The following is a 54,821-nucleotide window of genomic DNA, read 5'->3' on the forward strand; positions in this document are numbered from 1 at the left end:
GACGGTGATGGGGTGCATGGGACGGTCTCTCCCTCGGATCGGTTCGCCTGGTGTGTAACGAGGACGGCCGGGGTGTGCCGGGATGTGACATGGACGGGGTTCTCGCAGGTCGGGGCGGTTTGTCAGTGGCGGGGTGCAGCATGGGGGCATGGCGAGGAGAGCGATGGGCGGCGGCCGTGCGGCGGGCGGCCGGGCAGGGGTGCGGGGGGCGCGACGGCCGGAGTTGAGGCTGCCGCCTCTGGAGCCGTGGCCCGACGCGGAGTTGCGGCCCGACGGGGACTACGACGGGCTGGAGTTCCGGGACGCGGACCTGACCGGGCAGGACGGCGTGGGCGCCCGGTTCATGGACTGCGCGCTGACGGGCTGCGCGGTGGACGGTACGGGGCTGGGCCGGGCCAGAGTGCTGGACTCGGTCCTGACCGGGCTGCGCGGGGTCGGCACGCATCTCGCCGAGTCCACGTTCCGGGACGTCGAGCTGGTCGACGCCCGCCTGGGCGGCACCCAGCTGCACGGTGCCGTCCTGGAGCGGGTCGTGGTGCGCGGCGGCAAGATCGACTTTCTGAACCTGCGCGAGGCCCGCCTCAAGGACGTCGTCTTCGAGTCCTGTGTGCTGGTCGAGCCGGACTTCGCGGGCGCGCGCCTGGAGCGGGTGGAGTTCGTCGACTGCGCGCTGAGAGAGGCCGACTTCGGCGGCGCGACGCTGAAGGACGTGGACCTGCGCGGTGCCGCTCCGCTGGAGATCGTGCGGGGACTGGACCGGCTGTCCGGGGCGGTGGTCAGCACGGGGCAACTGCTGGATCTGGCGCCCGCGTTGGCGGCGGAGCTGGGCATCCGGGTGGAGTGAGGACGGCGGGGGTCCGGGGGCGGGGTCCCGGGGCGGCGGGGGGCGGGAGCCCCCCGACCGGCACGCACGGCTACGGCACGCGACGCTAGGGCACTCTCGGAAAGCGGGCCTGCAGTGTCCAGACGGCCGGGTTCTCCGCCAGGTCCTCGTGGAGGTCGGTGAGGTCCGCGATCAGGTCGTGCAGGAAGTCGCGGGCCTCGCGGCGCAGTGCGGCGTGGGAGAAGGACAGCGGGGACTCCTCGGCCGGCGCCCAGTCGGCGGTGATGTCCACCCAGCCGAAGCGGCGCTCGAAGAGCATCCGGTCGGTGGACTCGGTGAAGTCCAGCTCCGCGTGCTGCGGCCGGGCGGCGCGGGAACCCATCGGATCCCGGTCCAGCCGCTCCACGATGTCGCACAGCGCCCAGGCGAAGTCCAGCACCGGCACCCATCCCCAGGATGTGGACAGTTCCCGGTCCGTCCTGGTGTCCGCGAGATAGACGTCTCCGCAGAACAGGTCGTGCCGCAGCGCGTGGACGTCCGCGCGGCGGTAGTCGGTCTGCGGGGGGTCGGGAAACCGGTTGGAGAGGGCGTAGCCGATGTCGAGCACGTCACAGATGGTGTCATGCCTGCCCGCGCCCCCCGGCACATAAGATCACTGACATGTCCAGATCCGTGCGCCTTGTCCCGGCCGTCGCGGCCCTGCTCGTCCTCGCCCTCACCGGGACCGCGTGCGACGGCGGTGTGCACGGCACCCCGGGCGGCTCCGGGCTGCGCGACCCGTACTTCCCCAAGGCCGGCAACGGCGGCTACGACGTCGGGCACTACGACCTCACCCTGGACTACACCCCCGCCACCCACCGGCTCACCGGTACGGCGGTCATCACCGCCCGCGCCACCCGGGCCCTGTCCGCCTTCGACCTCGACCTCGCAGGGCTGGACGTCGACTCGGTGACCGTCGAGGGCCGAAAGGCCCTCTTCAACCGCGCCGGCCAGGAACTGACCGTCCGCCCGCACGACGACCTGAGCAAGGGCGAGACCTTCCGCACGGTCGTCCGCTACGCGGGCACCCCGCGCACGCTCACCGACCCCGACGGCTCCCAGGAGGGCTGGCTGCCCACCGCCGACGGCGCCCTCGGCCTCGGCGAACCCGTCGGTTCCATGGCCTGGTTCCCGGGCAACCACCACCCCTCCGACAAGGCGACCTACGACCTCACCGTCACCGTCCCCAAGGGTCTCCAGGCCGTCTCCAACGGCGAGTTGGCGGACCAGGCCACCAAGGGCGGCCGCACGGCCTACCACTGGCACACCGCCCAGCCCATGGCGAGCTATCTCGCCACGGTCGCCGTCGGCCACTTCGACCTCACCCGCAGCACCGGCCCGCACGGGCTGCCGATCCTCACCGCCGTCGACCCCACCCAGGAGAAGGCGAGCCGGAAGGTGCTCGCGCAACTCCCCGACATCATCAAGTGGGAGGAGATCAACTTCGGGCCGTACCCCTTCTCCTCCACCGGGGCGATCGTCGACCGGCCGGGCGACGTCGGCTACGCCCTGGAGACCCAGAACCGCCCCGTCTTCCCCGGCGACGAGTTCGACACCGGCACGCTCGTGCACGAACTCGCCCACCAGTGGTACGGCGACTCGGTCACCCCGAAGTCCTGGCAGGACATGTGGCTCAACGAGGGCTTCGCCACCTACGCGGAGTGGCTGTACCGGGAGGACCACGGCGGCAAGAGCGCCCAGCAGACCTTCACGGATCTCTACGACGGTGACAACGAGGCCATCTGGGCCTACCCGCCCGCCAAACCGTCCGGTGCCGCGCACATCTCCGACAGCCCCGTCTACGAGCGCGGCGCGATGGTCCTGCAGAAGATCCGGCAGAAGGTCGGCGACGACACGTTCTACGACATCATCCAGGGCTGGGCCGCCGCCCACCGCCATGGCAGCGCGAACACCGCCGACTTCACCGCGTACGTCGAGAAGAAGGCCCCGCACCAGGACTTCACCGAGATATGGAAGGACTGGCTGTACGGGGACCGCAAACCGTCCCGGCCCTGACCGGCCGGCCGCGTCCCTCGCCGCGGTGTCCCGCCGGCCGGCGTCGTCCGCCGCACGGCCTGATCAGCCCTCCCACGCGTCCAGCAGCCGCCCGAGCCCCGGCGGCCACACCGGCTCGGGTTCCCCGGCCAGTTCCCGCCTCGTCCACCACCGCCAGCCGAGGATGCCGTCGGCGGTGTGCTCGGCGGCGAGGCGGGGGCCGGCCGGGTCCCGGCGGGGACCGCGGGTGACGTAGACGTGCTCGTGCTGGCGGACGGGGATGTCCATGCGGGTGAAGTCGTGCTCCCAGGTGCACAGCAGGGGGCCGGGCTCCAGATCGCTCCAGCCGGTCTCCTCGGCCAGTTCGCGCAGGGCGCCCTCGCGCGGGCTCTCGCCCGGCTCCAGGCCGCCGCCGGGCAGGGCCCAGTGGGGCCCGACCTCGACGTTGTCGTACCGGAAGAGGAACACCGCGCCGTCCGGGGCCACGACGGCGATCCGGGCCGCCGCTCTCGGTATGCGCAGCACCTCGCCCAGCACCTTGCGGAGCACGGCGCAGGGGCGGCCCCGGGCGCGGTCGGGGCGCCGGCCGATCAGTTCGTAGCCGAGGGCGGTCCAGAAGGCCAGGGCCTTGGGGTTGTTGGCGAGGACGGCGAGCCGCACCGCGCCGCGGCCTTGCGCGCGGAAACGGTTCTCGACGAGACGCACGAGGGCACGGCCGTACCCCTTGCCGTGCTGGGCCGCGTCCACCAGCAGCAGTCCGATCCACGGGTCCGGGTCGGCCGGGTCGGGGTGGTGGGCGAGGGTGCCCGCGAGCCCGACGAGGCGCCCCTGCTCCGTGCGGGCGAGCAGCACTTCGGCGTCCGGCATCGCCAGGTCCTCGGCCAGCGCGGCCGCGACCTGCCCGGGGCGTACGTCGTCCGGGTCGGGGAAGTCACCGCTGAGCCGGTGGAACTCGCGGTTGGACGCGTACAGCGCGGTGAGTTCGGTCAGCAGCGGGGCCGGGATGTCCTGTCCGGGGGAGAGGGGCTCAAGGATCACGGGGGCAACCTAACCGCAGGCCGTGCCGTCCTCACCGGGATTTCCCGGGCGGCGACGGATGCCCCGGACCGCGTGCGCGCCGGGTCCGGGGCTGTCCGCTCGGACGATCGGGCGTCAGACGTTGACGCCGAAGTCCTGGGCGATGCCGACCAGGCCCGAGGCGTAGCCCTGGCCCACCGCGCGGAACTTCCACTCCGCGCCGTTGCGGTACAGCTCGCCGAAGACCATGGCGGTCTCCGTGGCGGCGTCCTCGGAGAGGTCGTAGCGGGCGATCTCGGCGCCGCCGGCCTGGTTGACGATGCGGATGTAGGCGTTGCGGACCTGGCCGAAGTTCTGGCCGCGGTTCTCGGCGTCGTAGATGGACACCGGGAAGACGATCTTGTCGATGTCGGCCGGGAGCGCGGCCAGGTTGACGTTGATCGCCTCGTCGTCGCCGGCGCCCTCGCCCGTGCGGTTGTCGCCGGTGTGGACGATGGAGTTGTCCGGGGTCTGCTTGTTGTTGAAGAAGACGAAGTGCGCGTCCGAGTAGACCTTGCCCTGGCCGTTCACCGCGATGGCCGAGGCGTCCAGGTCGAAGTCCGTGCCGGTGGTGGTGCGGACGTCCCAGCCGAGGCCCACGGTGACGGCGGTCAGGCCCGGAGCCTCCTTGGTGAGCGAGACGTTGCCACCCTTGGACAGGCTTACAGCCATGATTGGGAGTCCTTCCCTTTAGGTTTCTGTGCCGACGAAGCTACCGTCACCGGGGAGAACGTCGAGGGGGGTCCCCATGGTTCCGGATCCCTTTACCTCTTTTACCAACCTCTTTTACCAGCCTCGAAAACCGGGTGACGCGGGGCGGGCCGGGCCGGGAACATGGGACGCATGTCCGGTCCTTACGTCGTTCGTGGCTCCGTCTCGCTTCCCGAGGCCGAGCTGATGTGGCGTTTCTCCAGGTCGTCAGGGCCCGGCGGCCAGCACGTCAACACCAGTGACTCGCAGGTGGAGCTGCGTTTCGACCTGGCGCGCACCGAGGCGCTGCCTCCGGTGTGGAAGGAGCGGGCGCTGCAGCGGCTCGCGGGCCGCCTCGTCGACGGAGTGGTGTCCGTGCGTGCCTCCGAGCACCGCTCCCAGTGGCGCAACCGCGAGGCCGCCGCCGTCCGCCTCGCCGCCCTCCTCGCCGAGGCCAGCGCACCCCCGCCCAGGCCGCGCCGCCCCACCCGGATCCCGCGCGGTATCAACGAACGCCGGCTGCGGGAGAAGAAGCAGCGCTCGGACACCAAGCGGGGCCGCTCGGGCCGGGACTGGTCGTGAGCCGGTGCCGCCCGGCGGGCGGCACCCGTCACATCCGCGGTCCGCGGTTCGTCAGTGACACAGAGGACTGAGGCGCAGGACCGCTGACGGCGACGGAGAGGCCGGACCACACGATGAGCGACAACGGGCAGCACCGCGACGACGATCTTCTGGCCGAGCGGTTCGAGGCGTACCGGGGGCATCTGCGGGCCGTCGCCTACCGGATGCTGGGTTCGGTCGTGGAGGCCGAGGACGCGGTGCAGGAGGCGTGGTTCCGGCTGAGCCGCTCCGACACCGGTGAGGTGGGCAACCTCGGGGGCTGGCTGACGACCGTCGTCGGCCGGGTCTGCCTCGACATGCTCCGCTCCCGCCGTTCCCGTGGCGAGGAGCCCCTGGACACCTGGAACCCGGGCGCCTCCGCCGCACCGGACCCGGCCCAGGACGCGGTGCTCGCGGACTCGGTCGGGGTGGCGCTGCTCGTCGTCCTCGACACGCTGTCGCCGGCCGAGCGGCTGGCGTTCGTGCTGCACGATCTGTTCGGGGTGCCGTTCGACGAGGTCGGCGGCGTCCTCGGGCGCAGTCCGGCCGCCGCGCGGCAGCTGGCCAGCCGCGCGCGGCGGCGGGTGCGGGGTGCTCAGGCGCCGGAGGCGGACCTGGTCCGGCAGCGGGAAGTGGTCGACGCCTTTCTGTCGGCCGCGCGGGACGGTGACTTCGACGGGCTGCTGGCGGTGCTCGACCCGGACGTGCTGGCCCGCAGCGACGCCGGTACGAGCATCGGCGCGGCCGGGGTCGCCTCCGGCGCGAAGAGCTTCGCCCATCTGGCCCGCGTCGCGCGTGCCGCGCTGGTGGACGGTGCCACGGGGCTGGTCGTGTACGCCGACGGCCGGCTGGAGCGCGCGCTGACGTTCACCTTCGTGGCCGACCGGATCGCGTCCATCGACATCGTGACGAACCCGGACCGGTTGGCGGAGCTGACCGTCGAGCCGGCCTGAGGCGAGCCGGGGCGGCGGACGACCGGAACCACCACGGCGCCGCCCCCGGACCCTCACACCCGCCGTACCCCGACCGTCTCACCCTCGGTGACCTCCCCCGTGGGGCGGAAGCCCAGGCCCAGGTAGAAGCCCTCGGGGCCGCCCGCGCCGGGATGCCAGCAGACGTACATCTCGGTGCCGCCGCGGCCCCGGACCAGGTCGGCCACCGCGTCGACCGCGAAGCGGCCGTACCCCCGGCGCTGCGCGTCCGCGGCGATGTTCAGGCGCCACAGGCCCGAGCGGCGCACGCTGCCGTCGCCGTACCAGTCGATGTCCAGGAAGGCCATCAGGAAGCCGACCGGACGGTCGTCGTCGACGATCAGCCGGGGCCAGGCGACGCCGGCGGGGTGGACGTAGGCCTCGGCGAGGGACCGTACGACCGGCTGGACCGCGTGTTCCTGGTCGGGGTGGATCCGGATGCCGATCGCCGCGTCGAAGTTCGCGGGTGTGACGTCTTCCAGGCGGGGTGTCATGCGCGCACCGTAAGCCCGCGGTTCAGCCCCCGCCACGCAATATCGGGGCTCAGCCCAGCTGCCGGTACCGGCCCCGGAAGTACAGCAGCGGGCCGCCCTCCGCGCTCGGGACGCGTGCGGTCAGGACGCGGCCGATGACGAGCGTGTGGTCGCCGGCCGCCACCCGCTGCTCGGTGCGGCACTCCAGCGTGGCCAGCGCGCCGCCCACCAGCGGCGCGCCGGTGGTCTCGCCGCGGGCGTAGGCGATGTCCTCGAAGAGCAGCCGGTCGCTGATGCGGCCCTTCATGGCGAAGCGGCCCGCGATGTGCCGTTGGCTCTCGGCGAGCACCGACACCGCCCACAGGGGCTGCTCGTCGAGCAGGTCGTCCATGCGGGAGCCCTCGCGCAGGCTGACCAGGACCAGCGGCGGGTCGAGGGAGACGGACAGGAAGGCGGTGGCGGTCATGCCGACGTCCTCCATGCCGGGCGCGTCCGGGTCGTCCGGGTCCAGCGGCGGTTCCTGCGCGGTCACCAGGACCACCCCGGCGGCCAGCCGGGACATCGCGGCCCGGAACTCGTCGTTGCTCACCCCCTCAGCATGCCCGGAAGCGGCGGTGGCGGTGGGTGAGGGAGTCTTCAGCACGCCGGAAACGCTAGTCTCCGCTCCGCGCGCACCGCATCGGGCGTCGGCCCGAGGCGGGTCCTAGGACCAGGGGCGGACCGCTGTGTACGTCTGTGTACGCAAAGTGAACAGACACGCAAAAATTGCGTTCAGTAACCGCATGGGGAAACCGCAGAAACTCCACTCAATTGTTCACGTTCTTCTGTGACTTGAGTCACAAGGGGCAGGAATTGTTGACCCTGTGTACCGAGTGGGCAGCGCGCTGTGATTCAGTGGCGGGGAAACTGGAACAGCACCGTAAGCGGCACCCTGAAGAAGCGCCGACGACAACCCTTGATTCGCTGCGAGGTCTCGGGGGAGGGCGAGCATGGAGACCGAGTCGGAGCCGTATGTCCGCCTTGCGTCCCTGCGACAGCTGCACCAGGTCATGGCCGACATGAACACGGCACGCAGCCTGGCGGACACACTGCAGACCGTCTCCGACGGCGCCGTACACGCCCTCGGCTACGAGATGGCGTGCGTGAACCTCGTGCGCCCCGACGGCGACCTCGTCGTCGCCGCGTTCTCCGGGAACTCCGCCGCCGAGGCCCTGATCACCGGCCGGGTCGGCTCCCGTGAGTCCTGGGAGCGGCGGCTGAACATGGGCGAGCGCTGGGGTGACCTGATCTTCATACCGCACACCGAGGGCTGGGTCCTCGACGACGACGACGTCCCCCAGTGGTACACCGACGGCCCGGCCCCCCGCTTCGAGGACGAGTGGCACCCCTCGGACCGCCTCTTCGCGCCCATGTACACCCCGGGCGTGCAGGGCGGCTCCTCCGGTGAGCTGCTCGGGGTGATCTCCGTCGACCGGCCGCGCAACGGCCGCCACCCCGGCGCCTGGGGCCGCGAGGCCCTGCAGATGTACGCCTTCCAGGCCGCCATCGCGATCAGCAACGCGCGTCTGCGTGCGAACATGCAGCGCGCCCTGGTCCGCCTGGAGCGCGAGCAGCAGGCCCTGCGGGCCAGTGAGGAAAGCTTCAGGCAGGCCTTCGAGTACGCCCCCTCCGGCATGGCCATCGCCGAGATGGGTGGCGACCAGCACGGCCGCATCCTGCGCAGCAACGACGCCCTGTGCCGCCTGCTGGGCCGCCCGGCCTCCGCGATGCGCCGCTACTCCTTCTCCGACCTGGTCCACCCCGAGGACATCGGCACCCTGCTGAGGACCTCCGCCGAGGGCGGCCGGGCCGAGCTGCGCCTGGGCCGCCGCGACGGCACGTACGTCTGGGTGTCCCTCCGTAACTCCGTCGTCGCGGACGCCGCCGACGGCCCCCGCTTCCTCCTCACCCACGTCGAGGACATAGAGGAGCGCAAGCGCCGCGAGCTGCAGCTCGCCCACCGCGCCTCCCACGACTCGCTCACCGGCCTGCCGAACTCCGCCGAGCTGCGCTCGCGCCTGTCGGCCCGGCTGTGCCGGCGCCCCGCCCACGCCGGTGAGCTGGAGTCCCTGGACGCGGCCTACGGCCACCCCGCCTTCGACGCCCCCGCCGGGCACGGCTTCGACTTCCGGCCGGGCACGGAGGGCTACGACGCCTACGACCACCATGTCCACACCGTGGCCCCCGAGGACGACCGGGACGACGGCACCAAGGGCCTCGCGGTCCTCTTCTGCGACCTCGACGGCTTCAAGTCGATCAACGACCGCTTCGGGCACAACGCGGGCGACGCGGTCCTGATCGAGGTGGCCCGGCGCCTTTCGCGTGGGGTACGCGACGGGGACACGGTGGCCCGTCTGGGCGGCGACGAGTTCGTGATCCTCGCCGACGGCCTCGGCCGGGCCGACGCCCAGGACCTCGCCGTCCGGCTGCGCAACGAGATCATCCAGCCGATCCGGGCCGAGGGCCGGGCCGTCCGGGTGGGCGCGAGTTTCGGCATCGGATGGGCACACTGCGGCATGACTGCGGACGAAGTGTTGAAGTCAGCCGACGAGCGTATGTACGTAGAGAAACGATCTCGTCCCAAACAACACCGACGCGCCGGATGACCCGCAGGTCAGAGAGTTGATGCGGTCTGAGTCACCCGTTTGGCCCACTCGGAGCGGGTAGGCTCGCCCTTCCAGACCTGTATCGCATCCACCCGCACCTGCTGAGGAGACCAAGGGATGACGCCCGGCGAAAACGGCCCGAGCACGCCCGAGGACGACGACCCGTTCGGCTATCTGTACGCCGACGGCCAGGCCAGAGGAGCCCAGCCGCCGTCCGGAGGTTACGGCTACCCGAACTCGGTCAGCAGAGTGCGTACGGTCGGCGAGCGCCAGTACGCCCAGCAGCCGCAGTACGGCCAGCCGACCGTGCCGCAGCAGCAGGGCGCCTACGCCCAGCCGAACGCCCATTACCAGGCCCCTGAGACCCTGCCCGGCGGCACCCCGCCCGGACGCCAGCCGGCGCCCCCGGCCCCCGGCCGCCGCGGCCCCAACACCAAGGGCCTCCTGATCGGCGCGATCGCGGTGGTCGCCGCGGTCGTCATCGGCATCGGCGTCGCCATGCTCAACGGCAACGACGACAAGAAGACCGACAACGAGGCCGACACGACCCCGACCCAGTCCCAGAGCCACGCACCCCGTCCGTCGGCGAGCAGTGCGTCGGCGAGCGACGCGCTGCACGCCGACGCCTCGGCCCTCACGCCGGCCGGCGGTGCGGCGAAGGCTTCGGACGTCAAGGGCGCGACCTCCTCCGACGGCAGCTATGTGACGGGGCTGAACCAGCCCGGCGCCTCGGTCACCTGGAACGTCAACGCCCCGTCGGACGGCTCGTACACCCTGTTCGTGTACTACAGCACGGCCGACGACGACCAGTCGATGACGGTCACCGTCAACGGCACCCCGTTCGGCAGCAAGCTGGGCATGGTGAACTACCGCCACGCCAAGAACGGCGACTTCGCCAACGGCTGGACGTACTCCTACGTGTGGCCGACCCTGAAGCAGGGCCCCAACACGATCTCCGTCTCCTGTGGCTCCGGCGACAAGTGCAACGCCCTGATCAGCAAGGTCAAGCTGAAGCAGGGTCAGGTCAAGAAGGACGTCTAGGCCGCGCTGACGACCCCGGTCACCGCCACCCGCCCCCGCAGCTCCTCGTACACCGCGGGGTCGAACTCGCCGGCGGCCGGGGCCCGAACCGTCGCCGCCGACAACGCGGCCGCGCGGGCCAGCCGTTCCGGCCAGGGGAGTTTCTCGACCAGGCCCGAGAGCAGGCCCGCGACCGCGGAGTCGCCCGCGCCCGTCGGGTTGCCGTGGAGGCGGGCGGGGGGTGTGGCGCGCCAGCGGCCCTCGGGGGTGGCGGCCAGCAGGCCTTCCGCGCCCAGAGAGGCGACCACCGCGTGGGCGCCGCGGCGGCGGGCGTCCTGGGTGGCGCGCAACGGTTCGTGGGAGCCGGTGAGTTCGGCCAGTTCGTCGGTGTTGGGTTTGATCAGGTCGGGGCGGGCCGCCACCCCGCGGCGGAGCGGTTCGCCGCTGGTGTCCAGCAGCACGGGGACGCCGTGGGAGCGGGCGGTCCGGACCAGGTTCGCGTACGCGCCGACCGGGACGCCCGGGGGCAGGCTGCCGCACAGGGCCACCGCCGAGGTGCCGGCCAGCAGCTCCTCGTAGCGGTCCAGGAACACACCCCACTCGGCCGGCTCGATCTGCGGACCAGGCTCGTTCAACTGGGTGGTGTCACCCGAGAGTTCGTCCACCACGGCGATCGTGCGCCGGGTCGCTCCGGCGACCGGGACCAGCGCGTCCGTCAGGCCGTCGATGCCGGCCAGCCGGTCGCGTATCGCCCGGCCGGTCGCGGCGCCCGCGAAGCCCGTGACCGTCACCTCGTGGCCGAGCGCGGCCAGCACCCGGGCCACGTTCACACCCTTGCCGCCCGGCCGCTCGACGACCTCCGAGACCCGGTGCGAGGCGTGCGGCCGCAGCGACCGCACGCGATAGGTGAGGTCGAGAGCGGTGTTCAGCGTGACCGTGAGGATCACCCGGGCCGACCTCCCTCGAAGTCCCTCGCGACCGTCGTCGCGCCTGTCATCGGTTTCCGGGCCTCGATCATGCCAAAGAGAAGGCGGCCGGCCCAGTCACGAGTCGGCCGCCGTCGAGGGAAAAGACGGGCAGATCAGGCCAGTTGGGGCGGGATCACCCACGCGCCCCGCCGCATCACGCCCTTGAGGGCGAAGTCCGCGTCCAGCAGCAGCAGGTCGGCGTCCTTGCCGGGCTCCAGGGAGCCGACGCGGTCGAAGAGGCCCAGGAGGCGGGCCGGGTTCGCGGACAGGGCCGCCACCGCGTCCTCGACCGACAGCTTGTCGACGGTCACCGCCCGCTGGAACGCCCGGTCCTGGGTGAGCGTCGAGCCGGCGATGGAGCCGCCCTCCACCAGCCGCGCCACCCCCTCGCTGACCTCGACCTCCAGCGGGCCGAGCATGTAGCGGCCGTCGCCGGTGCCGGCCGCGTCCATCGCGTCCGTGATGAAGGCGACGCGGGAGGCGCCCGCGCGGTGGAAGGCCAGCTCCAGGGCGGCGGGGTGGAGGTGCACGCCGTCGTTGATCAGCTCGACCGTGACCCGCTCGTCCTCCAGCAGGGCTGCGACCGGGCCGGGCGCGCGGTGGCCCAGCGGGGGCATCGCGTTGAAGAGGTGGGTGGCGACCGTGGCGCCCGCCTCGATGGCCTCGACCGTCTGCTCGTACGTCGCGTCCGTGTGGCCGATCGCCGCGATCACCCCGTGCTCGGCGAGCAGCCGCACGGAGTCGATGCCGCCCGGCAGTTCGGCGGCGAGGGTGACCATCTTCGCCCGGCCGCGCGCCGCGTCGATCAGCTTGCGCACCTCGGCCGGGTCCGGGTCGCGCAGCAGCTCCTCGGAGTGCGCGCCCTTGCGGCACGGTGAGATGAACGGCCCCTCGAAGTGGATACCGGCGATCTCCCCCTGCTCGGCCAGCTCGCTCAGCAGCCCGGCCTGCCGCACCAGCAGGTCCATCTCGTCCGTGACGGTCGAGGCGACGAGGGTGGTGGTGCCGTGCAGGCGGTGCGTGCGGATCGCGGTGAGGATCTGCTCGGGGGTGCCGGAGAAGGAGGCTCCGCCGCCGCCGTGGTTGTGGATGTCGACGAAGCCCGGGACCAGCCAGTGGCCGGTCACGTCGACGACCTCGGCACTCTCGGCGGCCGTGGCGACGATCCTCGTACCCTCGACGGACACGCGGCCGTCGTCCACCACTCCGCTGGGCAGCACCACCCGAGCACCTGCGAGAACCAAGCTGGGAGCCATCAGGCGGTTACCTCCGGGGGGTCGGTGGGGTCGAGGTCGGTGGAGCCGGGTTCGGTGCGGTCGAGCAGGTCCCGGGCCAGCAGTCCCGCACCCAGGCAACCCGCCGAGTCGCCCAGGGCCGCGGGCACGATCGCCGGGAGCTTCTGGAAGGTGACCCGCCGCCGGACGGCGTCCCGCAGCGGCTGGAACAACACTTCCCCCGCCTCGGCGAGACCGCCACCGATGATCAGGGTGCGCGGGTCCAGCAGGGTGAGCGCGGTGACCAGCCCGTCGGCGAGCGCGTCCACGGCCTCCTGCCAGACCCGGACGGCGTCCGGGTCGCCGGACGCGACGGCCTTGGCGCAGTCGGCGGCGTCCGCGTCCGGGTCCCCGCAGGCCGCCGCCCAGGCCTCGCTGACGGCGGACGCGGAGGCGTACCGCTCCAGGCAGCCGTGCTGCCCGCAGGGGCAGGAGACGCCGGACGGCCGTACGACGATGTGGCCGATCTCGCCGGCGAAACCGTGCGCGCCCGCCTCCACCCGCCCGCCGATGCCGATGGCGCCCGCGATCCCGGTGCCGAGCGGCACGAACAGGAACCGGTCGGCGCCCTTGCCCGCGCCGATCCGGCCCTCGGCGAGGCCGCCGGTGCGCACGTCGTGGCCGAGGGCGACGGGGATGCCGAGCCGCTGGGTGAGCAGCGCCCGCAGGGGTACGTCCCGCCAGCCCAGGTTGGCCGCGTATGCGGCGACGCCCCGCTCCTCGTCGACGATGCCGGGGACCGCGATGCCGGCGGCGACGGCCGGTGCGCCATGGTGCGCGGCGCCGTGGGCGTGCAGCTCGGCGGCGAAGTCGAGGATCGTCCCGACCACCGCGTCCGGTCCGCGCTCGCGTCCGGTGGCGCGGCGGGCGAGGTGCAGCAGCTCGCCGTCGTCGCCGACGAGGGCGGCCTTCATCCCGGTACCGCCCACGTCCAGGGCGATGACATGTCTCACCACGGACCCTAGTGTGAACCTCGCACCCGCAAGAGGTCTAGTCCACTCACGTGGTGTAGACCTTATGTGTCCATATATTGAACGGTCAGACAGCAGGGTTGGGGCTTTGACGGTGGGTCGGCGTACGGCAGGAACGATCGCGGTGGTGTCCGCACTGGGCATGACGGCGGTTCTCGGCGGCTGCGGGAGCACGGGCTCCTCCGACGTCACGTTGAGACTGGTCGCCGCCGACTACGGCGACTCCGCCGCGAACAGCTCCAAGAAGTACTGGGACACCCTGGTCAAGGCGTACGAGTCCAAGCACCCCGGCGTGAAGATCGACGTCAGCGTGTACTCCTGGAACGACGTCGACCGCAAGGTCAAGGACATGGTCGCGGCCGGGCACGCCCCCGACATGGCGCAGATCGGCGCCTACGCCGACTACGCGGCCGCCGGCAAGCTCTACCCGGCCTCCGAGCTGCTCTCCATCCGCACCCAGGCGGACTTCCTCTCCCAGCTCTCCGAGGCCGGCCAGTGGAACCACACGCAGTACGGCATCCCCTTCGCCGCCTCCACGCGCGTGCTCTTCTACAACAAGACCCTCTTCGCCAAGGCCGGCATCACGCCGCCCACCACCTGGGACGAACTGGCCGCCGACGCCGGGACGCTCAAGGACAAGGGCGTGAAGTACCCCTTCGCGCTGCCGCTCGGCCCCGAGGAGGCCCAGGCCGAGACCATGCAGTGGCTGCTCAGCGGGGCGAGCGGCGGCACCGGCTACACCGACGACATCGGCACCTACACCATCGACTCCGCGCCGAACGTCGAAACCCTCACCTGGCTCAGGGACGACCTGGTCGGCAAGGGCCTGACCGGCCCGGTCGCGCCCGCCAAGCTCAACCGCGCGGACGCCTTCGCGGCCTTCGCCGACGGCCAGGTCGGCATGCTCAACGGGCACCCCACCCTGATCCAGCAGGCCGAGAAGAAGGGCGTGAAGTTCGGCATGGTGCCGATGCCGGGCCGCACCGGCAAGGCCAGGGCCTCCATGGGCGTCGCCGACTGGATGATGGCCTTCAAGCAGAACGGGCACGCCGAGCAGACCGGCGACTTCCTGAACTTCGTCTACAGCGAGAAGAACGTCCTGGACTTCTCCCGCACCTACGGCCTGCTCCCGGTCACCGGCTCGGCGTCCAACACCATGGGCGAGTCGGGCGCCGCGGCCGACAAGGCCCTGCGCCCCTTCCTCGACCAGCTGCCCACCTCCGAGCTGTACCCCGTCGGCAAGACCTCCTGGGCGGCGGTCAGCGCGGCCGTGAAGCAGAACATCGGTCAGGCCGTCGCCCCCGGCGGCAGCCCCTCCGGCGTGCTGTCCCGGCTCCAGGCGACGGCGACCGCGGCCGACAGCGGCGACGCGGGCTGAGCCGGTTGTCGGTGCCCGGCGCTACGGTGGCGGGCATGGAACTCGGCCACCGCGAACAAGCCATCCTCGCGCTGGAGCGCCGCGGCTTCCCCGGCCCCGGCGCGAAGGAGCGGGCGATACGCGAGGAACTGGGCCTGTCCCCGGTCCGCTACTACCAGCTGCTGAACGCCCTGCTGGACGACGAGCGGGCCCTGGCGCTGGACCCGGTGACGGTGAACCGCCTGCGCCGGGTGAGGGAAGCCCACCGCACAGAACGCTGAGGCCGGCCGAGCCGGGTGGCGGTGGGCGAGGCGGGGTCCAGGGCCGGCCTCAGGAGTGAGGGCGGCCCGCGCTGGATACTGTCGCTGTATGGACCCTCTGCCGACCCCGCAGACCCAGCCCGGCCGGGACGGCCTCGCCGCGTTCCTGGCGAAGCCGGCCGCAGCGATCGTCGGCCTCGACTTCGACGGCACCCTGGCCCCCATCGTCGCCGACCCCGAACAGGCCCGCGCCCACCCCGAGGCCGTACCGGCCCTCGCCGAGCTCGCCCCGAAGGTCGCCTCCGTCGCCGTGATCACCGGCCGCCCGGCCGGCGTCGCGGTCCGCCACGGCGGCTTCGCCGGCGTCCCCGGCCTGGAGCACCTGACCGTCCTCGGCCACTACGGCGCCGAACGCTGGGACGCGGTCACCGGCACCGTCACCGCCCCGGCCCCGCACCCCGGCGTCGCGGCGGTCCGCGCCGAGCTGCCGGGCGTGCTGGACCGCGCCGGAGCCTGGCACGGCACATGGATCGAGGAGAAGGGCCGGGCGGTCGCCGTCCACACCCGCCGCGCCGACGATCCACAGGCCGCGTTCGACGCCCTGCGCGGCCCCCTCACCGAGCTCGCCGCCCGCCACGGCCTGATCGTCGAGCCCGGCCGGATGGTCCTGGAACTGCGCCCGCCGGGCATGGACAAGGGTGTGGCCCTCGGCGAGTACGTCCGCAAGGCCGGCGCCGAGTCGGTCCTGTACGCCGGCGACGACCTCGGCGACCTGCCCGCCTTCGCCGCCGTGGACGAACTCCGCTCCGAAGGCGTCCCCGGCCTCCTCGTCTGCAGCGGCAGCACGGAGGTCACGGAACTGGCGGAACGGGCGGACCTGGTCGTGGACGGCCCCGCCGGTGTGGTGCGGCTGTTGCGGGCGCTGGCGGCTCAGCTGGACTGAAGCTCCTGCAGGGCCCGCAGCTGATCCAGGAACCACCGGGCGGGCGGCAGCGCGGTGGCCGCGGCGGCCAGCCGTTTCGACCGCTCCGCCCGCTCGCCGTCCGGCAGGGACAGTGCCTCGTGCAGGGCCCGGGCGGTCTGCAGGACGTCGTAGGGGTTCACCGCCAGCGCGTCGGCGCCCAGCTCCTCGTACGCCCCGGCCTCCCGGGACAGCACCAGCGCGCAGCCCTGCTCGGAGACGAGCGGGATCTCCTTGGCGACCAGGTTCATACCGTCCCTGATGGGGTTGACCAGGGCCACGTCGGCGAGCCGGTAGGCGGCCAGGGAGCGCGCGAAGTCGTCCTTGACGTGCAGCACGACCGGGGTCCACCCCGGTGTGCCGTAGGCGGAGTTGATCTCCTCGGCCACCCGCTGGACCGCGGCGGTGTAGTCGCGGTACACGGCGAGGTCCTGCCGCGAGGGGTAGGCGAACGCGATGTGCACCACCCGCTCGCGCCACTCGGGACGGTCCTCCAGCAGCTGCCGGTAGGCCAGCAGGCCGCGCACGATGTTCTTGGACAGCTCGGTCCGGTCGACCCGCACGATCGTCCTGCGGCCCGCACCGATCTCCGCCCGCAGGGCCGCCATCCGCTCCGCGACGTCGGGCTCGTGCGAGCGGGCCCGCAGGAAGTCACCGTCCGCACCGAGGGAGTGCACGCCGACGTGGGTGCGCCGCCGCCCCTCGCGCAGGTGCTCGATGTGCGGGGGAGCGCCGCAGGGCCGTCCCACCAGGTAGCGCTCGGCGCCCAGGTCCTCGGCGCACCGCATGAAGGCCGTCGCCCAGCGCCAGGTCAGGAACGCCACCCGGTCCGCCCCGAGCATGCCCGCCAGCAGCTGCTCGCGGATGTCGTCCGGAAGCAGCGCGAAGTACTCCGGCGGCGCCCAGGGCGTGTGCGAGAAGTGGCCGATCCGCAGGTCGGGACGGAGTTCACGGAGCATCGCGGGCACCAGGCACAGGTGGTAGTCCTGCACCAGCACCACCGCCCCGGCGGCCGCCTCCTGGGCCAGCCCCTCGGCGAACGCCCGGTTGTAGGCCTCGTACGACGCCCACTGCCGCCGGAACTCCGCGTCGAAGACCGGCTCCAGCGGGGTCTGGTACAGCATGTGGTGGACGAACCAGAGCACCGAGTTGGCGATGCCGTTGTAGGCGTCCGCGTGCACGGCCGCGTCGATGTCGAGCATCCGCACCCGCTGTCCGCCGGTGTCCCCGGCCGGCAGCAGCCCGCCCTCCGCACGCCGGACGGCCGCGCGGTCGCCGTCGCCGAGGGCCGCGCACACCCACACCGAGTCCGCGTCCGACCCGATGGCCGACAGCCCCGAGACCAGCCCGCCGCCGCCCCGCCTGGCGTGCAGCGAACCGTGCTCGTCCACCGTGTACGACACCGGGCCGCGATTGGACGCGACCAGCACCTCAGCACCCTGCGTGGCAGCCATGGTCCTCAACCTAGCCCGGCCTGGAAACGCTCAAACGTACGGCTACGCCCCGTGACGCGGACGTATACGAACTCCGGCCATCCGCGGACGCGGACGGCACCCGGCCTCAGGCCGCCTTGCGCTCGGCGTACTCCGCGATCTCCAGCATCGGCGGCCGTTCCTCGGTGTCCACCGAGTAGGTGCGCGGTTCGAAGCCGTCCTCGCCCCGTTCGAACTGGGTCAGCGACGGCCGGATCAGATGGCCCCGGGCCAGCCGGAGCTGGGCGGTGCGGTAGATCGCCGCCGCCATCCGGCCCAGCGCCTGCCCGTCCTGGTGCCGGTGCTTGCGGACCCCGACGTCGACCTGGGCCAGCGCGTCCAGCCCCGCCAGGTGCAGCGCGTCCACCAGCATGCCCAGCTCCACGCCGTATCCCACCGGGAACGGCAGCTGCTCCAGCAGCGAGCGCCGGGCCGCGTACTCGCCGCCGAGCGGCTGCACGAACCCGGCCAGCTGAGGCCAGTGCATGTTCAGCAGCGGCCGGGCCATCAGCTCGGTGACCCGGCCGCCCTGCCCGGCCGTCCCGGCGAGCGGGCGGTCGTACATCGCCTTGACCAGGTCCACGTCCGGCTCGGTGAGCAGCGGGCCGACGATCCCGGAGACGAAGTCGGCGGAGAACTCCCTCAGGTCGGCGTCGACGAAGCAGAGGATGTCCCCGCCGGTCACCAGCAGGGAGCGCCACAGCACTTCACCCTTTCCGGGGACGGTGGGGATGCGGGGCAGGATCTCGTCGCGGTGAACGACCCGCGCACCCGCGGCGGCGGCGACCTCGGAGGTGCGGTCGGTGGAGCCGGAGTCGACGACGACGATCTCGTCGACGAGCGGCACCTGCTCCACGAGGTCGTGACGGATGACCGCGACGATGTCGCCGACGGTCTCCTCCTCGTCGAGCGCGGGCAGCACGACGCTGATCGTCTGGCCCGTGCGCTGTTTGGCGGACAGGATCCGGTGGAGAGGGCGATCGGTCACGGACCAGGAGCGGGTGGCCAGCCAGCGCTCGACTTCTTCCAGCACGGTCTGCGACTCCTCACTGTTCGTGACCACACGGGTGAGCCGTGTGATCCATCTCGCGGTTCGGACGACTATCTCAACTGTCCTGGCCGTCGGTTACAGTCTTGAACAACGCCGGTGACCATCGCATGTCGGGGGTCGTTCCGCGTTCAACCGAGTTCAGCGCGTTCAACAACTGCATACCGCTCATCCAGAGGGGCAGAGGGACACGGCCCGATGAAGCCCCGGCAACCCTCCAGTCGGTTTCTCGTTCTCCAGCGAGGCTCCCGGCTAGGGAAGGTGCCAAATCCGTCTCACGGCGAGATGCGTCGTGAGGAAGATGAGGAGAAAGGGCCTCGCCTCCATGGCTGTGCAGACAGTTGCAAGCACCTCCACCTCCCCCGTCGACCTCGGTCCCGCCGCGGCCCTGAGCTGTCGCGAGTGCGGTCACCGCGTCCCGCTCGGCCCGGTGTTCGCCTGCGAGGAGTGTTTCGGCCCGCTGGAGATCGCCTACGACTTCTCCGGCTACGACACCGAAGAGCTGCGCCGCCGTATCGAGGCCGGCCCCGCGAACATCTGGCGGTACGCGCCGCTGCTGCCCGTCCCCGCCGACGTGGCCGACAAGCCGAACCTGAACCCGGGCTGGACCAAGCTCGTCCAGGCCGACAACCTCGCCCGCGAACTCGGCGTCACCGGCGGCCTGTTCGTGAAGGACGACTCCGGCAACCCGACGCACTCCTTCAAGGACCGCGTCGTCGCCCAGGCCCTGGAGGCCGCCCGCGCCTTCGGCTTCACCACCCTCTCCTGCTCCTCCACGGGCAACCTGGCCGGTGCCGTCGGCGCCGCCGCCGCCCGGGCCGGCTTCCGCTCCTGCGTGTTCATCCCGCACGACCTGGAGCAGGGCAAGGTCGTCATGGCCGCGGTCTACGGCGGCGAGCTCGTCGGCATCGAGGGCAACTACGACGACGTGAACCGCTTCTGCTCCGAGCTGATCGGCGACCCGGCCGGCGAGGGCTGGGGCTTCGTCAACGTCAACCTGCGGCCGTACTACGCGGAGGGCTCCAAGACCCTCGCGTACGAGATCTGTGAGCAGCTCGGCTGGCGGCTGCCGGACCAGATCGTCGTCCCGATCGCCTCCGGCTCCCAGCTCACGAAGATCGACAAGGGTCTGCAGGAGCTGGTCAAGCTGGGCCTGGTGGAGGACAGGCCGTACAAGATCTTCGGCGCGCAGGCCGAGGGCTGCTCCCCGGTGTCCACCGCCTTCAAGGCGGGCCACGACGTCGTCCGGCCGCAGAAGCCGAACACCATCGCCAAGTCCCTCGCCATCGGCAACCCGGCCGACGGCCCCTACGTCCTGGACATCGCGCGCCGCACCGGCGGTGCGGTGGAGGACGTGACGGACGCGGAGGTCGTCGACGCCATCAAGCTGCTGGCCCGCACCGAGGGCATCTTCGCCGAGACGGCGGGCGGGGTGACCGTAGGCGTCACCCGCAAGCTGCTCAAGGACGGCGTCCTGGACCCGGCGAAGACCACGGTCGTCCTCAACACCGGCGACGGCCTGAAGACCCTGGACGCGGTGGCCGGCACCGGCCTGACCGCCACCATCCGCCCGACCCTGGACTCCTTCCGAGAGGCTGGCCTCGCATGAGCGTGACCGTTCGCATCCCCACCATCCTGCGCACCTACACCGGCGGTCAGGCCGAGGTGCCCGCCGAGGGCGGGACCCTCGCCGAGGTCATCGAGAACCTGGAGAAGAACCACACGGGGATCGCCGCCCGCGTCCTGGACGACCAGGGCAAGCTGCGCCGGTTCGTCAACGTCTACGTCAACGACGACGACGTCCGCTTCGAGCAGGGCCTGGACACCGCCACCCCGGACGGTGCCGGTGTCTCCATCATTCCGGCCGTCGCCGGCGGTTGATCGTTACCTTGGGTAACTTCAGTTACCCATTGTTCATGGAATTGCCTCCTCCGTGAGAGAAGCGGAGGGGGCAATTCTGCGTGATTGAGCGCGGTACAGTTGGGGAACCTGACCACGATCTCCGGGTCGCAAGCACCGGATCGCATGCCGCGCACCCCGCAAGAAACAGCCAAAATGCGGGGGTTTTATGCGGCTTTTGTAACGTTTGTGGGGCCCGAGTTGCCCCGAAGTCGGGTGAATTCTCACCACATTCCGGACCGTTGCCGTCCAGAATTCTCGTCCGATTGACCTGTTGCAGACGGCAGTTGGACAGATACATTCAGCCGCGGTCGACGCGTTCCGGCGCACGCCCCCGACCAATGGGGGGTGAGGTCTGACCCGGGTCCGCGAAGTGTGGATCTGTGCAAGGGCCAGTAATAGGGGAGTTAGGCATGGCTCAGGGCACCGTCAAGTGGTTCAACGCGGAGAAGGGGTACGGCTTCATCGCGGTCGACGGTGGTGCGGACGTCTTCGTCCACTACAGCGCCATTCAGATGGACGGCTACCGCACCCTGGAAGAGGGCCAGCGGGTGGAGTTCGAGATCTCGCAGGGCCAGAAGGGCCCGCAGGCCGACATGGTCCGCCTCAGCGCCTGAACGTTTCTCGCACGAAGGGCCCGCACCTCGCACAGGGTGCGGGCCCTTCGCCGTGTCCGGGCTGCCCCCGTTCGCCCCGGGCTGATCCGGCTGAGCCGCTTGCACTCGACCATGCCGAGTGCTAATCATTGGCGTTAGCACTCTGAAGGTGAGAGTGACAAAGAAGGACCGGGTCGGTGAGGCCCGCAGGCCATGTGGGGCAAGGAACCACGGGCCGGCGAGCCGTCCGTCGCGGGCGCGGGCGCGGTCCGAAGGAATCACCCCCAGTCCTGGAGGGACCACTTCACATGGCCAAGATCATCGCGTTCGACGAGGAGGCGCGGCGCGGCCTCGAGCGCGGCATGAACCAGCTCGCGGACGCCGTGAAGGTGACGCTCGGCCCCAAGGGCCGCAACGTCGTCCTCGAGAAGAAGTGGGGCGCCCCCACGATCACCAACGATGGTGTCTCCATCGCCAAGGAGATCGAGCTCGAGGACCCGTACGAGAAGATCGGCGCCGAGCTGGTCAAGGAAGTCGCCAAGAAGACGGACGACGTCGCCGGTGACGGTACGACCACCGCGACCGTGCTCGCCCAGGCCCTGGTCAAGGAAGGCCTGCGCAACGTCGCCGCCGGCGCCAACCCCATGGCCCTGAAGCGCGGTATCGAGAAGGCCGTCGAGGCCGTCTCCGCCGCCCTGCTGGAGCAGGCGAAGGACGTCGAGACCAAGGAGCAGATCGCCTCCACCGCGTCCATCTCCGCCGCCGACACCCAGATCGGCGAGCTGATCGCCGAGGCCATGGACAAGGTCGGCAAGGAAGGCGTCATCACCGTCGAGGAGAGCAACACCTTCGGTCTGGAGCTTGAGCTCACCGAGGGCATGCGCTTCGACAAGGGCTACATCTCCGCCTACTTCGCGACCGACATGGAGCGCATGGAGGCGTCGCTCGAGGACCCCTACATCCTCATCGCGAACTCCAAGATCAGCTCCGTCAAGGACCTGCTCCCGCTCCTGGAGAAGGTCATGCAGTCGGGCAAGCCGCTGCTGATCATCGCCGAGGACGTCGAGGGCGAGGCCCTGTCGACCCTGGTCGTCAACAAGATCCGTGGCACCTTCAAGTCCGTCGCCGTCAAGGCCCCGGGCTTCGGTGACCGCCGCAAGGCCATGCTCGGTGACATCGCCATCCTCACGGGCGGCGAGGTCATCTCCGAGGAGGTCGGCCTCAAGCTGGAGAACGCGACCCTGGACCTCCTGGGCCGCGCCCGCAAGGTCGTCATCACCAAGGACGAGACCACCATCGTCGACGGTGCCGGCTCCTCCGAGCAGGTCAACGGCCGGGTGAACCAGATCCGCGCCGAGATCGAGAACAGCGACTCGGACTACGACCGCGAGAAGCTGCAGGAGCGCCTGGCGAAGCTCGCCGGCGGTGTCGCGGTCATCAAGGCCGGTGCCGCCACCGAGGTGGAGCTCAAGGAGCGCAAGCACCGCATCGAGGACGCCGTCCGCAACGCGAAGGCGGCCGTCGAGGAGGGCATCGTCGCCGGTGGTGGCGTGGCCCTGCTGCAGGCCTCCCAGGTCTTCGAGAAGCTGGAGCTCGACGGTGACGAGGCGACCGGCGCCAACGCCGTGCGCATCGCGCTGGAGGCCCCGCTGAAGCAGATCGCCGTCAACGCCGGCCTTGAGGGCGGTGTCGTGGTGGAGAAGGTGCGCAACCTGACCCCGGGCCACGGCCTGAACGCCGCGACCGGCGAGTACGTCGACCTGGTCGCCGAGGGCATCATCGACCCGGCGAAGGTGACCCGTTCCGCGCTGCAGAACGCCGCCTCCATCGCCGCGCTGTTCCTCACCACCGAGGCCGTCATCGCCGACAAGCCGGAGAAGGCCGCCGCGCCGGCCGGCGGCGGCATGCCGGGCGGTGACATGGACTTCTGATCGACCCCTGGTTGATCACGTCCTTACCGAGGGCGGCACTCCCTGTCAGTGGCGGGGGGTGCCGCCCTCGGGCGTGTCCGGGAACTCACGGCGGGCGCGGCGAGGGCCGTCAGACGCCGCAGGCTGGCCTGACGCTGCACCAGACCCAGCCCGGTCACGGCGGCACCGAGCGCCAGCCAGCCCGCAGGACCGGCCGTCATCACCGCACCGGTCAGCAGCAGGGGTCCCACCGACTTCTGCACCGACTGGGACATCCCGGCCACGCCCAGATAGGAGGCCCGGGCGCGTGGCGGCGCCAGGACGACCGCCAGCTCCCAGGAGCTCACCGAGCGCAGCAGTTCGGCCAGGGTGACCAGCATCGCGGCCACGAGCATGGCGAGCGAGGCGGACCAGGCCCCGCCGCCGGTGGCGGTCGCCAGGACGAGGCAGCAGGCGAGCAGCGTCATGCCGTACCAGCCCACGGCCCCGACCGCCCGGCGCGGGCCGTCGGCCCATGCGGAGACCCGCAGTTGCAGGACCACCACCAGCACGGTGTTCAGCACGAGGAAGGCGGGGACGACGGCGTGCGGCGCGCTGGTGTGGTGCACCAGCCACAGCGGCAGGCCGACGCCGAGAACCGAGTCGTCCAGGTTCATCGGGATGTCGAGCAGGACGAAGAGCAGGTAGCCGGGATCCCGCCAGGGGCTGCGGGCGGGAGCCGGGTCGGGGGCCCGGGTGCTGCCGTCGCCGTGCGCCACGACCAGGCCGTGTCCGGCCGGTTCCCCGGTCCGCCGGACCAGTGCGGCGGCCAGGAGGTAGGAGAGCGCGTTGGCCAGGATCAGCGCACGGTAGGCGTTCGGGGTGCCCACGGCGAGGCCGAGCGCGGCGACGCCCGCGCCGACGGCGTATCCGCCGTTGGCCACGCTGCGGGACAGGGCCTGGTAGGTGGCTCGCCGCTCACCCGCGACCCGGGTGGCGAAGAGCATCTCCAGCGTCTTGGCCGCTCGCTCCGCCAGACTGGTGAGGGCGACCAGGGCCAGCAGCGTGGCGAAGTCGTCGGCGACCAGCAGCAGGACCATCGTGCCCAGCCGTAGCAGGTGACAGCCGATCAGCAGGACGCGCACGGGCAGCCGTTCGGCGGCCCGCCCGGCGAGCGGCGACCCGGCGACTCCCGCGACGGCGCCCACCCCCAGCAGCAGCCCGAGTCGGCGCGCGTCCAGCCCGCTCACGAAGGTGAAGTAGAGGACGCAGGCCGCGGCCCACACGCCCGTCCCGGTCCGGTCCACGCACTGCGCCAGCAGCATGGTCCGCGCGTCCCGCCCGCCCGGTGGCCGCCGCAGCTGCGCTGTCAGCCCGCCCCCGCCGCCCTTGCCGTCCCCGGCCCGTCGCATCGCCAGCCCCCGCTTCCCGCGTCCAGTAATCTCGATATCAAGATACTTGATATCGACAGACCGGACGAGGGGCGGCGGGAAGGGCCGGTCGGCGTAGTCAGCGTTTTGGCCGAGATGCCGGTGCCGTCGGGGAGACGGTCGACGTAGGCGGCGATGGCCGCCTTGCGGGATGGGGGCAGTGTGAGCGGTGTCACGTAGGGGTTTCGGCGGAGCCGGAATGTGGGCCAGCGCATAGGTGATTACTTAAGAGGCTGCAACAATGCGTGCTCACATACCGCTCGGTTAACCCCGCCACTCACGAGGAGCCCCTCACGTGACCGTCACGACGCCCGCCTCCCGCGCGGCCCAGATACTGTCCCGCCCGATCGCGCTCAACGGTCTCACGGTTCCGAACCGGATCGTCATGGCGCCGATGACCCGCATGTTCTCCCCGGGTGGCATCCCCGGCGAGGACGTGCGCTCCTACTACTCCCGCCGTGCCGCCGCCGGGGTCGGGCTCATCGTCACCGAGGGGACGTACGTCGGCCACGAGTCGGCCGGGCAGAGCGACCGCGTGCCGCGGTTCCACGGCGAGGAGCAGCTCGCGGGCTGGGCGAAGGTCGCCGAGGACGTGCACGCGGCGGGCGGCACGATCGTGCCGCAGCTGTGGCACATCGGCATGGTCCGCAACCAGGGCGACGCCCCCTTCCCGGACGCCCCGGCCGTCGGCCCCTCCGGCCTGGTCACCGCGGGTGCCGAGCCCACGGGCAAGGCGATGACCCAGAAGGACCTGGACGACGTGATCGGCGCGTTCGCCCGGGCCGCCGCCGACGCCGAGCGCATCGGCTTCGACGGCGTGGAGCTCCACGGCGCCCACGGCTACCTCCTCGACCAGTTCCTGTGGGAGGGCACCAACCGGCGCACGGACGCCTACGGCGGCGACCCGGTGGCCCGTGCGAAGTTCTCCGCGGAGATCGTTGCCGCGGTCCGCGAGGCCGTCTCCGTCGACTTCCCGGTCATCTTCCGCTACTCGCAGTGGAAGCAGCAGGACTACACCGCCCGGCTCGCCGAGACCCCCGAGGAGCTGGAGGCCATCCTGACCCCGCTCGCCGCGGCCGGAGTCGACGTCTTCCACGCCTCCACCCGCCGCTACTGGCTGCCGGAGTTCGACGGCTCTGACCTGAACCTGGCGGGCTGGACGAAGAAGCTCACCGGCAAGCAGGTCATCACCGTGGGCTCGGTCGGTCTCGACGGTGACTTCATCAACGCCTTCCAGGGCCAGGGCTCCGAGGTCAAGGGCATCGACAACCTCCTCGACCGCATGGAGGCCGACGAGTTCGACATGGTCGCCGTGGGCCGCGCGCTGCTCCAGGACCCGGAGTGGGCGGCCAAGGTGCTCTCCGACCGCGTCGACGAGCTGAAGTCGTACGACGCCGCCTCGCTGAAGACGCTCAGCTGAAGTCCCGCCCCCCGCCGGGCACTTGTCGCCGCTGTCGTACGTTTGCCCTGATGACCAGTGAGGAGCGAGCATGACGACGAGCGAGTCCCAGGCCCGGGAGAGTGGCGCCCCGGACACCGACGGCCCCGTGGTGCGCACCGCCTCAGGCGCGGTGCGCGGCCTGCGGGAGCAGGGCCTGTCGGTGTTCCGGGGCATCCCCTTCGCCGCCCCGCCCGTCGGCGCGGCCCGCTTCCAGGCCCCCCGTCCGCCCCGTCCCTGGGACGGCACCCGGGAGGCGTACGCGTTCGGCCCCCCGCCCCCGCAGGAGGCCGGCATCATGGGCCGCGCGGCCCAGCCGCCCGCCCCGCGGGACGACAACTGGCTCACGGTCAACGTCTGGACCCCCGACCCGGACCCGTCCGCCGCCCGCCCGGTGATGGTGTGGATCTACGGCGGCGCGTTCAAACTGGGCCACGGCGGCCAGCCCGGCTACGACGCGCGGCACATCGCCCGCGAAGGCGACGCCGTGGTCGTCACCTTCAACTACCGCGTCGGCATGGAGGGTTTCGCCCTCTGGGACGGCGCACCCGCCAACCGCGGCCTGCTGGACCAGGTCGCGGCCCTGGAATGGGTCCGCGAGAACATCGCCGCGTTCGGCGGCGACCCGGCCGAGGTCACGGTCTTCGGCGAGTCGGCCGGCGCGGGTTCGATCGCCTCGCTGCTGGCGATGCCCAGGGCCCGGGGACTGTTCCGCCGGGCGGTGGCCCAGAGCGTGCCCGGCACGTTCTTCTCCGCCGACCTGGCCCGTGACCTGGCGGCGGCCCTGGCGGCCGAAGCGGGCCGCGAGCCCACGGCGGCCGGCCTGGCGGAGGTCGACCCGCGGCGGCTGACCGAAGCGGGCGCGGCGCTGGGCGGCAAGATGGCGCGGTTCACCGCCCGATGGGGCCAGGTGGCCCCCACCACCGTCCCGTTCGCCCCGGTCGTCGACGGCGACGTCCTCCCCCGCACCCCCTGGCAGGCCCTCGCCTCCGGCGCGGCCCGCGACATCGACCTCGTCGTCGGCCACAACCGCGACGAGTACCGCCTGTTCCTGGTCCTGGCCGGCCTGCGCGGCAAGGTCACCGACGAGCTGGCGCGAGCGACCCTGCGGCTGTACGCACCGGGAGGTGAGACGGGCGAGAAGGCCTACCGGTCGGCCTTCCCCGACGACAGCGCGGAGCAGCTCTTCGCACGCGTGCAGACCGACTGGCTGTTCGCGCTGCCGAGCCTGCGCCTCGCGGAGGCCCAGCACACGGGCGGCGGCCGCGCCCATGTCTACGAACTGACCTGGCCCGCCCCGGGCGGCGACGGCCTGCTGGGCGCCTGCCACGCCCTGGACATCCCGCTGCTGTTCGGCACGTACGGCGCGGACCTCGGCGCCCTGCTCTTCCCCGGCGGCAGACCCACACCGGAGGCGGAGCGCCTGTCGTCCTTCATGCGCCGCGCCTGGACGACGTTCGCGCGGACGGGAGACCCGGGCTGGCCGTCCTACGACCCGGACTCGCGCCTGGTGCAGATCCTGGACACGGAACCGACGACGGGCCCGTACCCGGAGGAGCGCAGCAGGCTGATCTGGGAGGGGTACGACTTCCTGCCCTCGCCCCTGCTGAGCTGACGGCGGCTACAGATTGCCCATGGGCTCGATGTCGATGTGCACGGGTGTGCCCCACACCCGCAGCACCTCGTAGTCGGTGAACTCGTGCACGAGCCGGTACGCCATCGCGGGCCGTGATCCGCGCCGCTGGGCGGCGAGATACGCCTCGGCCTCGTGCCGGTCCCGGCGCGGCGTCCCGCACAGCTGCCACTCCTGCCCGTTCCACGCCTCCGGCAGCCAGCGCTGCTGCGGCTGGGGCCGGTCGGCGCGCACTCCGTACCGCGACGGCGCGGTGGCCACCGGCTGCGCCGGGCCCGGCCGGCCCTGGAACTCCGACCGCCGCGCCGCGCGCCGCCGGGTCTCGCAGAGCAGACACAGATCGGGCGCGCTCTCGTCGACGGGCCCCTGCGGATGCTCGGCGCACCGGGTGGCCGGCGCGCCGGAGGCGACACTCTCGTCCAGCAGATCGAGCGCTCGGCGCAGATCGCTCCTGATCTCGTGCAGCCGGGCGTCCGGGGTGTCGGCGGTCAGCGCCTCTCCGTGCTCCCCGAGCAGCCGGAGGGCCCGTCCGAGGGCGGCGAGCTGGGCGTGGTTCATGGTCCGACGGTAACGCCCGCCGGGCCCCGGGCCCACCGGTCCGGGCCACGGCGCCTGACGGCCCGTGGTGGACTGAGAGGGTGAACGTGCTGCCGAGTCGCCTGGTCGATGCCCTCCACCGCTTCAACGCCGCGCATCCCTGGGATCACAACGCCCACTTCCACCCCTGGCTGCTGCGGCAGTTGCCGCGGCGGGTCCGTACCGCCCTGGACGTGGGCTGCGGCAGCGGCGATCTGGTCCGGGTGCTGGCCCGGCGTGCGGGGGCGGTCGTCGGGGTGGACGCCGACGCAGCGATTCTGGACCGGGCGCGGGAGCTGACGGACACGGGCCTCCCGGTCACCTACACCCTCGCCTCCGCCCCGTACGACCTTCCCCCCGGCCCCTACGACGTCATCACCTGTGTCGCCGTACTCCATCACCTCCCCTTCGCCGAGACCCTCGGCCGCCTGCGGAAGGAACTGGCGCCGGGCGGCACGCTGGTCGTCGTCGGGTGTGCGCGGGACGCGCGGCCCGTCGATCACGCGCGCGGGCTGGTCTCCCTGCCGCTGAACGTGCTCACCGGGTGGCTGAAGAACCACCGGCGGCCGGCCGTCCGCAGACCCGTGTCCATGACCGCGCCCACCCGTGCGGCCGGGATGACCTACGACGAGGTCGGGCGGGAGGCCCGTCGGCTGCTTCCCGGAGCCCGGTTCCGGCGGCGGCTCTTCTGGCGCTACACCCTTGTCTGGCGGGCGCCGGAGCCCGGGTAGCGGGCGGTCGTCACACCGGTGCGGAGGTGCGGCGCCGGCGCGGGAAGCCGAACAGATAGGTCGCCGCGAAGCCGACCAGGTACCCGGTCAGCAGCCCGCCCGCGTAGATCGCCGCCGCGACGGCCGGGCCCCGGTTCCCCGCCAGCAGCGGGAACAGGGCCCAGCCCGACGGGCCGATCGCCGTCGCCCCCACCTGGGTGCCGAGCATCGCGAAGAAACCGACGAACGCCCCGCCCGCCGCCCCGCCCGCGCAGGCCGTCAGGAACGGCCGGCCGAGGGGGAGCGAGACACCGTAGATCAGGGGTTCGCCGACGCCCAGCAGTCCGGCCGGGAGCGCCGAGCGGATCGTCGTACGCAGGGGGACGTCGTGGCGCAGGCGGACGTACACCGCGAGCGCCGCGCCCACCTGCCCCGCGCCCGCCATGGCCAGCAGGGGCAGCAGGACGGTGTAGCCCCGCTGCTCGATGAGGGTGGTGTGGATGGGGATGAGGGCCTGGTGCAGGCCCAGCATGACCAGCGGGAGGAACAGGCCGCCCAGGACCAGTCCGGCGACGGCTCCGGCGGTCGCGAGGAGCCAGTTCGCCGCCGTGCCGATCGCCGACGCCACCGCACCGGCCGCGTACATCAGGCCGTACAGCGTCACCAGTCCGGGGACGAGCACGGTGACCGTGGGGGTGAGCAGGACGTCCAGGGCCCCGGGCACCCTGCCCCGGCACCATTTCTCCACCCGTGTCGCGAGCCAGGCCGCCGCGAGCGCCCCGAGCACGCCGCCCTGCCCGGGAGCCAGGTGTGTCCCGAACACCGGCACCTTCGCCACGCCCGGATACACGACGACGGCGGCGACGGCGGCGCCGAGCACGGGTGTGCCGCCGAACTCCCTGGCCGTGTTGTGGCCGACGAACACCGCGATCAGCGCCAGGAACGCGGAGGCGATGGCGGACAGGGCGGGGGTCAGGCCGGGCAGCAGGCCGGTGTTGGCCAGCAGACCGCCCAGCCCGGCCAGGACGCCGCAGCCGATCAGGGCGGGGATGAGCGGCACGAAGACGTTCGCGACGCGCCGCAGGGCGCTCTTGAACGGGGTGGCGTTGCGCTGCCGCAGCTCCTGCTTCAACCGGGCGCCGGGGTCTTCCGGGCCCCCGTCGGCGGCCGGAGTCCCTTTCTCCCCCTCCTCCCCCTTCGCGTCTTTCTCGTCTTCCTCCTCCCGCGTCGACCGGGCCCCGGCGTCCCCCGTCCGGCCGGCCGTGACCCGTGCCTCCACCTCCGCCGTGACCTCGTCGACCACTCCGGGGCCGAGCACGATCTGCCAGGCGGGGCCGTCGGACACGACCGCGAGCACGCCGGGCAGGGCCCGCAGCCCCGCCTCGTCCGCCGCCGCCGGGTCGGCGAGGGCCAGCCGGAGGCGGGTCATGCAGTGGGCCACGGAGGTGACGTTGGCCGGGCCGCCGACCCGGGTGAGGACGGCGTTCGCGGTGGAGGCGGGGTCGTTGCGCACGCCCCGAGCGTGCGGGTCAGCGGGCCGCGTGCGCCAGCGCGGCACGCAGATGGCCGCCGGACTCCTCCAGAAGGCGGGTGGCCGTCGGGCCGTCGACCCCGGCGAGGAGTGCCAGGATCGCGTTCTTCACCTCTCCGCCGGACTCGGTGAGGGCCTTCTCGATCTCCGCGTCCGAAGCGCCGGTGGCCAGGGACACGATCCGGCGCGAGCGGGCCCGGAGCTTGTCGTTCGACGCCCGGACGTCGACCATCAGGTTCCCGTAGGTCTTGCCGAGCCGGATCATCGTGATCGTCGACAGCATGTTCAGGACCAGCTTCTGGGCCGTGCCGGCCTTCAGCCGGGTCGAGCCGGTGACCAGCTCGGGGCCGACCACGACCTCGATGCCGTGCTCGGCCGCCGCCGCCAGCCCGCTCCGCTCGTTGCAGGCCAGCCCGATCGTCAGCGCGCCCAGGGCGCGGGCGTGCTCGACCGCACCGATCGCGTACGGGGTGCGGCCGGAGGCGGAGACACCGACGACCGTGTCGTCCTCGGTGAGCTTCAGCGCGTCCAGGTCCCGGCGGGCCAGCTCCTTGGAGTCCTCCGCGCCCTCGACGGACGTGACCATCGCGTCGGGGCCGCCCGCGATCAGGCCGACCACCTGGGCGGGATCGGTGTTGAAGGTGGGCGGGCACTCGGAGGCGTCCAGTACGCCGAGCCGGCCGGCGGTGCCGGCGCCGGCATAGACCAGGCGCCCGCCGCGGCTCATGCGTTCGGCGACGGCGTCGATCGCCGCGGCGATCTGCGGGAGGCGGGCGGCGACGGCGGCGGGCACGCCCGCGTCCTCGCCGTTCATGAGGCGGGCGATGTCGAGGGTGGGCAGACGGTCGATGTCGGCGAGCTCGGGGCGGAAGGCTTCGGTGGTCAGGGAGGCCAACTGACGACGCAGGTCAGCAGAGGTCATGGGGGGTGGCTCTCTCGGGTCGGGTGCCGTTGCGTGCTGGTGATCACCTGGGGTTGGTGCGATGCCGGTGAGCCAGTGCCTCGTACGACGCCGCCAGCGCGGGCGCCGCCGTCTCGTAGGTCCGCTGGGCCACTCCCACGAACAGGCAGTCCACCACGAGCAGTTGACTCGTCCGCGAGGACATCGCGGCCGGTCGCAGCTCGCTCTCCCGTGAGGTGGACGTGGTCAGTACGTGGTCGGCGTACTGGGTGACCGGCGAGTCGGGCCGGCCGGTGATGGCCACGGTGGTGGCCCCGTGCTCGAACGCCACCCGCAGCGGCTCGATGACGTCCCCCGTCGAGCCGGAGTGGGTGATCGCTATCGCCACGTCGCCCGAGCGGAGCTGCACCGCGTTGGTCACCGCGAGGTGCGGATCGCTGTGGGCGTGGGCTATGAGCCCTATGCGCAGCAGCTTCTGCGTGAGGTCCTGGGCGACGAGGCCGGACGCCCCGATGCCGTACACATCGGTGCGCCGGGCGCCGGTCAGCGCGCCGACGGCGGCGCCGAGCTGTGCGGTGTCGAGACCGGCGGCCGTGTCGGCGAGGGTCTGCTGCTCCTCGTAGGCGAGCTTGGCGACGACGTCGGCGATGGGGTCGTCCACCGCGATGTCGGTCGTGATCGCGGGCGCGCGGCCCGACTGCTGCTGTGCGGCGAGCCCGGCGAGGGCGAGGCGCAGGTCGCGGTAGCCGGGGTAGCCGAGCAGCCGTGCGGTGCGCACGACGGTGGCCTCGCTGGTACCGGTGAGTTCGGCGAGACCGGTGACCGTGAGGGCGGCGCAGCCGGCCGGGTCGTTCGCGACGGCCTCCGCCACACGCTGCATGGAGCGGGTCATGGAAGGGGCGAGGGTGCGCACCTTGGCGGCGAGGGAGCCGACCGGACTGCCGAAAATTTCCTTCACGTCCCGGGTCACGGATGAAAGATATTTTCGGTTCGGTGTCGTGGTCAAGAGTGCGCACAATGGGTTTCATGGAACCCCTCAGCCCCCTTGAGCAGGCCCTGCATGCCGCGCGCGCCCTCGTGCTCGCCGACCTCGTCGCGGGTGACGTCGCGGAGGCGGACGTGGTCTCGCTGGTCGAGGACTCCGTCGCGGAGCGGCGCTGGTGGGTCGAGCAGTGGCCGGACGGCGCGGCCTACGTCGCCGGGCTGGTCGCGCAGGACGTCCAGGACGCGCTGCTGGAGCGCTACGGCCGCTGGCCGCTGTGCCCGGTGTGCCGCTCCGGCGACCCGCACGCCCTGGACGTGGAGCCCGAACTGGGCCCCGACCCGCACTGGGTCTGCGCCAAGGTGGGCGTGAGGGTCGCGCCGGTGGGCTCGCTGGGGGCGGCCACGGGCGGGATGGCGTCGTCGTGACGCTGTACATCGACCCACCCGCCTGGCCCGGACACGGCCGCATGTGGTCGCACCTGGTCAGCGATGTCTCGTACGACGAACTGCACCGGTTCGCCGAGCGGTTGGGCGTGCCCCGGCGGGCCTTCGAACGCGACCACTACGACCTTCCGTCGCACCGGTACGCGGACGCGGTGGCCGCCGGGGCGGTGGAGACCAGCAGCCGCGACGTGGTGCGGCTGCTGCGGGAATCGGGGCTGCGCCGGCGGAAGCGGTCTGCTCAGCCGCGCAGTTCGTAGGTGACGAGCTTGTCGTCCTCGGCGACCAGCCGGAACCCGGCGCGGGTCACCACCGCCCGGGAGGGCGCGTTGTCCAGGTCGATCTTCGCGATGAGCGTCCGCACGTCGTCGCGGGCCAGCGCCCACTGCGACAGGGCGCGCAGTGCCTCGGTGGCGTACCCCTGGCCCCGCGCGGCCTCGGCGAGGTCGTAGCCGATCTCCACGCAGCCCTCCTCGTCGGGGGCGCCGTGGAAGCCCATGCCGCCGACCGCGCGGCCGTCCTGTGCGCGGACCAGGACGAAGACGTTGAACTCGGGCCGGTGCACGCCGGCCTCGTACGCCTTGAGCTGCATTCCGGCGGCGTCGCGAGTGCCCTGGTAGGGGCCGCCCTCGATCCATGTGAAACCTCCGTCGCCGCCGAGGCGCAGATCCTGGGCGGCGGCCGGGCGGAGACCGGTGAGGGTGAGGCGCCCGGCCGGGATGACGAGGTTGTTGGACCAGCGCCACTCGGTGACCGGGGCGCGGCCGGGCAGCTCGCCGCGGCCGGTGGCCCACAGCAGGGTCGGCCAGGGGGCGGGGCCCGGCTGGACGTGCGGGAAGAGGCAGGCCAGCAGGGAGACGACGAGCTCGGCCGGCGGCTCGTAGGGGATGCCGAGGCCCTCGGCCATGTCGTGCGTGTGCAGCAGCACCTCGGCGACGCCCATCGCCGCGAAGCCCTCCGCGTCGGCGCTGCGGAAGGGGTAGGGGTGGAAGCCGCGGGCCTGGGCCGGGGCGGTGCGGACGGCGGCGGCGAGCAGCGCGCCGGTCGTCTCGATGACGTGCAGCAGGCCCGCGTTGCCGGTGCCCTCGTCCAGGGTCAGCTCGAAGGGGACGTAGTCGTCCTGCGCCCGGCCGGCCAGATTGGCGGCGTAGGCGATGAGGTCGTCGGCGACATGGACCGCGGTGGCATGGCAGTCCCACTCCAGCCGCCCGGCCCGCACGGCACTCCAGTCCCGGTCCAGCGCCGCGCGCAGCATCGCCGTGCAGCCCGCCACGGCCTCGGTCACATCATCCCCGTTTATCGGTCGCATGGGCGAACCCTAGGGTCCTGCCTCCCTCAGGTCGACAGCATTTCCAGCTCACCGGAGAGGTTGTAGCGGGCGGTGGCCTCCCAGTGCTGTTGCCCGTACGGGGTGCGGAACAGCCTGGGCAGGGCGAGGAGTTGGCGCAGGACCGCCGAACGCCCCTCCCGGAAGGCGTCGTTGGGCACGAAGTGGTACTCCTCGCGCACCTCGGCGGTGTAGGCGGCGTACGCCGACGGGGGCGCGGCCAGGATCGCGAGGTCGGCGTCGCACAGCACCTGGCCGTCGCGGTCGTCCTCGGCCGGGTCGTGCGTGACGGTGAGCCGGACCAGCCGGGCCACCTCGGCGGCCGTGTCCTGCGCGACCCCGGCCTCGGGGAGCGCGCGTTCGGCGAGGCGGGCGGAGCGCTCCTCGTTCGTCGACCGCTCCGGCAGATAGACGGCGTCGTGGAACCAGGCGGCCAGGCGTACGACGTCCGGGTCGTCCGCGTACGTCTCCAGGACGTCGACGTGGTCGAGGACCGCCGCCAGGTGTTCGACGGTGTGGTACCGGCGCTGCGGCTCCTGCCAGCGGCGCAGCAGCGCGTCGGCGTACCGGTACGGGTCCGGGTGGCAGGCGTCGTCCCGGGTCGCGAGCAGGGCCCGCACCCAGCGGGAACGCAGGTCGTCAAGGTCGGCCATGGCGCCATTCTCCCGCCCGGCGCCCCTGCCGCGGTCCCGGGCCGGACATCTTCGGGTGAGGGGCCGCCCGGGCGGGTACGGAACCGGCGTAGTCTTGAATTGGACTAGACCTGTAGTCGCCGATGAATGGGGTGCCATGAGCAAGCGTGCAGTCCTGGAGGTGATCGCGCTCGACGTCGAGGACGCGGTCGCCGCCCAGGCCGGAGGCGCGGACCGCCTGGAGCTGGTCACCGACATGGCGGCCGACGGGCTCAGCCCCGCGCCCGCCACCGTCGCCGGGATCCGGGCCGCCGTCCACATCGACCTGCGCGTGATGCTCCGCCTCGCGGACGGGTTCGCGGCCGGTGACGTGGACCGTCTGGTCCGGGTCGCCCGCGACCTGCGCGAGGCCGGCGCCGACCAGTTCGTCCTGGGCTTCCTCGACGCCGGCGGCGGGGTCGACCTGGCCGCCGTCGAGCGGGTGGTCCGCGCGCTGGACGGCTGCGCGTGGACCTTCCACCGGGCGATCGACCGGGCCGCCGACCGCGACGCCCTGCGCAAGCAGCTCGCCGACCTGCCGGGCCTCGACACCTACCTCACCGCGGGCGCCGCCGACGGCGTGGACGAGGGCTTGCCCACGCTGGCCGCGGAGGCGGCGCGACAGGGCGAGCCGGGGTACGGGCAGCAGCTCCTGGTCGGGGGCGGCCTGCGCCTGGACCACGTCCCGCGGCTGCGGGCCGCCGGCATCGAGGCCTTCCACGTCGGCGGGGCGGCGCGGCCCTCCGGGTGGCAGGGGCCGGTCTCCGCGGCGGCCGTGGCCGAGTGGCGGAGGGTGCTGGACGGGAGGTAGCCGTCCCCGCCGGTTGCGGTTATCCCGCCGCCATCCCGATGAACACGAGCAGCAGGAACGAGGTGAACCCGAGGAGCGGGACGAGGCCCACTATCCCCATCGGACGGGCGAACACCGAGCGGCCCGGGTCCAGCCCGGGGCCCTGGGCGGCGACCGGCGCGGGGAGCTTGCGGATCTTGGCCAGGGCGAAGAGGTTGATCAGCAGGGTGATGGGCGTGATCATCATCGACGCCGGACCCCACCATCCCTGCGCCATGGTGTCCGACTGCATCTTCCGGAAGACCGCGAGCCCGCAGGAGCGGCAGAACGTGCCGCGCCGCCGCAGCTGCCGCATGATGATCAGCATGCCCTGGTGGCCGCGGACCGTCACCTCCGTCGCGGGCGCCGCGCCGCACACCTCGCACCCGGCCCCGGCGGCGGACGGGTACGCGCCGGGGGCTTGCTGGTACCCGGCCTGCCCGTAGCCACCGGGCGCCTGCGGGTAGGGCGCCTGCCCGTGGCCGTCCGGCGCCTGCGGGTAGCCGCCCGGCGCCTGCCCGTACGGCCCGGAAGGCTGCGGGTGGCCCACCGGCGCCTGCTGGTACGCCCCCGGCGCCTGCCCGTAGGCCGCCGGGGCCTGCTGGTAGGGCCCGGGGCTCTGCGGATACGCCCCGGGAGCCTGCTGGTAGGCGCCGGGGTTGTGCTGGTAGGCCGGGTGCGGAGGCGGTGGAGTACTCAAGGGGGGCCCTTCCATGGGGACGTGACGGAACGGCCGACACCCTAGGCCGTCAGGCCAACTGGGCCGGTACCGGGGCCGAGTGCGTCACGATCAGACCCGACACCGCACGCGTCAGCGCCACGTACAGGCGCCGCAGACCGGTGCGTTCGTCCGGCTCGCCGTCCACCACCGCCTGTGGTTCGTCCAGGACCACGTAGTCGTACTCCAGACCCTTGGCCAGGGACGCCGGGACCAGGGTGAGGCGGGCCTCCTCGGTGGTCTCCTCGCCGGGGGCCAGGTACGGGATCCCCGCCGCCGTCAGCGCCTCGGCCAGCACCGGGATGCGGGCGTCGGCGGCGATCAGGCCCGTCGAGCCCTCGTTGCGCAGCGACTCCGCGCAGGCCGCGACCACTTCCGCCGTCTCGGCGACCGGACGGACCTCGAAGAAGCCGGGGTTCTCACGGACGGAGGCCACCGGTGTGAGGCCGGGAGCGATGTGCGGCAGCAGGCGGGAGGCGTAGGTGATGACGTCCGTGGGCACACGGAAGCCGGCCGTCAGCTCCTCGATGACACCGTCGCGCTTGCCGAGGTGCGCCAGCGCCTCGTCCCAGCTGCGGGTGGCCCACGGCGTCGTGCCCTGTGCCAGGTCGCCCAGCACGGTCGCGCTGCCGGTGGTGCAGCGGCGGCCGACGGCCCGGTACTGCATGGGGGAGAGGTCCTGCGCCTCGTCGAGCACCACATGGCCGAGCGAGTGTGTGCGCTGGATCAGGTCCGCCGCCTCGTCGATCAGCACCGCGTCCGCCGCCGACCACTTCGCCGACTTCACACTGCGCACCGCCCTGGTCCACAGGATCGACTTCTGCTCGTCCTCGTCCAGCACCCCGGCGGCGTGCTCGGCGAGGAAGTCCGCGTCGGTCAGCAGCCGCAGCACGAGCTTGGCCGGGTCGACGGCCGGCCAGATCTCCTTCACGGCCGCCTTCACCGCGCTGTTGCGGGCCACGGCGTCCTGCACCCGGTCGTCCGGCGCCTCCCCGGACCGCTCCATCTGCACCAGCACCGCGTGCGCGATCCGCTGCGGCAGGGCCTCGCGGGCCGCGCCGTACCGGATGTCCCGCCCGCGCAACTCCTGGACGATGTCCTCCAGTTCGTACGCGGGCAGCCGCCAGCGCCGCGAGCCGCGCACCACCACGACCGCCTCCGTCGGCATGGTCACGTGGGAGTACAGGGCGCGGCGCAGCACCTCGGCCATCCGGGCGTCGCCCTTGAGCACGGCCGCGGCCGCCTCGTCCGTGCCGCGCACCTCCACCTGTGCCACCAGGTCGTCCACGGTGGCCTGCTGCACCGCCAACTCGCCCAGGGCGGGGAGCACCTGCTCGATGTAGTGGAGGAAGGAGCGGTTCGGGCCGATGACGAGGGTGCCGGTGCGGGCGAGGCGCTCGCGGTGGGCGTAGAGGAGGTAGGCGACCCGGTGCAGGCCGACGGCGGTCTTCCCCGTGCCCGGGCCGCCCTGGACGCAGACCGTGCCGGACAGGCCGGAGCGGACGATCTCGTCCTGCTCGGGCTGGATGGTGGCGACGATGTCCCGCATCGGGCCGACGCGCGGCCGCTCGATCTCCTGCTGGAGCAGCTTGCTGGTGGTCGCCGTCTCGGCCGGGTCGGAGAGGTGCTCGTCCTCGTACGCGGTCAGGTCGCCGCCGGTGTAGCCGAAGCGGCGGCGCAGCCCGATGTCCATCGCGTCCTTCTTGGACGCGCGGTAGAACGGCTGCGACACCGGGGCGCGCCAGTCGATGACCATGGGGTCGCCGTCGGCGTCGTGCACGTGCCGCCGCCCGATGTAGAACCGCTCGCCCTCCGCGCCCTCGGCCTGGTCCGCGCCCGGCGCGTGCAGAAAGTCCAGCCGGCCGAAGAACAGCGGGGTGTCGCTGAGGTCGGCCAGGGCCTTGATCCGCTCGTCGATCTGGCGGGACAGCACTTCGGCGTTGACCCAGTTGGCGGTGACGTCGCGGATGTCCAGCGATTCCACGTCCTCGCGCATGGCGCGCAGCGCGGCACGGGACGCGGCGAGGTGGGAGCGCTCTCGGCCGAGCGGATCGTCGAGTGGGTCGGCGGCGGGCGTGGACAAGGGGGTGCCTCCGGATCTCCGTCTGGGGTGACTGTCGTCCTGCGGGACGGTCGTCTTCCGACTTCGGGCCGCCCGGTTTCCGTCCGGGCGGCGGCGCTCCGCGAGAGGGAGGCGGGCAAGAGCGGAGATTTTAGAGGAGGCCCTCAGGCAACGGCCAACGAATTAAGAGGAGGCCGTCAGGGAAGGGCCGGTGGACTAACGGGCCGGACCCGGGCCGACGGCGATCAGACGGGCGAAGTAGCCGTCGGGTGCGTCCTCGCCGACCGGCCGGCCCTCGGCCTCGATCCAGGCGTGCGCGGTGAACGGGGGGACGACGCGGACGCCCGTGCACCAGGTCGGCCAGGTGCCGCCGAGACGGCACAGCAGGGCGGCCCCCAGGGAGCGGGGCAGGCAGCCCCGGGGCCCGGCGCAGCGCAGGCTCACCGCGCACACGGCGTCGCGGGCGCGCAGGGCCTGTGCCGCGGTCGCGGGGGCGGCGCCGCGGCGCAGCAGGCCGAGGGCCCTGCGGATGTGGCGTGGCGGCAGCAGCGAGAGGACGACGGCCGGCAGGAGGACCACGCGGGCGGCGAGCCGGCGGCCGAGGGGAACCCCGTACGGCCGCTCCAGGGCGCTGGGCGTGGTCATCGGATCAGCCCGCCGGCGCGCAGCTGCTCCACCAGGGCGCCGACGTCGGCACGCGCGTGGTCGGGGTCGACGTCGAACGCCTCCGCCACCGCCGCCGTCGCGGCCGCTTCGTCACCCCCCGCCATGAGCGTGTCGACCACCAGGGTCGCGGTGGGATTCAGCTCCCAGTACTCGCCGGAGCGCTGGTCGAGGAGCACGGTGCCGTAGTCGGTCTTCGCGGTGCAGACGTCGGCACCGAACCGCAATGCCATGGGGTCTTCCCTTCGGTGTTCCCGGTTCACTTCGGTAGGTCGTGCGGGGTCCGGCCGAGCGCGCGCAGCCACACCTCGACCGCGATGGTCGAGTACAGGACGCCCTGGCGCAGGTGCCGGGTGGCGGGGCGTTCCGCCAGGCGGCGCAGCACGTCACCGTGGACCAGCCCCAGCCGTTCCAGCCATGAGTCCTCCCACAGCGCCCTGAGGTCGCCGCGGTGCTCGCGCAGCCCGTCCGCCGCGTCCCGCGCCGCGGTGGCCTTGTTGGTCCGGCGCAGGCACTCCTCGGGCACGATCCCGCGCATGGCCGCGGTCAGGAGCGGCTTGTACTGCCAGGGCGAGACGCGTTCGTCGGGACGGACGGCGAGGGCGGCCTCGATGACCCGGTCGTCGAGGAACGGCGAGGCCATGGGCAGCCCGCAGCGGGCCGCCATGTGGTCCCACTGCCGGATGATCCGGGTGCAGTTGTGGATCTGTTCCAGGTCGGCGTGCAGTCCCCGGTCCGGGTGCAGGGGCCGGGCCCGCCGGGCCGCCGCGCGCAGCTCCGTACGGGCCAGGTGCTCCGCCTGCGGGGTCACCCACTCGAACAGACGCGGGCTCATGCCCCAGCCGAGGCTGGTGGCGACCGTCGGCTCCAGCGGGTCGCGCAGCCGGTGCTCCGTGTCCGCCAGCCAGGTGCCGTAGGGCCGGGAGTCGGCCAGGGTGCCCAGCAGCGGGCCGAGCGGCCACTGCCACAGCGCCCGGAAGCCGCGCAGCTGCCGCAGCGCGAACAGCGGGCGGCGCCGCGCCAGCCGGTGGTAGTACGCCTCGGAGCACCAGGCCACGTGGTCGCCGCCGATGCCGGTCAGATGGACCCGGCTGCCGCGTTCGGCCATGGCGGGCAGGTGGTGCAGGACCCGTGCGCGGTCCATGACGCCGATGCTGGGCTCGTCCAGTACGTCGTCGATGGCGAGCAGCCCGTCGTAGACGAGCGGTGAGGCATCGGCGTCCCAGATGACGTGCTCGACGTCCGGCAGGGCGGCGGCGGCCCGCTTCGCCCAGTGCAGGTCGGTGTCGGCGGGGTCGCGGCCGGGCCAGGTGGAGGCGACGACGCGGGCCGGTGAGCGGTCGGCGAGGAAGCAGACGGAGGTGGAGTCGAGGCCGCCGGACAGGTCGCAGCTGACCGTGCCGCCGTGCCGGGTGCGGGCGCGGACGGCCTCGTCCAGGGCCTCGCGGACCCGGGGGGCGCCCGTGCGCAGCGGGACGACCGGTTCCGGGGGCGTCCACCAGCGGCTGTGGCGCGCGCCCTGTCCGTCCGGCGCGAGGACCAGCGCCTCGTGCGGGGCCACGGCGGTGATCCGGGGCCACAGCGGTTCGTCGAGCAGGGGGTGCGGGACGGGCCACAGCAGCCGTACGGCCAGGCGTTCCGGCGCCGGTTCGGCGCCGAGCGCGGCGGCCAGGACGTCCGCCCGCGTCGCGGCCACCCGGGTGCCGTGCACGAGGGCGTGGAAGACCAGCCGGAGACCGGAGGCCGTTCCCTGCATCCGGATCCGTCCGTCGAGGGCGGCCACGAGGTGGCAGCTGCCGGGCAGCTCGCGGGCCCACGCGTCCAGTGCGGCGAGGTCGCGCAGGGAGCGGGCGACCCGTTCCAGTTCGGCGCGGTCGACGGGGACGCAGCCGACGAGGGCGAGGGCGGCGGGGCCGACACGGGCGCTGACGATCTCCTGGTCGTGCCAGTGGCCCACGAGCCAGGGCCGGCCCGAGGCGTGATCGAGGCTGCGGGTGCCGGGGCGGGCGAAGGAGCGGGCCACGGCGGCCGCGTCCGCGCGGTCGGCGAAGACCGCGAAGTGCGCGTCGCCGTGGCCCCTCCCCGCACGTGTGTGCAGATCAGTCATGACGTCGGGTCAGAGACGTTCGCTCGCCGTCCTGTTCAGTTCTTGCTGAAGATGACCCGGTCGTTGCCGCTCCGCTGCAGGAGTCCGGTCTCCTTGCGGAAGGAGCCGAGCCGGACGAGCGTCGGTGCTTCGTAGGCCTTCTTCATGACTTGTTCTCCTCACGGTGTGTCCTCCGCCCCCCGAGGGCGGCCTGACACCAACTAGCCGGGGAGTCGAGTGGTCCGACAAGATGCAAGAGAACAGTCGGATTGTCTGAAAATTCTGCTCGTTCAGGGTTTGTTCGAGCTCTGAACGAGAGCCCGTCCGGCGGCCGCCCGCGCCCCGCAGGTGCCGGTGGCGTGTGCGGGAGGAACGTTTTCACGTGGACCGTGGCGCGCCGGGCCGGCCCGGACCGGGACCGGCGCGGAAGGGGTCCGCAAGGGCGCACTCCGGGTCCGGGCCGCGATTCCGCATGCGGACCCCTAGGGGGCGAGGCCGCCCGGCGTAGGGGGAGCACTCCACCCAGGGAGGTACGCGAAGGACGGCGAGATTGGCTCCGCAGACCGATACCGGCCACACGCTGCGAGAGCGACCATGGGGACATGAGCGCAGTAACCATCCATCCAGCCCCCGCCCGCCCGCCGGCCGGCGCCACAGCCGTGGACGGCCCGCACCACCACATCCTCGGCAACGCCCTGCGCGCCATCAAGGTCTTCGCGGAGGCCGCGTTCAGCGTGGTCATCCTCGGCGAGTACGGCGAGGAAGCGGGCATACACCGCAAGTAACCCCCTAGGGTCGCATCCGTGGGGAAACGGATGCCGACACTCCTGCTCGCGACCTCCCTGACCGTCTTCGTCACCCTGAGCGTCCTGCGGCACGCGCCCATGGCCGACCTGCTGGTCTACCGGGCCCAGGGCGAAGCCGTCGTCCACGGCACCGACCTGTACGGCTTCACCGTCACCCGGTGGCGGCTCCCCGCGACCTACCCGCCCTTCGCGGCGATCCTGTTCGTCCCCACCACCTGGCTCCCCCTCCCGGCCCTGAAGGCGGCCGCCCTCACGGGCAACGCGCTCCTGCTCGCGACCCTGGTCGCCCTGTCGGCCCGCCTCGCCGGCACAGTGGCCCCCGCACCCCTGCTCCACACGGCCACCGCACTGTCCCTCTGGCTCGAACCGGTCTTCCAGACCGTCCTGTTCGGCCAGATCAACCTCGCCGTCGCCTGCCTGGTGCTCGGCGACCTCACCAGACCCCCGGGCGCCCGGGGCAAGGGCGTCGCCCTGGGCGTCGCGGCCGGCATCAAGCTCACCCCGGCGGTGTTCGTGCCGTACCTGTTCCTCAGGGGCCGCGACCGGGAGGCGGCGACGGCGACGGCCGCCTTCGCCGGTACCGTCCTGCTCGGCGCACTGGTGCTCCCGGCCGCGAGCGCCGACTTCTGGACCCGGCGGCTGTTCGAGACCGGCCGGATCGGCAAGGCGTGGATCGTGGACGACCAGTCCCTGCGGGGCCTGATCGCGAGGGCGCTCGGCACCCCGGCACCGGGCCCCGCCTGGCTGCTGCCCGCAGTGGCCGTCGGCGCGGCCGGACTGTGCCTGGCGGCACGCGCCCGCGAGGAACGCCACGGCGTCCTGCTCGCGGCGTTCACGGCCCTGCTGATCTCACCGATCAGCTGGTCCCACCACTGGGTGTGGTGCGTCCCGCTGCTCGCGGTCCTCCTCGCCCAGGGCCGCGTGCGCCTCGCGGCCCTGACCGTCACGGTCTTCACCGCCCGCACCCTCTGGCTGGTCCCCCACGAGGGCGACCGCGACCTGCACCTGCCCTGGTGGCAACAGCCACTGGCCTCGCCGTACCCCCTGCTGGGGCTGGCGCTGATCGCGGCGGCGGCGCTCCCGGCAGGTCAGCCGGTGCCCTCCGCCAGGATCTCGTCGGCGTCGACGATCCGGTAGGCGTAGCCCTGCTCGGCCAGGAAGCGCTGGCGGTGGGCGGCGAAGTCCTGGTCGATGGTGTCGCGGGCGACGACCGAGTAGAAGTGCGCCTGGTGGCCGTCGGCCTTAGGGCGCAGCACCCGGCCGAGCCGCTGCGCCTCCTCCTGGCGGGAGCCGAAGGTGCCGGACACCTGGATGGCGACGGTGGCCTCGGGCAGGTCGATGGAGAAGTTGGCGACCTTGGAGACGACCAGCACGCTGATCTCGCCCTCGCGGAAGGCGTCGAAGAGCTTCTCGCGCTGGGCGTTGGAGGTCTCGCCCTTGATGACGGGCGCGTTCAGGTGCTCGCCCAGTTCGTCGAGTTGGTCGATGTACTGCCCGATGACGAGGATCTGCTGGCCGGCGAACCGGCGGACGATCGCCTCCGTCACCCGCCGTTTGGTGTCGGTGGTGGCACAGAAGCGGTACTTCTCCTCCGTCTCGGCCGTCGCGTACGCCAGCCGCTCGGAGTCCGTCAGGTTCACCCGCACCTCGACGCAGTCGGCCGGCGCGATGTACCCCTGCGCCTCGATCTCCTTCCAGGGCGCGTCGAACCGCTTCGGACCGATGAGCGAGAACACGTCCGACTCCCGGCCGTCCTCGCGCACGAGGGTCGCCGTCAGGCCGAGCCGCCGCCGCGCCTGCAGATCGGCGGTGAACTTGAAGACAGGAGCCGGCAGCAGATGCACCTCGTCGTAGACGATCAGCCCCCAGTCCCGGGAGTCGAACAGCTCCAGGTGCGGATAGACACCCTTCCGCCGGGTCGTGAGCACCTGGTAGGTGGCGATGGTGACCGGCCGGATCTCCTTGCGTGTCCCGCTGTACTCACCGATCTCGTCCTCGGTCAGCGAGGTCCGCTTCACCAGCTCGTGCTTCCACTGCCGGGCGGAGACGGTGTTCGTGACGAGGATGAGCGTGGTCGACTTCGCCTGCGCCATGGACCCGGCACCGACCAGCGTCTTGCCCGCGCCGCAGGGCAGCACCACGACCCCGCTCCCGCCGTGCCAGAAGTTCTCCACGGCCTGCTTCTGGTACGGCCGCAGGGCCCAGCCGTCCTCCAGCAGCTCGATCGGATGCGCCTCACCGTCGACGTACCCGGCGAGGTCCTCGGCCGGCCAGCCCAGCTTCAGCAGCATCTGCTTGATCTGCCCGCGCTCGGAGGGGTGCACCACGACGCTGTCCGGGTCGATCCGCGCCCCGACCAGCGGGGTGATCCGCTTGGACTTCAGCACCTCCTCCAGCACCGGCCGGTCGGTGGTGGTCAGCACGAGCCCGTGCGCGGGGTGCTTGCTGAGCGTGAGCCGTCCGTACCGGTCCATGGTCTCGGCGATGTCCACGAGCAGCGCGTGCGGCACCGGGTACCGGCTGTACTGCACCAGCGCGTCCACGACCTGCTCGGCGTCGTGCCCGGCGGCACGCGCGTTCCACAGCCCCAGCGGGGTGACCCGGTAGGTGTGGATGTGCTCGGGCGCCCGCTCCAGCTCGGCGAAGGGCGCGATGGCCCGGCGACAGTCGTCGGCCCGCTCGTGGTCGACTTCCAGGAGCAGGGTCTTGTCGGACTGGACGATCAGTGGACCATTCACGCGTGGTACACCCTTTCCCTACGGCCAAACGTCCAGTGTGCCGCATCGGCCGCTGGACCGGGTCAGTCCTCCGCCAGCTCCGCCACCCCCGTGATCCGGTGCAGCGGATAGGTGCGGACCTCGTCCGCCGTGTGGTCGTACGCCGTGACGAAGCCGCCCTCGACGCGGACGGGGGCGATGACGCGCTGGCTGGCGGTGCCCTCGGCGTTGACGTAGCCGATCCACAGGGAGTCGCCGGTCAGGACGGCGGCCTGCATCGTGGCCAGGGTCTCCGCGGAGGAGGTGCGGGGCAGTTCGCCGCCCGCCAGGGGGGCGCCGCCGGATCCGCCGCCGGATCCGCCGCCGGATCCGCCGACCGGCTTGCGCGGGGTGGTGGCGGCCAGGTCACCCGCCCGGATCGCGCGGATCGCCGCCGTGAGCAGCGTGGCGTCGGGCGCCGGCGGCCCGTCCGGGACGGGCTCGGGGGCGGTGCGCGGCGGGGTCCGGTGGGCGTGCGCACGGGCGATCAGCACGTCACCCTCGGCGGACTCCGCGGCCGGTGCGTACCCCATGGCCCGCAGGCCCTCCAGCAGGGTCGCCGGATCGCAGGGGGCGGCCAGCACGGTCGGGGCCAGGCGGCGCAGGCGCAGGGCCGCGGCGCGCCGGTCGGCCAGGATCTCGTTCAGCAGGGTGTCGTCGTCGCAGCGGACGTACGCCGACGCCGCGCCGACCCGGAGGTGACCGTGCTTGCGGGCCACGTCGTCGATCAGATAGGCGAGCGGCTGCGGGACCGGGGTGCGGGAGTGCCCGGCGAGGAAGGCGTGCAGGTCGGCGGCGCTGCGACCGGCGTCCAGGGCGCGCCGTACCGAGGCCGGGGTGAAGCGGTACACGGTCGCGCCGCCCTTGGACTCGACGTCCGCGAGCACCCCCAGCACCTCGGCGAGCGGACGCTGCAGCGGGCCGGGCGCCACCGCCGTCAGATCGGCCTGGAGCAGGACGTGGTCCAGCGGTTCGGGCAGGAGCGGGGCGAGGAGGCGGGCGGCGGCGGCCGTCGCCGCGGCCTGCTCCGCCGGCGCGAGAGGGGTGGGCGCGGCGGCCGGGCGGTGGTGATGGTGGACGGGCAGTTTGTCACCCGGGCCGAGCGGCCCGGCGGCCCCGGCCGACGCGGCGGAGCCGCCGGCGTCGACCGGCCTGGACGAGCCGGCGGCCGTGCGGGCGCCCGCGGCGGAGATGCCTGGCAGTGCGCCGGTGGCGGCCGAGGCGGAGGTGCCGCGCGTGCCCGTCCCCGCCGCGGTGGTGCCCAGCAGAGCCCGCCCGTGCGCGGACAGCGCGGCCCGCCCGGTGACGCCCAGCAGCTCGGCCTCGGACAGGGCCCAGCGGGCCAGCCGGGCGCGCAGGTCCTCGTCGTCGTCCCGCTGCTGGGGTCCGCGCAGCGGCCGTTCCCAGCGCAGCCGGGCCAGCACCGAGTCGGTGTCCGGGGCCGCGCCCGCCGGCAGACCGGACAGCAGGGTCAGCACCCGGTGCCGTACCTCGGGCGCGGCCGAGCGGTCCAGGCCGGGGCCGAGCGCGGCGAGCGCGCGGTCCTTCGCGTCCCGGCCGCCGACCAGACCCGGCGTCCGGGTGGCCGCCAGCCAGGCCTCGGCGAGCTGGGCCCAGCGCTCGGCGGGGGGCCGCTCCAGCCACTCGTCGTAGGCGGGCGTGGCCGCGTACCGCTCGTCGGCCTCGCCGTCGGAGGCGATCAGCCCCGCCGCGTACGCCAGCTCCACCCAGAACGCGGCGACCGGCTCGGACACGTCCAGCGCGACGGCGGTCCGCTTCAGGTCACGGACGCTCAGGCCCCCGGCCCGCAGCACGGCCGGGCCGCCCTCGTCCCAGTCCTTCAGCAGCTCCTCGACGGTGGCGAGGGCGGTGTACGCCTGCCCGGCCGCCGTCGCGTCCACCACCTGCGGAGCGTGGGTGGCGGCCGGTTCCACGGCGGGCGGCAGTGGCTCGGGGGTGCGGTGGGCGTGGCCCTGGCGCAGATGAAGGGCCACCTCGCGGGGCAGCACGACCGTGCCGGGAGCTGCCGGCAGCAGCAGGCCGCGGTCGAGCAGCCAGCGCAGATGCGCGGCCGGGTCCGCGGTGACCTGCCCGTAGGGCGGTCCCCACACCAGCCGCGCCAGTACCTCGCGGGCCGCCTCCGGGGCGCCGGCGAGCAGCGCGGCCATCTTCTTCCGGTCGGCGAACAGCGCGGTGAGCGCGGTCAGGGCGGACACCGAGTCATGCGTCGAGGGCAGCCCGGCGGCCGTGACGATCTCCTGGATGCGGCCCGGTGACATGCCCGAGGCGGCCTCCAGCACGGTCGGGCCGAGACCGGTCGGGGAGGGGTGCTGCGGGGAGGGGGCGAGCAGCTCGCGGGCGGTCCGCACCAGCCGCAGCCGCTCGTCGTCACCCCACACCAGCGCCTGCTCGCGCAGGGTGGCCAGGGCGGGCGGCAGCGCGGCGGCGACCGTGTCGTCCCCGGCGTCCCCGGCCATCAGCCCGAGCAGCACGTCGTAGGACGCCGGGTCCGGGGCCACGGCCAGCGCCTCCGCCGTCTGCAGCGCGAACCGGTCCAGCCGCTCCAGCGCGCGCAGCACCGAGGCGCGGGTACCGGCCCGGGTGGCCAGCTGGGTGAGGTCGGTGGGCACGGGCGTGATGAGGTCGGGGCGGCTGCGCAGCAGCGCGGCCAGGGAGAAGTCGTCCCGCGCGCGGAGCGACTCCGCGAGGGAACGGGGGGCTGGGTGGGCCGCTTGGCTCATCTGACCCACGGTAGCGGTTGCCGTCGTCGAGGGCTGCGCCCGCGCACCCGGGCGAACGGTTCGCCGCCCCGACACTGCGCTACCGTCCTCACGGGGTTTCATCACCGTCACCCCGGAGGGGTTTTCCGTGGGGATCGAGAGCGACCAGGTCGTCTACGAGTACCTGAGCCGTGTCGGAGACATCGCTCAGCAGCGGCAGCTGCCGTCGGCCACGCGGATGCGGCTCGTGTCGGAGCTGCGCAACGAGATCGACCGGCACCGGGCCAGGGCGACGGTCGACAGTCCCGCCGCGGTCCGCCGCATCCTGGACCGGCTGGGCAGCCCGGACGAGGTCGTCGAGGCGGCGGGCGGCGCGTCCGCTGCCCCGGGTGCCGGGCGGGTCTCGCAGCCGCCGTCCGCCGTGCCCGCCCAGCCGGCGCCGCGTGAGCGCACACCGCAGCCCGCGGACGGGGAACGGCGCGGGGAGGAGGGCGGGGAACGGCGCAAGGGCCTGCGCCGGATCGTCCCGCGGCCCCGCCCCGCCGAGCCCGAGCCCCCCGCGGCGCGGCCCGCCCCGTCACCGCCGCACCTGGCCGCCGCGCACGAACTCGGGGACAGCGCCGCGCGGCCCGACTGGTGGCGGGTGGGGGGCAGCCCCCTCGGGGGCCCCTTCGGCGGGCCCGGCGGGCCGGCCGCCGAGACCGACTCGGTGCCGGGGTTCGTCGGCGGGGTGGAGATCCCGGAGCTGCTCAAACGGCCGCCGGAGCCGACGGAGGAGACGGCCGGGCCCACCCCTCGGACGGCGGCGGTGGAACCGGAGGCCACCGAGGCCGAGCCCGCCCCGCGCCGCAGACTGCTCCCGCGCCCCGCGGCCGGCTGGACCAACCCCCTCCTGCTGCTGGCCGCCGCCGCGCTGGTCGCCGGCGCGGTGCTCGGCAACTGGTTCGCCCTGATCCTGGGCTGGGCGATCGCCTACGGCTCCCGGCGGCTGACCCCCGCGGAGACCAAGTGGGCCGTGATGGTGCTGCCGGGTGCGGCGGCCGGGGCCGGGCTGGTGTGGCTGTGGGGCAGGGCCAACGACCACTGGGGCGCCCCGATCGCCCAGGGTCACATGACCGACGCGCTCGCCCAGACCTGGCCGTGGGTGGTCCGGGGCGCGGCGGTCGCCTCGGCGCTGTACCTGGTCTGGCGCTCACAAAGGACCAGGTGAGCCGCGGCACGCGGCCGGGTGCGGGCCCGCCGTGGCTGGTCGCGCTCAGCCACCGACGACCGCCCCCGGCCAGGCGGGGATCACCGCGGCGCCGCCCCGGAAGGCGCCCTCGACCGCGCTGACACAATGGCCGATATGACTCTCACCGTCGGCTTCGACCTCGACATGACCCTGATCGACTCCCGGCCGGGCATCCGTGCGTGCTACCTGGCGCTGGCGGAGCGGACCGGGACGTTCATCGACGCCGACCTGGCGGTGAGCCGGCTCGGTCCGCCGCTCGTGGCGGAGCTGGTCAACTGGTTCCCGGCCGAGCAGGTGCCCGCGATGGCGGACCTGTACCGGGAGATGTACCCGTCGATCGCCATCGCCGCGACGCCCGCCATGGAGGGCGCCCGGGAGGCGATAGCCGCGGTCCGGGCGGCCGGCGGACGCACGATGGTGGTCACGGCGAAGTACGAGCCCAGCGCCAAGCTGCACCTGGCCCACCTGGGCATCGAGCCGGACGTGGTCGTGGGCGACCTGTGGGCGGAGCGGAAGGCGGAGGCGCTGTGCGAGCACGGCGCGGGCGTGTACGTCGGCGATCACGTCGGGGACGTGCGCGGTGCCCGTACGGCACGGGCGCTGTCGGTCGCCGTGGCGACCGGACCCTGCACCACCGACGAGCTGCGCGCGGCCGGCGCGGACGTCGTCCTGGACGACCTGTCCGCCTTCCCGGCGTGGCTGGCCGGCTACCGGGAGGGTGAGGCCGGGGCCGAGGCGCCGCGCGCCTGACGCCGGCCGGCGGCGACCGACCGCAGGACGCCCGCGCCGGCCACGAGGAAACCGACGGCCATGAGCATGCTCAGACCGAACATGTACGTCGGAAAAGGTTTTGCGCCGAGGAACAGCGGCGTCACGGTGACCAGGGTGGCCAGGGCACCGATGAAGAAGACGATCGCACCGGCGCGGATCAGGCCGTCACCGGGCGCGGCGGAATTCGTTCGGGTTTTGTCACGCACCGGACCAGGGTAGTTCCCAGCGCGAGAGAACAACCGGGGGACGTCTTGTCACCCGCCCCGAGACCATTAGCCTTGGTAGCGGCGGGTCGTGGTCGACCCGCTCTACTGCTATCAAGAGCACTTTCGAAGCAGTGGCAGTTTCCCCAACGAGTACGAGGACGAGGACAGACGGTGCCGACCGGGCGTGTCAAATGGTTCAACAGCGAGAAGGGCTTCGGCTTTCTCTCCCGCGACGACGGCGGTGACGTCTTCGTCCATTCCTCGGTTCTCCCCGCCGGAGTCGATGTACTCAAGCCGGGACAGCGCGTGGAGTTCGGCGTCGTCGCCGGTCAGCGCGGTGACCAGGCGCTGTCGGTGACCGTGCTGGAACCGGCGCCGTCGGTCGCCGCCGCCCAGCGCAAGAAGCCGGACGAACTGGCCTCGATCGTGCAGGACCTGACGACCCTCCTCGAGAACATCACGCCGATGCTCGAGAAGGGCCGCTACCCGGACAAGGCCTCCGGCAAGAAGATCGCCGGCCTGCTGCGGGCGGTCGCCGACCAGCTGGACGTGTAGGCACCCGTCAGGGAGGACGAGCGCACCCGTCAGGGAAAAGCGAGCGCATCCGGGCCGAGGGGCGGCACCAGCCCCTCGGCCGCCGCACGTGTGAGCAGTCCGCGGACCGCGGCGTAGCCGTCCTCGCCGAGGGCGGCGGTGAACTCGTTGACGTACAGGCCGATGTGCTGGTCCGCCACGGCCGGGTCCATCTCCTGGGCGTGGGCCATGACGTACGGCCGGGACGCCTCGGGGTCGTCCCAGGCGGCGCGGACGGAGGTCCGGATGGAGTCCGCGAGGCGCGTCAGCGTCCTCGCGCCCAACGAGCGCTTCGCGACGATCGCGCCCAGCGGGATCGGCAGGCCGGTCGTGTGCTCCCAGTGCTCGCCCATGTCGGCCAGCTTGTGCAGCCCGTAGTTCTGGTACGTGAAGCGTGCCTCGTGGATGACCAGACCGGCGTGCACCTTGCCGTCCCGCACCGCCGGCATGATCTCGTGGAACGGCATGACGACGATCTCGCCGAGCCCGTCGCCGGGCAGGGTGTTCGCCGCCCACAGGCGGAAGAGCAGGTAGGCGGTCGACTTCTCGCTGGGCACCGCGACCGTACGGCCCCTCAGGTCGGCGTCCGGCTCCCGGGTGAGCACCAGCGGCCCGCAGCCCCGGCCCAGCGCACCGCCGCACGGCAGCAGCGCGTACTCGTCGAGGACGTACGGCAGGACGGCGTAGGACACCTTCAGCACGTCGAACTCGCCGCGCTCGGCCATGCCGTTGGTGACGTCGATGTCGGCGAAGGTCACGTCCAGGGCGGGGGCGCCGGGGACGCGGCCGTGGGCGAGGGCGTCGAAGACGAAGGTGTCGTTGGGGCAGGGCGAGTAGGCGATCTGCAGCGGCTCAGCGGTCGTGTGCGTCATGTGGGTTCCAACTCTCCAGTGCGGGCGCGAGCTTCCCGAACGCCTCGGTGAGCGCGGTGAGGGCGTCGCCGATGCGCCAGGCGGCGCGGTCGCGCGGGCCGACCGGGTTGGAGACCGCGCGGATCTCCAGCGCCGGCACCCCGTGCGCGGCGGCCGCCTCCGCCACCCCGAACCCCTCCATGCCCTCGGCGAGCGCGCCGGGGTGCCTTCCGCGCAGGGCGGCGGCCCGGTCGGCGGTGCCGGTGACGGTGGAGACGGTGAGGATCGTGCCGGTACGGGCGCCGGTCGCGTCGGACACGGCGCGTACGGCCGGCCCCGGCGGCCGGTGGGTGACGGTCCCGAAGCCCAGCTCGGTGACCGGGACGAAGCCGTCGGCGGTCTCGGCGCCCAGGTCGGCCACGGTGATCGCGTCGGCCACGACGAGCGAGCCGACGGGTGCCTCCGGCGCGAAGCCGCCGCCGATCCCGGCCGAGACGACCAGGTCGTACGGGGCGCCGTCGAGGGCGGCGGCGGTCAGGGCGCCGGCGGTGGAGGCGGCGGCGAGGGCCGGGCCCACCCCGGCGGCGAGCAGGTCCCAGCCGGCCGCGGTACGGCACAGGAGCGTGCCGGGGAGCCGCACCTCGGTCACGGGCCCGGGGAACGCCCGTGCCACCGCGTCCCGCTCGACCGGGACGGCGGTGGTCACGAGGACCCGCGCGGAAGCCGTGATCAGGCCTTCTTCAGCTTGAACGTCCACATGCCCTGGTTGGACTTCTCGCCCATCCGGACCGTGACCGTGTTGGTGTCGCCCTGGGTGCCGTACTGCTGGTTGAAGAACGCACTGCCCGGGATGGTGCGGTACGTCTTCTTGCTGACGTCGGTGAACTGCTGGCCGTTCACGAGGATGACCCAGCCGGCGTCCGCGATCTTCGGGTCGACCCCGAAGCGGACGGTCTCGTCCTGGTCGACCTTGATCGACTCGGCCTTGTCGACGTTCTTGACGCACTGCGCCAGCGACTTGGCGTCCAGCGGCTTGCCGTCGTTGTAGCAGGTGGCCTCGGAGTTGACCGAGTCCTTGCCGACGGTGACCGTCGAGACGGGTGTCGGCTTGTCGCAGGCCGACAGGACGAGCAGTCCGGCGGAAACGGCGCCGGCGACGGCGACGGCGCGGCGGCGTCGCACAACGGATTGCAGCGTGGTCATGGCCGAAGGCTATCGGGCGCCCCGAGCCCTTCGCCCACGCGGGGTGCGGCGTGCCCGGTTCGTTACGCCAGCCGGTCCTGCGGGTCCGGCACCGTGTCCGGTTCGTCATGCCGTTTCGCCGTGCCGGACGGTGTGCCGGGGAAGGTCAGGTCACGCCGGGCCGTGGGCGGCCGCCGTGCCGGGCCGAGGCGAGCAGCCCCTTCAGCGTGGCCAGCCAGCCGACGGCGACGAACACCGCGCCGACCAGCAGGCCGACGGTGCCGTCGAGCGGCAGCACGATGCCGACGGCGCCGCCGAACACCCACGCCATCTGCAGCAGCGTCTCCGAGCGGGCGAACGCCGAGGTGCGCACCAGCTCCGGCACGTCCCGCTGGATCAGCGCGTCCAGGGCCAGCTTGGCCAGCGCCTGGGCGAACCCGGCGACGGCGGCGAGGCAGGCCACCAGGAACGCGCCGAAGAACAGGGCGGCCACGATCGCCGTGCCGAGCACCACCGCGACGACGGTCACGATGATCACCTCCGGGGCGCGTGACCTCAGCCAGGCCCCGACGGCCGTGCCCAGCGCGTTGCCCGCACCGGCGGCCACACCGACGATCCCGAGCGAGACCGCCGCGCTCTCGCCGGTCAGCGGATGCTCGCGCAGCAGGAAGGCGAGGAAGAAGATCAGGAAGCCGGACAGGCAGCGCAGGGCGGCGTTGGCGCCGAGCGCGTGGGTGACGGCGGGTCCGACGGTGCGCAGCCCCGGCCGTTTCGCCTGGTCCTTCTTGCGCGGGCCGTGCAGATGCCGTGCGTCGGCCGCGAGCAGCGCCACGTCCTCGCCCTTGGCCGAGTCCACCGTGGGCGGCAGCGAGAACGACAGGAGCGTTCCCGCGACGAAGATCACGAAGGCGCCGTAGAGCGGCCAGGGATCACCGGCCCTGTGCAGTCCCGCCGCGATCGGCGCGGCGACGCCGGTGGCCAGCAGCCCGGCGAGGGTGACCCGCGAGTTGGCCTTCACCAGCGAGAACCGGGGCGGCATCAGCCGCGGTACGACGGCGCTGCGGACCACCCCGTACGCCTTCGACGCGACCAGCACGCCCAGCGCGGCGGGATACAGCTCCAGGCTGCCGCTCGCCACCGCCCCCGAGATGACCAGCGCGAGCAGGGCACGGGCCAGCATCGCCCCGGCCATCGCGGCGCGCCGCCCGTGCGGCAGCCGGTCGAGAAGGGGCCCGATGACCGGGGCGAGGACGGTGAAGGGCGCCATCGTGATGGCGAGGTACAGCGCGACCCGCCCGCGGGCCTCGGCGGTCGGCACGGAGAAGAACACCGTGGAGGCGAGCGCCACGGTGATCATGACATCGCCGGCGCCGTTCACCGCGTGCAGCTCGATCAGCTTGCCCAGCCCCGACTCGCCCGCGCCGTGCGCGTGCGTGGCCTTGCGGATGCCCCGCGCGGCACCGGTGACGGGGAAGTGCAGGGCACGCCCGACAGAGCGGACGGCGCCACCGACCCGGCTCGCGCCGCCACCCCGAACACCACGCCTGTCCGCGGTCGCCACGTGCTTCATAGTGCCCCGAGAAGGCGGCCGATAGTGCGGTACGGCGCGCAGGGCGGCCAACCCCGCCGCCGATCCGGGCACTTCCGGGCCGACGGCCCGGGACGGGCCGGGCGGGGAACGCCGGTGGTCCGGGGGGCGGGCCGGCCGGGGAGCGCCCGGGGAGCGGGGGCGGCCGGGCGGAAAACCTGCCGCGTGGCGGCGACGAATCCTGTTCGGTGTAGCGTGCGTATCTCAGCCATAACGCAGAATGGATGGCAGAGGTGCGCCCGAGCGCGCGGATGCATGACGTCGATGCGGTCCCCAGGTCCGCTCCGTCGGCAGGCCCGCCGGAGGCAGCCGCACTCGACGAGACGGCGTAGGAGAGAAGCGATACCTGTGAGCGCAGCGACAACGCGAAGCCGCACCCCCGACCGTCTGTGCGCCGAGGCGGTCGATCTCGCCCGCGCCGCCGCCGAGGAGGCCGCCGCGCCCGGCGTGGTCGGCGAGCACGCCGGCCTGGTGTCCGAGGGCGACCGTGTTGTCACGCACTTCTTCGAGTGCAAGGAACCGGGCTACCGCGGCTGGCGCTGGGCCGCGACCGTGGCCCGCGCCTCCCGCGCCAAGATCGTCACGCTCGACGAGGTGGTCCTGCTCCCCGGCCCCGACGCCCTGCTCGCCCCGGAGTGGGTCCCGTGGAGCGAGCGCCTGCGCCCCGGCGATCTCGGCCCCGGCGATCTGCTCCCCACCGACCAGGAGGACCTGCGCCTGGAGCCGGGCTACTCCGGCGAGGAGGAGCCGCCGCCGAGCTCGGTGGTCTCCGCGGAGATGGCCGAGCTGGCGGAGGCCGAGGACGCCGACGTCACCCCCGGCACCCCGGCCGCCCAGCCCACGACCCCGTCCCGGGGCTCGATCGCCGCCGTCGCCGAGGAACTGGGCATGCGCCGCGCCAGGGTGCTGTCCCGCTACGGCCTGCACGTCGCGGCCGACCGCTGGGAGGAGTCGTTCGGCCCGAAGACCGCGATGGCCCAGGCGGCCCCCGCCACCTGTATGACCTGCGGCTTCCTGAACCCCATCGGCGGCTCCCTCGGGCAGGCCTTCGGCATCTGCGCCAACGAGTTCTCCCCGGCCGACGGACGCGTGGTCTCCCTCGCCTACGGCTGCGGCGGCCACTCGGAGGC

At 73.0% G+C, this 54,821-nt stretch carries 56 protein-coding genes and 1 riboswitch (2 of these 57 only partly in view); of the genes, 25 read left to right on the forward strand and 31 right to left on the reverse strand.

The genetic code is table 11. The features are described from left to right. A protein-coding gene (locus IE244_RS11175) for an FAD-dependent oxidoreductase (RefSeq protein ID WP_191873031.1) crosses the window boundary here: on the reverse strand, positions 1-18 show its beginning. 1,143 nt of this gene lie to the left of the window's left edge; 18 of the gene's 1,161 nt are visible here — the first part of the coding sequence; it begins with the start codon at positions 16-18; the stop codon falls past the left edge of the window. A gap of 130 nt (positions 19-148) precedes the next feature. On the opposite strand from IE244_RS11175, the gene IE244_RS11180 reads away from it, so the two are divergent. Continuing rightward, positions 149-844, forward strand: coding sequence for a pentapeptide repeat-containing protein (locus IE244_RS11180; protein ID WP_191873032.1), 696 nt, complete (start codon positions 149-151; stop codon positions 842-844). 85 nt (positions 845-929) lie between these two features. On the opposite strand, the gene IE244_RS11185 is transcribed toward IE244_RS11180, so the two are convergent. After that, complete coding sequence (locus tag IE244_RS11185; protein WP_191873034.1) at positions 930-1,430, reverse strand: hypothetical protein; 501 nt, start codon at positions 1,428-1,430, stop codon at positions 930-932. A gap of 53 nt (positions 1,431-1,483) precedes the next feature. On the opposite strand from IE244_RS11185, the gene IE244_RS11190 reads away from it, so the two are divergent. Next, positions 1,484-2,878 (forward strand): M1 family metallopeptidase, encoded by a 1,395-nt coding sequence (locus IE244_RS11190; protein WP_191873036.1) that lies wholly within the window; start codon positions 1,484-1,486, stop codon positions 2,876-2,878. Between the two features lie 63 nt (positions 2,879-2,941). Here IE244_RS11190 and IE244_RS11195 read toward each other — a convergent pair whose 3' ends face one another. Both IE244_RS11195 and IE244_RS11200 read right to left on the reverse strand, forming a co-directional pair. Beyond that, positions 2,942-3,895 carry a bifunctional GNAT family N-acetyltransferase/NUDIX hydrolase gene (locus IE244_RS11195; RefSeq protein WP_191873038.1) on the reverse strand — a complete coding sequence of 318 codons (954 nt, stop codon included), beginning with the start codon at positions 3,893-3,895 and terminating at the stop codon, positions 2,942-2,944. A 114-nt stretch (positions 3,896-4,009) separates the two neighbouring features. Next, positions 4,010-4,585 carry a TerD family protein gene (locus IE244_RS11200; protein WP_031170907.1) on the reverse strand — a complete coding sequence of 192 codons (576 nt, stop codon included), beginning with the start codon at positions 4,583-4,585 and terminating at the stop codon, positions 4,010-4,012. Between the two features lie 162 nt (positions 4,586-4,747). Between IE244_RS11200 and arfB the strand changes: the two genes are divergently transcribed. Both arfB and IE244_RS11210 read left to right on the forward strand, forming a co-directional pair. Further along, positions 4,748-5,185, forward strand: coding sequence for an alternative ribosome rescue aminoacyl-tRNA hydrolase ArfB (gene arfB, locus IE244_RS11205; RefSeq protein ID WP_031170908.1), 438 nt, complete (start codon positions 4,748-4,750; stop codon positions 5,183-5,185). Between the two features lie 113 nt (positions 5,186-5,298). Further along, complete coding sequence (locus IE244_RS11210) at positions 5,299-6,156, forward strand: sigma-70 family RNA polymerase sigma factor (protein ID WP_191873040.1); 858 nt, start codon at positions 5,299-5,301, stop codon at positions 6,154-6,156. Positions 6,157-6,209: 53 nt separating this feature from the next. Here IE244_RS11210 and IE244_RS11215 read toward each other — a convergent pair whose 3' ends face one another. Next, the gene (locus tag IE244_RS11215) at positions 6,210-6,668 is read right to left on the reverse strand and encodes a GNAT family N-acetyltransferase (protein ID WP_191873042.1); all 459 of its coding nucleotides are present in this window, start codon (positions 6,666-6,668) and stop codon (positions 6,210-6,212) included. 49 nt (positions 6,669-6,717) lie between these two features. Continuing rightward, on the reverse strand, positions 6,718-7,290 hold the full coding sequence (locus IE244_RS11220; RefSeq protein ID WP_078963966.1) for a flavin reductase family protein: 573 nt from the start codon (positions 7,288-7,290) through the stop codon (positions 6,718-6,720). A 346-nt stretch (positions 7,291-7,636) separates the two neighbouring features. Between IE244_RS11220 and cdgB the strand changes: the two genes are divergently transcribed. Both cdgB and IE244_RS11230 read left to right on the forward strand, forming a co-directional pair. Next, positions 7,637-9,292 carry a diguanylate cyclase CdgB gene (cdgB, locus tag IE244_RS11225; RefSeq protein ID WP_191873046.1) on the forward strand — a complete coding sequence of 552 codons (1,656 nt, stop codon included), beginning with the start codon at positions 7,637-7,639 and terminating at the stop codon, positions 9,290-9,292. 117 nt (positions 9,293-9,409) lie between these two features. Further along, on the forward strand, positions 9,410-10,333 hold the full coding sequence (locus IE244_RS11230; protein ID WP_191873047.1) for a CBM35 domain-containing protein: 924 nt from the start codon (positions 9,410-9,412) through the stop codon (positions 10,331-10,333). On the opposite strand, the gene IE244_RS11235 is transcribed toward IE244_RS11230, so the two are convergent. From IE244_RS11235 to IE244_RS11245, 3 genes are all read right to left on the reverse strand, one after another. Next, positions 10,330-11,259, reverse strand: a complete 930-nt coding sequence (locus tag IE244_RS11235; protein ID WP_191873048.1) for a 1-phosphofructokinase family hexose kinase — start codon at positions 11,257-11,259, stop codon at positions 10,330-10,332. The two genes, IE244_RS11230 and IE244_RS11235, sit on opposite strands and share 4 nt — an antisense overlap. A gap of 134 nt (positions 11,260-11,393) precedes the next feature. Further along, positions 11,394-12,536, reverse strand: a complete 1,143-nt coding sequence (gene nagA, locus IE244_RS11240) for an N-acetylglucosamine-6-phosphate deacetylase (RefSeq protein WP_191873049.1) — start codon at positions 12,534-12,536, stop codon at positions 11,394-11,396. Continuing rightward, a complete protein-coding gene (locus IE244_RS11245; protein ID WP_229854076.1) occupies positions 12,536-13,507 on the reverse strand; it encodes an ROK family protein in 972 nt (323 codons plus the stop codon). The genes nagA and IE244_RS11245 overlap by 1 nt, the downstream gene beginning before the upstream one ends. A gap of 112 nt (positions 13,508-13,619) precedes the next feature. Between IE244_RS11245 and IE244_RS11250 the strand changes: the two genes are divergently transcribed. The 3 genes from IE244_RS11250 (at position 13,620) to otsB (ending at position 16,085) form a co-directional block, all read left to right on the forward strand. After that, the gene (locus tag IE244_RS11250) at positions 13,620-14,903 is read left to right on the forward strand and encodes an ABC transporter substrate-binding protein (RefSeq protein ID WP_444545077.1); all 1,284 of its coding nucleotides are present in this window, start codon (positions 13,620-13,622) and stop codon (positions 14,901-14,903) included. A 35-nt stretch (positions 14,904-14,938) separates the two neighbouring features. Beyond that, entirely contained in the window at positions 14,939-15,163 is a 225-nt protein-coding gene (locus IE244_RS11255) for a DUF3263 domain-containing protein (RefSeq protein ID WP_191873054.1), read from the forward strand. Positions 15,164-15,251: 88 nt separating this feature from the next. Further along, positions 15,252-16,085 carry a trehalose-phosphatase gene (otsB, locus tag IE244_RS11260; RefSeq protein WP_191873056.1) on the forward strand — a complete coding sequence of 278 codons (834 nt, stop codon included), beginning with the start codon at positions 15,252-15,254 and terminating at the stop codon, positions 16,083-16,085. Here the strand turns inward: otsB and IE244_RS11265 are convergent. Then, positions 16,073-17,557, reverse strand: a complete 1,485-nt coding sequence (locus IE244_RS11265; protein ID WP_191873058.1) for an alpha,alpha-trehalose-phosphate synthase (UDP-forming) — start codon at positions 17,555-17,557, stop codon at positions 16,073-16,075. The genes otsB and IE244_RS11265 overlap by 13 nt on opposite strands. Before the next feature lie 106 nt (positions 17,558-17,663). Beyond that, the gene (locus tag IE244_RS11270) at positions 17,664-18,608 is read right to left on the reverse strand and encodes a glucosyl-3-phosphoglycerate synthase (protein ID WP_191873060.1); all 945 of its coding nucleotides are present in this window, start codon (positions 18,606-18,608) and stop codon (positions 17,664-17,666) included. A 180-nt stretch (positions 18,609-18,788) separates the two neighbouring features. Next, a riboswitch (SAM riboswitch) is annotated at positions 18,789-18,931 on the forward strand. Positions 18,932-18,948: 17 nt separating this feature from the next. On the opposite strand from IE244_RS11270, the gene thrC reads away from it, so the two are divergent. From thrC to groL, 4 genes are all read left to right on the forward strand, one after another. After that, positions 18,949-20,232: a threonine synthase gene (gene thrC / locus IE244_RS11275; protein WP_191873062.1), complete on the forward strand. Its 1,284-nt coding sequence runs from the start codon at positions 18,949-18,951 to the stop codon at positions 20,230-20,232. Further along, positions 20,229-20,504, forward strand: a complete 276-nt coding sequence (locus IE244_RS11280) for a MoaD/ThiS family protein (RefSeq protein ID WP_191873064.1) — start codon at positions 20,229-20,231, stop codon at positions 20,502-20,504. Before thrC ends, IE244_RS11280 begins: the two co-directional genes overlap by 4 nt. A gap of 431 nt (positions 20,505-20,935) precedes the next feature. Continuing rightward, on the forward strand, positions 20,936-21,139 hold the full coding sequence (locus tag IE244_RS11285) for a cold-shock protein (protein WP_004929928.1): 204 nt from the start codon (positions 20,936-20,938) through the stop codon (positions 21,137-21,139). Between the two features lie 287 nt (positions 21,140-21,426). Continuing rightward, positions 21,427-23,049: a chaperonin GroEL gene (groL, locus tag IE244_RS11290; protein WP_191873066.1), complete on the forward strand. Its 1,623-nt coding sequence runs from the start codon at positions 21,427-21,429 to the stop codon at positions 23,047-23,049. A 23-nt stretch (positions 23,050-23,072) separates the two neighbouring features. On the opposite strand, the gene IE244_RS11295 is transcribed toward groL, so the two are convergent. After that, on the reverse strand, positions 23,073-24,419 hold the full coding sequence (locus tag IE244_RS11295; RefSeq protein WP_229854054.1) for an MFS transporter: 1,347 nt from the start codon (positions 24,417-24,419) through the stop codon (positions 23,073-23,075). 313 nt (positions 24,420-24,732) lie between these two features. Here IE244_RS11295 and IE244_RS11300 point away from each other — a divergent pair, with 313 nt between their 5' ends. Together IE244_RS11300 and IE244_RS11305 are read left to right on the forward strand one after the other, a co-directional pair. Beyond that, positions 24,733-25,857, forward strand: coding sequence for an NADH:flavin oxidoreductase (locus IE244_RS11300; RefSeq protein WP_191873068.1), 1,125 nt, complete (start codon positions 24,733-24,735; stop codon positions 25,855-25,857). A gap of 70 nt (positions 25,858-25,927) precedes the next feature. After that, positions 25,928-27,490, forward strand: a complete 1,563-nt coding sequence (locus tag IE244_RS11305) for a carboxylesterase/lipase family protein (RefSeq protein ID WP_191873070.1) — start codon at positions 25,928-25,930, stop codon at positions 27,488-27,490. 6 nt (positions 27,491-27,496) lie between these two features. Here IE244_RS11305 and IE244_RS11310 read toward each other — a convergent pair whose 3' ends face one another. Continuing rightward, positions 27,497-28,066, reverse strand: coding sequence for a hypothetical protein (locus tag IE244_RS11310; protein WP_191873072.1), 570 nt, complete (start codon positions 28,064-28,066; stop codon positions 27,497-27,499). An 80-nt stretch (positions 28,067-28,146) separates the two neighbouring features. On the opposite strand from IE244_RS11310, the gene IE244_RS11315 reads away from it, so the two are divergent. Continuing rightward, positions 28,147-28,815, forward strand: a complete 669-nt coding sequence (locus IE244_RS11315) for a class I SAM-dependent methyltransferase (RefSeq protein WP_191873074.1) — start codon at positions 28,147-28,149, stop codon at positions 28,813-28,815. 10 nt (positions 28,816-28,825) lie between these two features. Here IE244_RS11315 and IE244_RS11320 read toward each other — a convergent pair whose 3' ends face one another. The 3 genes from IE244_RS11320 to IE244_RS11330 are packed head-to-tail and all read right to left on the reverse strand — an operon-like array spanning position 28,826 to position 32,196. Next, positions 28,826-30,307: a PTS transporter subunit EIIC gene (locus IE244_RS11320; RefSeq protein ID WP_191873076.1), complete on the reverse strand. Its 1,482-nt coding sequence runs from the start codon at positions 30,305-30,307 to the stop codon at positions 28,826-28,828. A gap of 16 nt (positions 30,308-30,323) precedes the next feature. Next, the gene (murQ, locus tag IE244_RS11325) at positions 30,324-31,247 is read right to left on the reverse strand and encodes an N-acetylmuramic acid 6-phosphate etherase (protein ID WP_191873078.1); all 924 of its coding nucleotides are present in this window, start codon (positions 31,245-31,247) and stop codon (positions 30,324-30,326) included. Positions 31,248-31,290: 43 nt separating this feature from the next. Then, complete coding sequence (locus tag IE244_RS11330; RefSeq protein WP_191873080.1) at positions 31,291-32,196, reverse strand: MurR/RpiR family transcriptional regulator; 906 nt, start codon at positions 32,194-32,196, stop codon at positions 31,291-31,293. A gap of 56 nt (positions 32,197-32,252) precedes the next feature. Between IE244_RS11330 and IE244_RS11335 the strand changes: the two genes are divergently transcribed. Further along, positions 32,253-32,636 (forward strand): DUF8819 family protein, encoded by a 384-nt coding sequence (locus IE244_RS11335; RefSeq protein WP_191873082.1) that lies wholly within the window; start codon positions 32,253-32,255, stop codon positions 32,634-32,636. Beyond that, positions 32,633-32,911, forward strand: coding sequence for a DUF4031 domain-containing protein (locus tag IE244_RS11340; protein WP_191873084.1), 279 nt, complete (start codon positions 32,633-32,635; stop codon positions 32,909-32,911). Before IE244_RS11335 ends, IE244_RS11340 begins: the two co-directional genes overlap by 4 nt. Here the strand turns inward: IE244_RS11340 and IE244_RS11345 are convergent. Both IE244_RS11345 and IE244_RS11350 read right to left on the reverse strand, forming a co-directional pair. After that, on the reverse strand, positions 32,893-33,936 hold the full coding sequence (locus IE244_RS11345; RefSeq protein ID WP_191873690.1) for a GNAT family N-acetyltransferase: 1,044 nt from the start codon (positions 33,934-33,936) through the stop codon (positions 32,893-32,895). The two genes, IE244_RS11340 and IE244_RS11345, sit on opposite strands and share 19 nt — an antisense overlap. 50 nt (positions 33,937-33,986) lie before the next feature. Beyond that, on the reverse strand, positions 33,987-34,631 hold the full coding sequence (locus IE244_RS11350) for an HD domain-containing protein (RefSeq protein WP_191873086.1): 645 nt from the start codon (positions 34,629-34,631) through the stop codon (positions 33,987-33,989). 136 nt (positions 34,632-34,767) lie between these two features. Between IE244_RS11350 and IE244_RS11355 the strand changes: the two genes are divergently transcribed. Beyond that, positions 34,768-35,460, forward strand: coding sequence for a copper homeostasis protein CutC (locus IE244_RS11355; protein WP_191873088.1), 693 nt, complete (start codon positions 34,768-34,770; stop codon positions 35,458-35,460). A 19-nt stretch (positions 35,461-35,479) separates the two neighbouring features. Here IE244_RS11355 and IE244_RS11360 read toward each other — a convergent pair whose 3' ends face one another. The 6 genes from IE244_RS11360 to IE244_RS11385 all read right to left on the reverse strand — a co-directional run bounded on the left by IE244_RS11360 (position 35,480) and on the right by IE244_RS11385 (position 41,174). Next, positions 35,480-36,178, reverse strand: coding sequence for a hypothetical protein (locus IE244_RS11360; protein WP_191873090.1), 699 nt, complete (start codon positions 36,176-36,178; stop codon positions 35,480-35,482). A gap of 49 nt (positions 36,179-36,227) precedes the next feature. Next, on the reverse strand, positions 36,228-38,279 hold the full coding sequence (locus IE244_RS11365) for a HelD family protein (protein ID WP_191873092.1): 2,052 nt from the start codon (positions 38,277-38,279) through the stop codon (positions 36,228-36,230). Between the two features lie 195 nt (positions 38,280-38,474). Beyond that, positions 38,475-38,903, reverse strand: coding sequence for a lasso peptide biosynthesis B2 protein (locus IE244_RS11370; RefSeq protein WP_191873094.1), 429 nt, complete (start codon positions 38,901-38,903; stop codon positions 38,475-38,477). Continuing rightward, positions 38,900-39,154, reverse strand: coding sequence for a lasso peptide biosynthesis PqqD family chaperone (locus IE244_RS11375; protein WP_191873096.1), 255 nt, complete (start codon positions 39,152-39,154; stop codon positions 38,900-38,902). The genes IE244_RS11370 and IE244_RS11375 overlap by 4 nt, the downstream gene beginning before the upstream one ends. 26 nt (positions 39,155-39,180) lie before the next feature. After that, entirely contained in the window at positions 39,181-41,028 is a 1,848-nt protein-coding gene (locus IE244_RS11380; protein WP_191873098.1) for a lasso peptide isopeptide bond-forming cyclase, read from the reverse strand. A 35-nt stretch (positions 41,029-41,063) separates the two neighbouring features. Beyond that, a complete protein-coding gene (locus tag IE244_RS11385; RefSeq protein ID WP_191873100.1) occupies positions 41,064-41,174 on the reverse strand; it encodes a keywimysin-related RiPP in 111 nt (36 codons plus the stop codon). A 435-nt stretch (positions 41,175-41,609) separates the two neighbouring features. Here IE244_RS11385 and IE244_RS11390 point away from each other — a divergent pair, with 435 nt between their 5' ends. After that, positions 41,610-41,792 (forward strand): hypothetical protein, encoded by a 183-nt coding sequence (locus tag IE244_RS11390; RefSeq protein ID WP_191873102.1) that lies wholly within the window; start codon positions 41,610-41,612, stop codon positions 41,790-41,792. 30 nt (positions 41,793-41,822) lie between these two features. Then, positions 41,823-42,950 (forward strand): glycosyltransferase 87 family protein, encoded by a 1,128-nt coding sequence (locus IE244_RS11395; protein WP_191873104.1) that lies wholly within the window; start codon positions 41,823-41,825, stop codon positions 42,948-42,950. Here IE244_RS11395 and IE244_RS11400 read toward each other — a convergent pair. Both IE244_RS11400 and IE244_RS11405 read right to left on the reverse strand, forming a co-directional pair. Further along, a complete protein-coding gene (locus IE244_RS11400) occupies positions 42,902-44,551 on the reverse strand; it encodes a DNA repair helicase XPB (RefSeq protein ID WP_191873106.1) in 1,650 nt (549 codons plus the stop codon). The genes IE244_RS11395 and IE244_RS11400 overlap by 49 nt on opposite strands. Before the next feature lie 62 nt (positions 44,552-44,613). Then, complete coding sequence (locus IE244_RS11405; protein ID WP_191873108.1) at positions 44,614-47,310, reverse strand: helicase-associated domain-containing protein; 2,697 nt, start codon at positions 47,308-47,310, stop codon at positions 44,614-44,616. A 127-nt stretch (positions 47,311-47,437) separates the two neighbouring features. Between IE244_RS11405 and IE244_RS11410 the strand changes: the two genes are divergently transcribed. Both IE244_RS11410 and IE244_RS11415 read left to right on the forward strand, forming a co-directional pair. Then, positions 47,438-48,499, forward strand: coding sequence for a hypothetical protein (locus IE244_RS11410; protein WP_191873110.1), 1,062 nt, complete (start codon positions 47,438-47,440; stop codon positions 48,497-48,499). A 126-nt stretch (positions 48,500-48,625) separates the two neighbouring features. Then, a complete protein-coding gene (locus tag IE244_RS11415) occupies positions 48,626-49,270 on the forward strand; it encodes an HAD family hydrolase (protein ID WP_191873112.1) in 645 nt (214 codons plus the stop codon). On the opposite strand, the gene IE244_RS11420 is transcribed toward IE244_RS11415, so the two are convergent. Next, the gene (locus tag IE244_RS11420) at positions 49,228-49,497 is read right to left on the reverse strand and encodes a hypothetical protein (RefSeq protein ID WP_191873114.1); all 270 of its coding nucleotides are present in this window, start codon (positions 49,495-49,497) and stop codon (positions 49,228-49,230) included. The genes IE244_RS11415 and IE244_RS11420 overlap by 43 nt on opposite strands. A gap of 171 nt (positions 49,498-49,668) precedes the next feature. Between IE244_RS11420 and IE244_RS42965 the strand changes: the two genes are divergently transcribed. Next, positions 49,669-50,052 (forward strand): cold-shock protein, encoded by a 384-nt coding sequence (locus IE244_RS42965; protein ID WP_031170997.1) that lies wholly within the window; start codon positions 49,669-49,671, stop codon positions 50,050-50,052. Positions 50,053-50,081: 29 nt separating this feature from the next. On the opposite strand, the gene IE244_RS11430 is transcribed toward IE244_RS42965, so the two are convergent. The 4 genes from IE244_RS11430 to IE244_RS11445 form a co-directional block, all read right to left on the reverse strand. Beyond that, on the reverse strand, positions 50,082-50,942 hold the full coding sequence (locus IE244_RS11430; protein WP_191873116.1) for a 1,4-dihydroxy-6-naphtoate synthase: 861 nt from the start codon (positions 50,940-50,942) through the stop codon (positions 50,082-50,084). After that, positions 50,923-51,678, reverse strand: a complete 756-nt coding sequence (locus tag IE244_RS11435) for a futalosine hydrolase (RefSeq protein WP_268252887.1) — start codon at positions 51,676-51,678, stop codon at positions 50,923-50,925. Before IE244_RS11435 ends, IE244_RS11430 begins: the two co-directional genes overlap by 20 nt. Continuing rightward, positions 51,651-52,124, reverse strand: coding sequence for a DUF2771 domain-containing protein (locus tag IE244_RS11440; RefSeq protein ID WP_191873118.1), 474 nt, complete (start codon positions 52,122-52,124; stop codon positions 51,651-51,653). Before IE244_RS11440 ends, IE244_RS11435 begins: the two co-directional genes overlap by 28 nt. A gap of 145 nt (positions 52,125-52,269) precedes the next feature. Further along, positions 52,270-53,673: an MFS transporter gene (locus IE244_RS11445; RefSeq protein WP_191873120.1), complete on the reverse strand. Its 1,404-nt coding sequence runs from the start codon at positions 53,671-53,673 to the stop codon at positions 52,270-52,272. Between the two features lie 366 nt (positions 53,674-54,039). Here IE244_RS11445 and IE244_RS11450 point away from each other — a divergent pair, with 366 nt between their 5' ends. Further along, a protein-coding gene (locus IE244_RS11450) for a DUF3027 domain-containing protein (RefSeq protein WP_191873122.1) crosses the window boundary here: on the forward strand, positions 54,040-54,821 show its 5' portion. 145 nt of this gene lie beyond the right edge of the window; the window shows 782 of its 927 coding nt (coding positions 1-782); it begins with the start codon at positions 54,040-54,042; its stop codon lies off the right edge, out of view.

The sequence above is a fragment of the Streptomyces filipinensis genome, from assembly GCF_014649495.1.
In the GTDB taxonomy this organism is placed as follows: Bacteria; Actinomycetota; Actinomycetes; order Streptomycetales; family Streptomycetaceae; genus Streptomyces; species Streptomyces filipinensis.

What these genes read in the sequence shown, in the direction of transcription:
- IE244_RS11370 (WP_191873094.1), bottom strand. Translation starts at nt 38,903, where the DNA reads ATGACCACGCCCAGCGCCCTGGAGCGGCCGTACGGGGTTCCCCTCGGC.
- IE244_RS11390 (WP_191873102.1), top strand. Translation starts at nt 41,610, where the DNA reads ATGAGCGCAGTAACCATCCATCCAGCCCCCGCCCGCCCGCCGGCCGGC.
- IE244_RS11445 (WP_191873120.1), bottom strand. Translation starts at nt 53,673, where the DNA reads ATGAAGCACGTGGCGACCGCGGACAGGCGTGGTGTTCGGGGTGGCGGC.
- IE244_RS11395 (WP_191873104.1), top strand. Translation starts at nt 41,823, where the DNA reads ATGCCGACACTCCTGCTCGCGACCTCCCTGACCGTCTTCGTCACCCTG.
- IE244_RS11200 (WP_031170907.1), bottom strand. Translation starts at nt 4,585, where the DNA reads ATGGCTGTAAGCCTGTCCAAGGGTGGCAACGTCTCGCTCACCAAGGAG.
- IE244_RS11385 (WP_191873100.1), bottom strand. Translation starts at nt 41,174, where the DNA reads ATGAAGAAGGCCTACGAAGCACCGACGCTCGTCCGGCTCGGCTCCTTC.
- IE244_RS11295 (WP_229854054.1), bottom strand. Translation starts at nt 24,419, where the DNA reads ATGCGACGGGCCGGGGACGGCAAGGGCGGCGGGGGCGGGCTGACAGCG.
- otsB (WP_191873056.1), top strand. Translation starts at nt 15,252, where the DNA reads ATGGACCCTCTGCCGACCCCGCAGACCCAGCCCGGCCGGGACGGCCTC.
- IE244_RS11280 (WP_191873064.1), top strand. Translation starts at nt 20,229, where the DNA reads ATGAGCGTGACCGTTCGCATCCCCACCATCCTGCGCACCTACACCGGC.
- IE244_RS11430 (WP_191873116.1), bottom strand. Translation starts at nt 50,942, where the DNA reads ATGACGCACACGACCGCTGAGCCGCTGCAGATCGCCTACTCGCCCTGC.
- thrC (WP_191873062.1), top strand. Translation starts at nt 18,949, where the DNA reads ATGGCTGTGCAGACAGTTGCAAGCACCTCCACCTCCCCCGTCGACCTC.
- IE244_RS11310 (WP_191873072.1), bottom strand. Translation starts at nt 28,066, where the DNA reads ATGAACCACGCCCAGCTCGCCGCCCTCGGACGGGCCCTCCGGCTGCTC.
- groL (WP_191873066.1), top strand. Translation starts at nt 21,427, where the DNA reads ATGGCCAAGATCATCGCGTTCGACGAGGAGGCGCGGCGCGGCCTCGAG.
- arfB (WP_031170908.1), top strand. Translation starts at nt 4,748, where the DNA reads ATGGGACGCATGTCCGGTCCTTACGTCGTTCGTGGCTCCGTCTCGCTT.
- IE244_RS11255 (WP_191873054.1), top strand. Translation starts at nt 14,939, where the DNA reads ATGGAACTCGGCCACCGCGAACAAGCCATCCTCGCGCTGGAGCGCCGC.
- murQ (WP_191873078.1), bottom strand. Translation starts at nt 31,247, where the DNA reads ATGACCTCTGCTGACCTGCGTCGTCAGTTGGCCTCCCTGACCACCGAA.
- IE244_RS11265 (WP_191873058.1), bottom strand. Translation starts at nt 17,557, where the DNA reads ATGGCTGCCACGCAGGGTGCTGAGGTGCTGGTCGCGTCCAATCGCGGC.
- IE244_RS11215 (WP_191873042.1), bottom strand. Translation starts at nt 6,668, where the DNA reads ATGACACCCCGCCTGGAAGACGTCACACCCGCGAACTTCGACGCGGCG.
- IE244_RS11305 (WP_191873070.1), top strand. Translation starts at nt 25,928, where the DNA reads ATGACGACGAGCGAGTCCCAGGCCCGGGAGAGTGGCGCCCCGGACACC.
- IE244_RS11350 (WP_191873086.1), bottom strand. Translation starts at nt 34,631, where the DNA reads ATGGCCGACCTTGACGACCTGCGTTCCCGCTGGGTGCGGGCCCTGCTC.
- IE244_RS11375 (WP_191873096.1), bottom strand. Translation starts at nt 39,154, where the DNA reads ATGGCATTGCGGTTCGGTGCCGACGTCTGCACCGCGAAGACCGACTAC.
- IE244_RS11210 (WP_191873040.1), top strand. Translation starts at nt 5,299, where the DNA reads ATGAGCGACAACGGGCAGCACCGCGACGACGATCTTCTGGCCGAGCGG.
- nagA (WP_191873049.1), bottom strand. Translation starts at nt 12,536, where the DNA reads ATGGCTCCCAGCTTGGTTCTCGCAGGTGCTCGGGTGGTGCTGCCCAGC.
- IE244_RS11440 (WP_191873118.1), bottom strand. Translation starts at nt 52,124, where the DNA reads ATGACCACGCTGCAATCCGTTGTGCGACGCCGCCGCGCCGTCGCCGTC.
- IE244_RS11190 (WP_191873036.1), top strand. Translation starts at nt 1,484, where the DNA reads ATGTCCAGATCCGTGCGCCTTGTCCCGGCCGTCGCGGCCCTGCTCGTC.
- IE244_RS11285 (WP_004929928.1), top strand. Translation starts at nt 20,936, where the DNA reads ATGGCTCAGGGCACCGTCAAGTGGTTCAACGCGGAGAAGGGGTACGGC.
- IE244_RS11180 (WP_191873032.1), top strand. Translation starts at nt 149, where the DNA reads ATGGCGAGGAGAGCGATGGGCGGCGGCCGTGCGGCGGGCGGCCGGGCA.
- cdgB (WP_191873046.1), top strand. Translation starts at nt 7,637, where the DNA reads ATGGAGACCGAGTCGGAGCCGTATGTCCGCCTTGCGTCCCTGCGACAG.
- IE244_RS11335 (WP_191873082.1), top strand. Translation starts at nt 32,253, where the DNA reads ATGGAACCCCTCAGCCCCCTTGAGCAGGCCCTGCATGCCGCGCGCGCC.
- IE244_RS11380 (WP_191873098.1), bottom strand. Translation starts at nt 41,028, where the DNA reads ATGACTGATCTGCACACACGTGCGGGGAGGGGCCACGGCGACGCGCAC.
- IE244_RS11405 (WP_191873108.1), bottom strand. Translation starts at nt 47,310, where the DNA reads ATGAGCCAAGCGGCCCACCCAGCCCCCCGTTCCCTCGCGGAGTCGCTC.
- IE244_RS11415 (WP_191873112.1), top strand. Translation starts at nt 48,626, where the DNA reads ATGGCCGATATGACTCTCACCGTCGGCTTCGACCTCGACATGACCCTG.
- IE244_RS11355 (WP_191873088.1), top strand. Translation starts at nt 34,768, where the DNA reads ATGAGCAAGCGTGCAGTCCTGGAGGTGATCGCGCTCGACGTCGAGGAC.
- IE244_RS11230 (WP_191873047.1), top strand. Translation starts at nt 9,410, where the DNA reads ATGACGCCCGGCGAAAACGGCCCGAGCACGCCCGAGGACGACGACCCG.